We start from the raw sequence: 46,912 nt of genomic DNA on the forward strand, positions 1-46,912 counted from the left end.
TCGTCGCTGATAACATTGTTGACAAAAGGAATTAATTTGACCCCTTTTTCTTTTTACACAATTATACGGACTTAATCTAAAAATTTCGAATTAGGCGGAATTTTTCCGTCAATTTATCACTCGTCTGCTTAACACGTCAATTCTTGTGTCTTTTAATAAATATGCACCCGAAAACGAAAACCTCTTGATTTTTATCAAGTGGTTCTTTGTGTGAGCTAGAATTGTTTTTTACTTACTTCGTATGTGACATGCGCCCTTCATCATACATTTTCTAATAGGGATCTTCATAACGGATTTCACCAGAATAACGCACCTGCTGAAAGAAACTGAGAAAAGGGAAATGAATACACAGGAGGGCTGAATATGAAATTCACGATCCAGTATATTCCTCTGAGCAAAATCAAGCCAGATTTATCGATGAAAATTACAGAGCACCTTAAGAGATTACAGAGAGTCATGTGGGATTGCATGTTTGTGTTGGTTGTCAAAAAAAATCGGAAGGATGGCAACTACATTATTGTTAGCGGGCAGGATCGATTCGAATCCCTTAAAAAGCACACGAAAAATATTTATGCTCCCTGTATAGTCGATAAAAGCAGCAGTTCCACTGGAATGATTTCGTGCTTTCATCGATTCAGGAACAAACAACCCCTGGATGATTTTCCTTTAATGCCTGCCAGTTGGTCGATCGTCCGCTCTTTTTTAAAACAAGAACCTCGTTTTAAACAATTATCCCGGTCCGACCAAATCAAAGTCCTTCTCATCGCAGCAAAATACAAGAAAACTGTAATATATTCCATGAAAACGACAGTGAATGAAATTTTAAACAGTAAAAATTAATTCCCAATAAAAAACAAAGCCCGATTTTTCTTCCATGTTTGAAGTGAAATCGGGCCATTCATTTCCAAAGCTTTTACTTAAAAATAGGGTGCACTGTCATGGACTTGTTTTGATGACAATTGAGAATGAAGGATATTACATAATGTTGTGATTCCCTGTTGTAACAGATGTTCGTTCATATAAGAGTAACTTAAACGTAAGTGATGGTTTTCTTGCTCGACTGGATAACATGCCGACCCAGGCAAGAAAGTTAGTTGCTGTTTCTTTGCCTCTATTAGGACAAGATTACTATCCAGCCAAGAAGGGAGACTGATCCACACGTTTAATCCACCCTCCGGGATTCCCCAAGATACACCATCGGGCATTTGTTGTGAAAGTAACTCAAGGACCAAATCGCGGCGAATTCTTAAAGCCGTTCTCAATTTTTTATAGTGATCCATCATTTGTTTAGAGTTAATAAAAGGCAGAACGGATTTTTGTGTGAGTAAAGGACTTCCCAAGTCAGAATTGGCCTTGGCAGCCAATAGACGATTAAATACAGTGCCAGAAGCAGCCAAAATACCGATTCGACAACCCGGGGCAAGTGTTTTGCTTAACCCTTTCAAGTAAATCACATGACCGTTATGGTCTATACTTTTAATGGGTGCCGGAGGCTTTTTATCAAAATAAATTTCACCCCATGGGTCGTCTTCAATAATAAGACACTGGATACTTTGTGCGATCTCAAGAATTTGTCTGCGGCGTTTGGAAGTCATAACCGCACCTGTCGGATTATGAAAAGTTGGAATGGTATAGATAATTTTGGGTTTATGTTTGTCACATAAATTTTGGAGGATATCTACACGCATACCGTCCTTATCAACAGGGACGGTGAGTATAATAGCGCCTCTCCCTCGAAAAACATCAATTGCTCCCGGGTATGTGGGAGCCTCCATAACGACCACATCTCCCGGACCAACAAATGTACGAGCAACAAGGTCAATCCCTTGCTGCGAACCACTTGTCACTAAGATATTCTCGGGAGTAGAAGGAACTCCAACTCTTTTCAAATACTCATCCATTGCTTTTCTAAGATGGATGTCTCCTTGGATTTCTCCATATTGAGACAATAGTCTTGGGTTATCGGAAAGTATTTGATGAATCTCACGTTCTAAAAAACGATTCGGAAGAAGTCCGGGATCAATCATTGAGGAAGAAAGATTAATCTTTTCAGGGACCAGATGAAATCGGCCAAATTGCGATCTAGGTAAATAATCTTGAACAGATAACTGCCAATCATATGAAAACATCTCATCTTTGCTTTCCTCAGTTGCTTTTCTGTTCATCTTTACAAATGTTCCTTTTCCTTGGATAGAAGTGATAAATCCTTCTTGTTCCAATTGCTGGTACGCCTTTACTGCAGTTACCAAACTTACTCCTAGTTGTTTTGATAGATCGCGGACGGAAGGTAATTGCAAACCCTCTTGAAGAAGTCCTGAACGAATGCGATCCACAATAGACTGATAGATTTGTTTTGATAATGAAACTTCAGCATTTCGTTGAATTTCGATTTGCATCATAATTATCCCCTTAGTGTTATACTTCCGTATTGAGTGTTATATAGTGTTCCATATAAACTACTCGTAAATAATTAGTTTACATTATAACACTTGGAGGGAATATTGGATGAAATATTATGTTGTTGATGCCTTTGCAGAAAAAGTTTTTGAAGGAAATCCAGCTGGGGTATGTATTATGAATCATTGGATTTCAGACAAGATTATGCAGAAAATTGCGATAGAAAACAATTTATCTGAAACCGCATTTGCTGTAAAAGAGGGGAAAATATATCGGCTTCGCTGGTTTACTCCTGGAGGAGAGATCAACCTTTGTGGTCACGCAACATTAGCAACCGCTTATGTGATTTTGAATTTTGTAGAAAAACAAGTGGAATCCGTTCAATTTGATACGTTGAGTGGAGTGCTTACTGTAAATAAAATAGGGAACTTGTACGAATTGGATTTCCCAGTTGTATCATCAGAAAAGTTACCCGTAACGGAACAAATGATTGAAACCTTAGGAGTTATACCGCTAGAAGCCTATTTAAATAGAGACCTAGTTCTGGTATTAGAATCAGAAGAAGCTGTGAAAAATGCTGATCCTGACTTTTCAAAATTAGAAAAACTACCGGTAGGCCTTGGCGTCTGTATAACAGCTAAAGGAAATGATTGTGATTTTGTTTCCAGAGGATTCTTCCCTAAGTTAAAGGTTAATGAAGATCCTGTGACTGGTTCTTTACACTGCAGCTTAATTCCCTTTTGGTCTGAGAGACTAGAAAAAACGGAAATGGTGGCTAAACAGTTATCAAATAGAGGCGGAACCCTGTATTGTAAACTTGAAGGGACGCGAGTGAGGATGGCCGGAAAAGCAGCACTTTATTCAATTGCGGATTTACATATCGAGTGTTAAGATTGGAAAATGCGCAAATGTGATGAGCGGCATTTATGGCACTTTTTCACGTTCGATTCCTTTGTTGACAGGTATGTTATTATAAACTTATTCTGAAAATTCACAACAACCGGAGGATAAAAAGTCTTGAGACGGATTCATTATAGTTGGTTTATTTTATTGATCACATTCTTTTCTATTATTGTAGCAGGCATTGTACGGTCCTCCTCAGGAGTGTTGATTGTCCCTTTGGAAAATGCATTCGGATGGGACCGGTCATTAATTTCGATGGCATTTGCGATTAACCTTCTACTCTACGGCATTTCCGGGCCGTTTATGGCAGCGTTGGTGGAGGAAATTGGTTTAAAGAAAATGATGGTCTTAGCCATGACTACACTGCTTATAGGTGTTTTGCTCACTCTTTTTATGGCGGAACCGTGGCAATTAATGATCATTTGGGGAGTAATCATTGGCTTAGGATCGGGGTTGTTTTTAACGATATTAAGCCCCTATGTTGCGAATCATTGGTTTGAAAATAGAAGGGGACTTGCAGTTGGCATTTTGACTGCGAGTACAGCGACAGGACAGTTGATTCTATTACCACTGTTAGCCATAATCATTGAAGAGTATTCGTGGAAATGGGCAATTGGTTTTATACTTATCCTGAGTCTCATTATGTTGGTTATCATTCTACTATTTATGAAGAATTCACCAAAAGAAATAGGCCTTCTTCGATATGGATTAGAAGAAGAACCGCCTGTACAGCAAGTCGTCGAAAAGAATAATCCGATTATTATTGCCTTTCGTACATTGTTTGAAGCAGTAAAAGTGAAGGAATTTTGGTTACTTGCAGGAAGTTTCTTTATTTGCGGACTTTCGACAAGTGGATTAATTGGTACACATTTTATTTCTTATTGTATCGGCTTTGGATTTACTGCGGTAACAGCAGCTTCGATGCTTTCGTTTATGGGGATTTTTGATTTAATTGGAACCACACTTTCAGGTTGGTTATCAGACAGGTTTGATAACCGTTGGCTGCTATTTTGGTATTACAGTCTAAGAGGTGCCTCACTTGTCTTACTGCCTTTTGCACTATCTGAAGGTTCTATTACTCTACTTGTTATTTTTTCCGTTTTTTATGGATTAGATTGGATCGCAACCGTACCGCCAACGATTAATATTTCGCGACAAATTTTTGGAATGGAAAAAAGTGTTGTGGTCTATGGCTGGATCTTTGCGGCCCACCAATTAGGTTCTGCTGTAGCCGCTGGAGGAGCCGGGATTATCTATAATATCTTCACATCCTATACATGGGCATTTGTGCTGGCAGGAATGTTTTGTTTGTTAGCCAGTCTATTTGTGATTGTAATTAAAAAACAAAACGTAAAAGTTGAAGTGAGTCATACTTATAAAGTCTAAAAAAATAGACTGTTAACGCATAACGGATTCTGTTTTCGAGTAAAAAACATCAATATATAAATTGAATAGCTTAAAGTTAAAAAGCATTTCTTTGCAAATAAGGAATGCTTTTATTTATATGGCTGTGTTAAAGGCTAATGTTCTTTTAGCACTCTGTTGATTGAAGTGGAAGGCACGAAGACTCCTGCGGGAGTATGGGGCAGGGGAGACCCCGCAGGAGCAAAGCGACGAGGAGGCTTCCCGGCACGCCCGCGGAAAGCGAAGTGCCTGGAACGGAAATCAACAGATAAGTTTAACACAGCCATTTATATAAAAAAATTAAAGAATATACATATAACAACAATAATATAATTAAAACCAATAAGTTTTTATTGATAAACAATAAATAATGTTTTAAAATGAAATTAATATTAATTTAGTGAGGTGCTTTTATGAAACAAGTGACGACACTCTTTTTAAAGGTCGCTGTTATTTTTATTGGAATCCCAGTTCTTGCATTGTGCATTTTTTTGGTGCCTGAGCTAGGGGATCTTGCGGCAAAATTGCTTCCAGAGTTTGCTTATATAAAATATCTCGTTTTCATTATTTTTTATGCATCGGCGATTCCTTTTTACTTTGCTTTGTTTCAGGCTTTCAAACTTTTACGCTATATTGACAAAAGTGAAGCATTCTCGGAAATTTCTGTCATAGCTTTAAAAAAAATCAAACAATGTGCCATCACAATCAGTGTCCTGCATGTACTAGTCCTACCACTTTTCTATCTCTTTGCGGAGAAAGACGACGCCCCTGGTGTTATCTTTGTCGGATTAGTTGTTCCCTTTGCTTCCATGATTATCGCAGTCTTTGCAGCTGTTCTACAACGGCTTTTAAAGGAAGCAATTGATATAAAATCGGAAAATGATTTAACTGTGTGAGGTGGATAACTTGGCAATTATAATCAATATTGATGTGATGCTGGCTAAAAGGAAAATGAGCGTAACTGAACTTTCAGAGAGGGTTGGGATTACAATGGCGAACCTTTCCATTCTGAAAAATGGGAAAGCAAAAGCAGTTCGTTTTTCAACATTAGAAGCTATATGTAAGGCTTTGGATTGTCAACCTGGAGATATTTTAGAGTACCAAAACGATGAAAATACTTAAAATACTTGGAAAATAAGGTTTGATTTTGGCTTTGCCCTGTAAAGGAGCAAGGCTTTTTTCTTTGCCAAGTATCGGGTCATTAGTTTTAAAAATATTTGAGATTACTTAAAAGAGAAAAAGAACATTTTTTAGGTTTAAGATTTTTATATACGGGTATGTAATAAATAGATACTTTCCCCCCTATCATCTTTTCTATTATTTTGACTATCTAATGATAGTCGTTTTTTTTGACTTGTTGTGAAATTGTATAAATGGAGGAAAAAAATGAATACAAGAATACCAATTTTAAAATTATATAATTATCTGTTTGTTTCCATTCAATGGGAGCTTGATGATCAAACAGCATTACAATTTCAAGAATTATTGCTCCAAAGAATACATGAAACTGGTGCTAGGGGTGTGGTAATTGATTTAACATCTGTTGATATGATTGATTCGTTTATTGCTAAAGTTCTAGGCGATGTGATTAGTATGTCCAAAATGATGGGTGTAAAAGTTGTATTAACAGGCATTCAACCAGCTGTAGCGATTACGTTAGTTGAACTCGGGATTCATCTCCAAGATGTCGACACAGCATTAGATTTAGAAAAGGGGTTAGAAATATTACAAAGGGAGTTGGGGGATTAGATCATGGGATACGAATCCTCTGTGAAAATATTATCAGAATGGGATATCGTTACAGCTAGGCAGCAAGGGAGAAACATTGCTAAGGAGCTTGGATTTGGAACAGTTGACCAGACAAGAATTACCACTGCAATTTCTGAGTTGGCAAGAAATATTTATTTATATGCCGGCAAGGGAGAGATTCATTTTGAGCATGTCAGTGCTCTTGAAAAAACAGGTTTAAAAGTAACTGCTCTTGATCATGGCCCAGGCATTCAGGATATTAGAAGAGCGATGGAGGATGGATATTCCACATCTGGTGGTTTAGGGGCAGGTTTATCGGGGGTAAAACGTTTAATGGATGATTTTGATTTGACCTCAACAATTGGGAAAGGGACAACCATCCAGGTAGTAAAATGGCTGCGAGGGAGGTTTAGGTAAAAGATGGATTTCAAACCGATTTTAGAATCCAGTTATCGAGAAATACTTAGCAGATATATAGAAGAATCTTCTGAAGCAGCATTGTATCAAGGACAAATGTTCAGCAGGAAATCCATTATACAGCAAATATCCCCTGAAGAAATTATTGGTATCCATTGTAAAGTCTTAAAGGATCTATTTCCTGATATTAGAGAGGAAATTTTAGCTTCGTTTGATTTTCTAATTGAATTTATGATGAACTATGGCTTAGCCTATCAAGAATATCAGAGCTTGAGGGACAAGCAGTTTGAAATTAAATCGGAAATTGAAATGGCTGCGAGCATACAAGAAAACTTTTTAGAAACGTCCATTCCGAAGCTAGATGAAATTGATATTGGTGCCATTAGTGTACCGGCGAAGAAAATAAATGGAGACTTTTATCGCTTTGTTGAGGACGAAAAAAGTATTAGTATTGCTATTGCAGATGTAATAGGCAAAGGAATTCCTGCAGCACTTTGTATGTCTATGATTAAGTATGGAATGGATAGTTTACCAAAGTCCATAAATAATCCTAATGATGTGTTATCAAATTTAAATAGAGTCGTAGAAAATAATCTTGATTCAAGTATGTTTATTACCATGTTTTACGGAGTATATGATTTCAGTAATCATACATTTATTTATGCTGCTGCAGGGCATGAACAAGGGTTCTATTACCATGCGTCTTCTCAATCCTTTGAAGATCTTACAACAAGAGGTATGGTGTTAGGTGTACAAAAGGAAATTACATATGAGCAATTTGAAAAGAAGGTTAAACCAGGAGATATAATCGTTATGCTATCTGATGGTGTGACTGAATCAAGGACTGCAAAGGGATTTATTGAACGTTCAATCATAACTGATTTAATTCAAACCTATATGCATTTGTCTGCACAAGAAATGGTGGAGAACATTTATCGAGAGATCGAAAGATTACAAAATTTCGAGATAAGGGATGATTTTACGCTAATTATTTTTAAAAAGATTTAAAGAATGTTGAATTAATCATATTAGGTATGGGAGATAACAAAAAAAAAGATGAAAGGCACTGGTAAAGATGCAGGGTAAAAGAATGCTTGAACGTGGCATTAACCAACATATTCAGGCAATTGCCTATCAAATTCCTAAGGAGGGTAATGTATTTAACGGGGATAGCATTTATATGAAAGTAACTGAAGATTACTTTATTTGTGCGGTTGCTGACGGTTTAGGCAGTGGAGAGCATGCCTTTCATTCATCGGATGCTGTTCGCAAGGAAGTGGAAAAAAACCATGATAAAGAGGTAGAGGTATTAATCGAATATTGCAATCAGGTTCTTAAGTATAAAAGAGGTGTCACTCTATCCATTTTAAAGGCACATTTTTTACAGAAGACTTTCACCTATAGTTCGGTGGGAAACATTCAGTTTGTTCTTTCTTGCCCCTCAGGAAAGTTTATCTATCCACTGCCTATCCTGGGATATTTATCTGGGAGGCCCCAAAAATACCGATGCGAAACATTTTCTTATGAAAAGGGATCAAAATTTATTATTCATACGGATGGTCTTGCGATACCTGGTTTAAAGTCATTAGCAAGCTCCTCTAGTTCGATTGAAGAGATCTCAAACTATTTAGATAACCATGTGAAAACAAGGAAAGACGACCTGACTTATATTGTAGGTCAACTTTTTTAATATAAGCTATTTTCGTGCCATTAAAAATGTTTAATTACTCAAAATTCGGGTATTAACGAAGAGTTATCGCTGTGAAGGGTAGAAGAGACTTAACTAAGGAGGATGAAAAATTGCAAACATTCTATGATACTAAAAATATATCCCAATATATTACCAATAATAAGCAGGAATTTCAGGAGAAACTATTATCGGAGGCTGTCAATGTTGCCACTAATATTGAAAGTATATTAAAAGAGGGAAATATTGATTTATTAAAAAATGCTCATAAGCTCGTTCTGTATGTAGTGCAAGATAGATACGAAGAACTCATTGCTTTCGCTAATGAAGAGGGAATTGCTTGGGCGAAATATTCATTAACTGTTGCATTCAAATTAGAATGGGTACATGCAATTAGACGTACTTTATGGTATTTTATCGAAAAATTTGATCAAATAAATGAGAATGTTAATTTTGCAGACAATTTTTTCGAATTGGAGCAAAAAGTTAATGATGGGATTGATGAGTTTTTAAACACGTTCTTTATTAGCTATTCACACTATAAAGATGAATTAATCCTATCCCAAAGGAAATTAGTGGAACATCTTTCGGTACCTATCATACCAGTCAGTCAAACGGTAGCTGTATTACCGTTGATTGGTACATTCGATGCTTATCGTATGGATATTATTCAAGAAAAAGTACTAACAGATATTGCAAAGTTAAGGATTCTGACATTAATTATTGACTTGTCAGGAATATCTGAAATGGACGAAGTAACCATTGCTCATTTTCAAAATGTTTTGATTGGTATCACGCTGATGGGGGCTAAATCAGTCATAACTGGATTACGCCCAGAACTTGTTAGACAAATGGTTCATTTAGGGATCGATCTTACTAGGTATACTGAAACAAAGGCAACCTTACAGCAAACATTAAATGATTATCTTAGTTAACTCAAATAATATGTATAAAATACCCGGGAAGGTTCACTTCCCGGGATTTTTTTTAGATTAAACTATCCATATTATACTGTGGAGGTCTTTATCATGAGCCCCCTGTGTGGGGGATAGTAAATTCGTGAATAAGTAACAACTTTTCATATCAACTTAAGAAAAATACATATTAGAAGAAGGTGTATTATGAAAAATTATTGGTACCAGACATTCGCCATCATTTCTTTAAGCATGGCATTATTACTAATGTCATCCTGTAGTCAGTCACAAGCAAAAGAAGAATACAATAAACCTAAAACTCCTCGTGAAGTTTTAGGTTTCTACACAGAAAAGGAAGGAACGTATCCAGGGTCTCAACCTACAGTTAATTCGCAATTCACCAGTTTAAGTATCATTGCTCCCTTTTGGTATAAGCTTGATGAAAAACGCCCAGGCAGTCTTATTGATTCTGTTAAAGCAGATCATAAGAAAAAGGTTATTCAAATTGCTCATAAAAAACACCTGAAGGTATATATGGTTGTACATAATCTCTTTTATGAAACCGTTGAGAAGGGCAAGCAGGTAGCCAGTAATGTACTCGATAACAATAACAACCGCAATGTTTTCATTGAGAACATACGCAATGAAATGAAACATTTTAAATATGATGGTATTAATATTGACATGGAAAATTTGTATTTGACTGACCGAGATTCCTTTAGTCAGCTGATAAAAAAATTGTCTGATGCACTAAATCGTGATGGAAAAGTAGTTACGGTTTCAGTCCCGGCGAACACAGGTGATTCCCGTGCTAATCCCTGGTCTCCGTGGTTTGATTACGAAAAGCTTGGTCTATATTCAGATGGATTAATGATTATGACATACGATGAACACAACGCAAGAACAAAACCCGGCTCAACTGCATCAGTCGATTGGACAGAAGCAACGATACGTTATGCTTTGAAACATGAAGTACCACCATCAAAAATTTTACTCGGTATCGCTGGTTATGGTTGGGACTGGGATACAACTTCAGGCAAAGCCAGATATAGCTCTTATGAAGAGTTAATGGGTCAGAAAGCAAAATATAAAGCGAAAGTTCTATGGGACTCCCATTCGCAAACACCTCATTTCAGTTACGTTGATGAAGAACATCATGGCCATCAGGCTTGGTTTGAGAATAGCCACAGTCTGCAGTTTAAGCTAAACCTTGTAGAAAAATATAACTTACAGGGAATCGGGATTTGGCGGCTCGGTTTGGAAGACCCAATGTACTGGAAGACTATACCAAAGAAAATAAAAGTAAAAAAGTGATGGAAATGAACCTCCAAATTCTTTTGGGATTGTCAAATTTGATAAAAACACTTTGAAGCATAAAAAACGGGCTTTTTTGACGAAAAGTTTTATTGACAAATGAGGCTAATAAGTAATACTATATACTAGTAATCAGTAACACAAAATACCTGTGTTACATAGTACTGAAAAAAATATAAGTAAAATATAAATGGAGGTAAAAAAGTGGAAAATATCACGGAAATGCTGAAAGGGGTGCTTGAGGGGTGTGTGCTCGAAATCATCAGCCGTGGCGAAACTTACGGCTATGAAATCACGCAACAACTGCGAGAACTTGGCTTCGCTGATGTGGTTGAAGGCACAGTCTATACGATTACCATGCGGCTTGAGAAAAACAATCTGGTGGACATCGAAAAAAAACCATCCACTATGGGACCGCCGAGAAAATTTTACACACTCAACGAAGCAGGTCAAGAGCAGCTTAAAATTTTTTGGAAAAAATGGGATTTCGTCTCAAGTAAAATTAACGAACTTAAAACTAAAATAAAATTAAAAGGAGAAGTCATATGAGTATTTTTGAAAAAATTATCGGAAGTCTGGATGACAAGCGGGAATGGAAGGCGATGGAGGCGCGTGCGAAGGCATTTCCAAGTGAGTACCGCAATGCTTACAAAGCTATCCAAAAATATTTGTGGACTGCTGGTGGTGGTCCCACTAACTGGAAGGACAGCAGCCGTATCTTTGGCGGCATCCTCGACCTCTTCGAAGAAGGAGCAGCGGAAGGAAAGAAAGTCACTGACCTTACGGGCGAGGACGTGGCTGCTTTTTGCGACGACCTAGTGAAGGATGAGCAAACTTGGAAGGATAAGTATCGCAAAAAGTTGAACGATACTATTGGTCGTGGCTAACGGCGAAAGCCTAGTGGATATTCGCCTAGCATCGACAGTAACGACGCAAACCGTCACAGGGGACGACTTGGCTTCCTTTCCGACGAACTAGTGAAACGCTAAAACCTATGTCTACAAGTATCGTAAAGATTTGAATCAGAGTATTATGAAACGATTGGGAAAAAAGTAAATTTAATAGCTCATTCCTACTGAATAGCTGGTCACAAATGTAATGTGTCACCTTCACTATTCAGTTATATTTTTAACCTAGTAGTAAGTAATACAGAATATCAGTCAGACTGAGTAGTGATGTATAGGCAATCTAGCTTGTTGCGCTAATTATAAGGAGGAAAAAAGTATGAGCAATGCAGCGATTAATGTAAAAGGGTTAAAAAAATCCTTTAAAGATAAGGAAGTCTTAAAGGGAGTGGATTTTGAGGTGCAACGTGGTGAAATATTCGCACTTCTAGGTTCAAATGGAGCGGGAAAGACGACGACGGTCAACATCCTCTCAACGCTGATGAAGTACGATGGTGGCGAAGCAGGTATTTGCGGCTTTGACGTCCAGCATCAACAGGATCATGTTCGTCAGAGCATCAGCCTGACAGGGCAGTTCTCAGCTTTAGACGGTATGCTCACCGGGCGGGAAAACCTGATGATGATCGCCAAATTGCGGGGAGTTTCCAATCCCGATCTAGTCGTCGACAATCTGCTTGCAAGATTCAGCCTGACCGATGCGGGCAACCGCCGGGCGGACCAATTTTCTGGCGGGATGAAACGCCGGCTTGACATCGCCATGAGCCTGATCGGGACGCCAGCAGTCATTTTTCTCGACGAACCGACGACAGGGCTTGACCCCGAAGCACGGTTTGAAGTCTGGAATACCGTCAAGGAGCTTGCCGGCGGCGGAACGACCATCTTGCTGACGACCCAATATCTGGAGGAAGCCGAACAACTGGCGGACCGTATCGCCATCCTGCATGGCGGAAAAATCATCACGACTGGTACCCTTACCGAACTCAAAGAGATGTTTCCGCCAGCGAAAGTGGAGTACATCGAGAAACAGCCGACACTGGAGGAAATTTTCCTCGCAATCATCGGCAAAAAGGAGGAGATGTAGATGAAAAGCAAAACAGGTGTATTACTAGGGCGTTTAATGCGCAACATAATGCGCAGCCCTGATACGATTATCACGGTGGCGATTACGCCAATTATGATGCTGCTCCTGTTTGTCTACGTATTTGGTGGCGCCATAGAAACAGGCACAGAAAACTACGTCAATTATCTATTGCCGGGAATCTTGCTGATGGCTGTTCTCTCCGGCGTCGCTTACACCTCCGTACGGCTTTTTACGGATGTAAAGAGCGGGCTGATGGCGCGTTTCATTACCATGCCCATCAAGCGCTCATCGGTATTATGGGCTCACGTGTTGACCTCACTTGTTTCCAATGCGCTAACTATCGTGGTTGTTATCATCGTCGCATTCTTGATGGGCTTCCGATCAAGCGCTGATATCCTGGATTGGCTCGCGGTAGGGGGAATACTTGGACTGTTTACGCTGGCACTGACATGGCTTGCTGTCATTCCAGGATTGACAGCGGGGTCTATGGAAGGGGCGACAGCTTACTCGTATCCTCTGATTTTCCTGCCGTTTATCAGTTCTGCCTTTGTCCCTACCGAAACCATGCCCAAAATTGTCCGTGCGTTTGCTGAGAACCAGCCTGTGACTTCAATTGTGAATGCGATACGTGCCCTCTTATATGAAGGGTCTGTTGGAAACGATATCTGGATTGCGCTTGCCTGGTGCGTCGGCATCATGGTCATCGCTTACTTCTTCGCAAGTAAAGCATTTAAACGCCAGTTAGGGTAAGTACACCATCAGTTCGGTGTCTCGTGGCAACTAAATCTTCCGAAATAAAATTTATGTTTGGAAAAGCAAAATGTAAATGTTGAAGTAAGTCAAACTTATTAAGTCTAAATGTTAAATAGAACAGGCTGCCTTGCAGCCTTTTTTTTAATTTACTTAGGTATGTCATTCACTTCATTTGCCACCCGGATTCCTGATTCAATTGCCCCTTGAATCCAACCGTGGGTAAGGCCGGTATGCTCACCAGCAAAGTGTACTCTTCCCTCAGGTGTAGAAATATGCGGATATAACTCCAAATCCTGACCCGGTTCAAAAGAGGTAAAACCTCCGCAAGAATATGGGTTTTTACTCCAGCTAAAAGCAGCTCCCGTTACGAATTCAGAATAAACCTGATACCCAAAAATTTCTGCCAAGTTCATTAATGCAATTTGGATCATCTCTCTTTCAGATAGACTCTCCAACGTTAAGGCCTCATCTGCCCACGTATAACTCGCAATAACAACCGCAGGTCCTTTTGTACCAATACCATAGCTTGGGTAATAGGAAAAACGAATGGGCAGATCAGTTATCGATTTACCACCTAATTGTCCTGCTTTTTCCCAAAACCTACTTTTAAACTCGATGGCAATCTTAGAGGAGGCCATATAATTGAGTTCGCGAATCGCTGTCCTTTTAAAATAGGAGAACGATTCATAAGGTTCGACTTGCACAAACCGGAACGTTGAAAAAGGAATAGTCACAATCGCAAGCTCGCCAGTAATACTAAAACTCTCATCGGTTTTTTGGTGCTTGCAATGAATGGTTACACTGTTTTGATATTGAGATATTTTCATCATTTTTTGGTTGAACAAAATGTTTTCGTATAATTGTGGTTGAAAGGCTTTAGGCAATCGATCCATGCCACCCGTTATCTCATAAAATTTCTTCGTTCCGTTTAAGATGATGAGTTCTCGTAATATCTCTACAAATGTCATCCCCATATACGCTTCCAAGTCAACAAGCACACCGATCATATCATTTGCACCGACAGAAAAATAATAGTTTAAGAAAGAGCCTAACGAAAGATTTCTATATTTCTTTTCTATAAGAGGCCAATTCTTTTTAGGATCTTGTTTTATAAAATCGATGATTGGCTGGATGACAGAAAACAAAAGTTCTTCCGACGATTTCCCTTTCTCATTTGGTTCAACAGGGTATTTTAAAATACTGGGATCCTTTTCAAACAATTGAAGCCGCGTTTTAATGCCATTTGCGTAAATGATGTCATTTGGGGTTCGGTTGATAAATAGATTGGTAGGTAACTTAAATTTTTTTATATATTCCAAGGTTAATTGATGTTTTTCGGGAATTCGCATCGGTCCGGCATTGAAAAATAAATTCTCGCTAAAAGGCGTTCTTATTGTATATACACGTCCGCCAACTCTATCATTTGCTTCCAGAATGGTGACTTTATGACCTGATTCCTTTAATAAAGAGGCGGTAACCAGTCCAGCCATGCCTGCACCAATAATAATAATATGTTTAGGATTATGAGACTTCTTAAGACCATTTCTAATGATGGTCATCATTTGTTGCTCCGTTAATGGGGAATTCATGTGATGGGGGCAACCTCCTTTACATTTCCCATAAATTGCCTTATTGCATTATATACAGTTAAAAGAGGGGTTATGTTCTATTTGTAATCTTGAGTACATGAATCTCTAATCATAGGGAAAATCAACCTTTTCTTTTACTATCCGTTTGTGCTATAACATAGGAGAGAAGGACCCTCCAATCATGAGAAAATGGTCCTATTAAAAGGGGGGCATGGGTATGAGAGTGGAACCGACTGAACATGTTTTGAATATTTTACGTTATATCATTAGGTCTGCAGAAGAGACGGATGCAAAGAACTTGTCAGAAGTAAGATTGCAGATCGATGGTGAAACAGAGAATTTGGATAGGGAAAAGGGCGAAGCCTTTATAGATGAATTGGGATTTAAACGGATTATTAAAGAAGATACAGAAAGTAATAGTAATTTATTTTTAGTTGTTGAGGTCAATGATAGAATTGTAGGTTTTTCAAGATGTGAAGGGAGCAAATTGAAAAGATTTGCTCATAAAGTAGAATTTGGCGTCTGTATTTTAAAAGAATTCTGGGGTTATGCGATTGGGAGAAACTTATTACAAGAATCTATTCAATGGGCGGACTCAAACGGAATTAAGAAAATATCATTGGCTGTTCTTGAAACCAATGATAAAGCCATTATGCTATATGAAAAATTGGGTTTTGAAGTTGAAGGTATTTTAAAAAAGGACAAGATCCTATCCGATGGGAATTACTATAATACGATTTTGATGGGAAGGCTCAATGAATAATAAACTTAAGGAGAATTAGATGAAAAATAATGTTTTGTTTGACACAAATAAAATCGACCGGGAATCACTCCCTTATTATTACGACTACGGCAAAATTGTTTCTACCATTCAAGAGAAACTTGTGAATGAGGTAGGGATTGACTTTCAGATGTATTCAGATGAAGATACCTCCAATGAAATTTGGGACATTCTTGAGGAAGATCTGAAAGAGGAATCGCCGGAAGTACAATTAATTTGCCATATTTATAAAGAAGGGGAAACCAAGACTATCTCATCTAACCATACCGATAAGGCGATGGAATTGATTATTAAACCACGGATTATCAACGGTCTCTTTTATTATCCAAATTATCAGGTTGCGCTGGCAAAATTATTCATTTATCAAAGTGATGGGGAAATGACGCATGATTTTATTTTTGCCAAAAATGATGCTTGCTTAGTAGCCTTTTTGAAGTATGTTCTTAAAAGGAAAAGAGATTATATTAAAAACTATGTCACCGTTTTTACGGATACGGAAGATGGTGTGGAAACAGAGATTGATAGTATTACAACCTTGGTTAGAAGAGAGGATGTATTTTTAGAGGATACGTTAAAGCGTGAAATTTACCGCTCGATTGATGAATTTTTCTCAGAAAGCGGCCAGTTTTTCAAGACTTATGACATTCCCTACAAACGCGGAATCCTTCTCTACGGGAAGCCAGGTAATGGAAAGACCACTCTCGTGAAATCAATCGCTAGCAGCATTAATGCTCCGGTTGCTTATTGGCAGATTACTGAATTTACATCGAGTTATACGATTAAAGAAGTATTTACTTCGGTATTGAAGTTAACGCCATTGGTACTTGTGATCGAGGATATTGATTCCATGCCATCGAGTGTCCGGTCTGTCTTCTTGAATATCTTAGACGGCGCTACTTCGAAGGAAGGAATTTTCATCATTGGGACAACGAATTATCCTGAAAAAATAGATCCTGCACTCATGAACCGGTCTGGCCGGTTTGACCGAGCATATGAGATTCATGTACCGACGAAGGAGCTTCGTCATCAGTATCTATTAAATAAGAATATTGCTCGGATTCTTTCAGAAGAAGAGATTCAGCAGGTTGTGGATTCAACGAAGGATTTCTCTTATGCGCAGCTTAATGAGTTGTATACATCGATTGCCCTTGAATGGCATTACGAACAACAAGTGGATGTGAAACGACTTTGTGCAGACTTAAAATCACTGCAGCAAAAACAACAAAAACAAGAATGGGATCAAGCTCTTTCCTCAGCATCGATTGGGTTCTCAGGGTTTGGTGAGGATTAAAGATTAGCTGCCACAGTATTTGATACTGTGGTATTTTTTTTGGGGGATTAGTTGAGAGGAAACCACTAGAAGTCTATGATTCCCGCAAGTGGAGAAAAATCAGTTCAAAAGTAACCATAAGGGGGACTTTGGTTACCGCGGAAGAAGAAAAATAAGTTCAACGGTAACCTTAGAGGGTCTATGATGCCCGTGAAGGATGAAAAATTGCTTCAACGGTAACCAAAGAGGGTCTATGATGCCCGTGAAGAACAAAAAAATGCTTAAACGGTAACTAATCGCCCAACTAATACCCGTTTCACTATACAAATCTCCCCAGACTAACCTCCACCAAAAATGATTTGTATGATAAGCTAAGATGGTATTCATTTTTCTTATAAATAAAGATACCTAAATAATGAAGGGATAAATAATCCATGTCAGAAGCTAAACCATTTTCTCCAGTGAGTCATCCTAAATTAATTATTGTTGCTGTCGCATTAGGAGTCATTTTAAACCCATTAAACACTACAATGATCACAGTTGCTCTGCCCGACATACAAAATGAATTTCATCTAACTTCAAAAGATATCTCCTGGTTAGTAGCTTCCTATTTTATGATTAGTGCTCTATGTTTACCTCTTATTGGTAAACTTAGTGATTACTATGGCAGGAAAAAAATCTTTGTTTTCGGACTTGTACTTGTTGCGATTGCTTCCTTTTTTGCCCCATTATCGAAAAATATGATTTTCTTACTAGCAATGAGAGGGATCCAAGCACTGGGGACATCTGCACTTTATCCTGCAGGAATAGGAATTATTCGTACAACTATTGAAAAAAATCAAAATCGTGTAATTGGTACATTAGCAGTGTTTGCTTCCACTTCAGCAGCTTTTGGGCCTACGATCAGTGGATTACTAATACAGTACGGAGGCTGGCCTGTTATTTTTTATGTTAATTTTCCCGTGATCCTTCTGTCAGCCTTATTAGCACTAAAATATATTCCCACTGATATAAAAAACACGTCACAATCCTTCAAGTGGGACGTGATCGGGATTCTAACCTTTGGTTTATCCCTAGCTTCTTGGATGTTCTTTTTGCAATCCATCGAAAATGGATTTAGTCTTTTAAAATTCATCCCTGCATTATTACTGACCAGTTTCTTTTATTTTTACGAAAAAAATAGTTCAGAACCATTTATCAACGTGAATTATTTAACGAAAAATCTCAACGTTTCTATTATTTATCTACAATATATTTTAGTCACGGTAGTATTTTTTGCGATGCTAATCTCCATGCCATCTTATTTACAAAAAGTTGTCATGCTTGACTCAAAAGCAGCAGGCATGATGATGTTGTCAATTTCTATCTTCGCGATGCTCATGACACCTATAGCTACCCGTTGGACGGAAAAGCGCGGATATCGGATACCTTTACTATTTGGAGGAAATATGGGGATTCTGGGGATTGCGTTATTAATTTATACAAATCATTCATCGCCGCTAGTCTATTTATTTATCATTTTAGCAATTATAGGAATCGGGAATGGAGCGGTAACCATCGGGTTACAAAATCTTTTGTATACAATCGTAGCTAAGTCGCAAAGTGGAATTGCTTCTGGTTTACTGATGACATCAAGATTCATGGGCAATATTCTCGCTTCTAGTTTGTATGCTGTTGCATTTGCAGCGGGTATAAATGATCACAGTAAAACAGTGATGACCGTAGTTTTACTATTCGTAACAATAATCTTGATCCCAGGAATGTTTTACATCACTAGTAAGAAAGCACAGTCAGAAACAGATGGTACTTTATAACCTTTAAAGAACAATAACACAAAGAGCCATTTCTACTCATCTTCCAGGTAGAATGGCTCTTTGTATTATGTAGACTTTAAAATGTTTTCCGGCTTTCCATTTTTAGATTATTTGAATTCTCTAAATTCAAGATAAAATATATCTATTACTCTTGTTATTTTTCTGAAAATTACATATAATTAACTTTACCAACTATTGCCAACGTGTATACTCGCATTACTATTTCTCTTGATAAAATAAAAGGAGTGCCCCATTTGGGACACTCATTTAAAATGGGACTAGTTAGATCTTTCCTCTAACCAATCTGCAATGGTTGGATAAGTTATTTTTGTGGCTTGGCTGCCGTAAGTAATCGAAGTATGACCAACAGGTAATACCTTAAATTGTTTATCCTCACTTGAAACTACATCCATCAATGCTTCAACTTGATGGGGTGGGGCAATTAGGTCGTTTTTACCAGCTAGGTTTAGGATATTGGCCTTGATATTTTCAAGTTTAACCTTTTTACCTCGAATAACCATTTCACCTTTAATCAGTTTATTATTTTGGTAGAAGTCTCTAATCCATTGACGGTAGGCTTCACCAGGGAATAAAATTCCATCGTTTAACCATCTGCGGAGAAGTTTAAAGCTCTTAATAAACTTCTCATTATCAGCACGCTCTACGAGACTAATTAATGGTCCAAAGTTGGTTCCCATTGGATTGATCATTTTGTTTCCAAAGTCAATCATTTCTGGTGGAATAACACCAAGGGTTTCTACCACTTTATTAATATCGAAATAGCGCTCATCCAGCATCGGACCATAGGAGCCGCTATTTTCAAAACTAAACGGACTAGTCATAAAGACAAGGTTGCGAATTGGTAATTCAGGGTGTAGTGCCGCAAATGCAGACGTGATCGTTCCACCCATGCAATATCCAAGGATTGAAACTTCCTCAGCATTAGAACGTCTCAATACCTTGCGAACAGCACGTGGTATATAGTCCATAATGTAATCATCAAGTTTCATATTTCTATCTTCATAACCTGGTGTACCCCAGTCAAGTAGATACACATCAAACCCGCGTTCAACTAAATATTCTATTAAACTGCCACCTTTTGTTAGATCCAATATATATGGCTTATTAATTAGTGCATAAACTAAAAGAAGGGGAGTTTTATGTTTTTTTGGTTGATCAGAAATATACCGGTAGAGTTTTGTTTTATTTCTAGTCCAAACCACTTCTTTCGGTGTAGGTGCTACTTCCGGTTCGGCATCGGTCGTTAACACTTGAGTTGCCCTGTAAACACGTTGATACATCTCTTGATACTTTTCAGGTGCAAATTCAAGCACACCATTCCATTCTTTTGGCATCAAAACGTTAATGACTGTTCACTCCTTACATGATTTATTTTCTCTCTTAATATATAAAGAAAGTCGGACATTCATGACACTTACATGTAAAGTCCACCGTTAATATTTAATTGCTGACCAGTGATATAGTCACCATCTTTACATAAGAAAACAACACCACGAGCAATTTCTTCTGGTTTGCCTAAACGTTTTTGCGGAACTTTTTCAACGATTCCTGCAAGAACTTTTTCTGGAATGGCTTGAACCATCTCAGTACCAATAAATCCAGGGCAAATTGCATTAACTGTTACATTACTTTTAGCAAGTTCAAGAGCAAGTGATTTAGTATATCCAATCAGTCCTGCTTTTGCTGCAGCATAGTTGGTTTGTCCAAATCCGCCTGCTTGCCCAATAATTGACGAAATGTTAATAATACGACCTGCATCTGATTCAAGAAGATAAGGTAAAGCCGCAGATGTATTATTGTAAACACTGTTTAAATTTACATCAATTACTTTTCTCCAATCTTCTTCGTTCAATTTTTTGAATGTGCTGTCTCTTGTAATTCCTGCATTATTAACTAGGATATCTAATTTGCCGTAATGGTTGATCGTTTCTTGTACAAGGTATGCTGCTTCATTACTTTCTGAAACATCTGCTTGAACAGCGTAAGCTTCTCCACCAAACTCATTAATTTCTGCGACTACTTTATCTGCTAGTTCTTTACGGATATTATAGTTAATAACAACTTTCGCGCCATTCTTAGCTAGTTCTAATGCAATCGAAGCACCGATACCTCTGCTGCCGCCTGTTACAATCGCTACTTTGCCTTTTAATTCTGTCATTTTTATGCACCCCATCTATAGTAGTTGTTTTAATAATTCTGCTAGTTTAATACATTACTTTGTATTACATGCTATTATGTAATCCGTTTTTATTTCTTTTCTTTTTGTGAATTTAACAATGTAAGGATTTGATTCAATTTATTATCCAAATTCTTCACATCTTTTTTTACATTCGACAATTCTGACTTAAATGACACTTGATCTTCAGTATTGTCTAATTTTTCTTCCAATCTTTCTTCAATATCGTCAACTTTTGCATCTACATTAACAATTAACGACGAAAGGTTAGCAATGTCTTTTGTAGATGGTACATTCATGAATTCTAAGTATTTTAACGTAGATTCATCGATCATTTTTTTTAATTGAAGATTCATCTCCAACAACTGTCCCATCCCTTGAGAAGGGTAGTCATTGCCGAATTTTTCATCAAATAATTTACTTGATTGGGAATAAAAATCTTTCCACATATCATAAAAATTAAAGTCTTCCGTACCCAATTTTCCATCAAATAATTTACTAGATTGGGAATAAAAATCCTTCCACATATCATAAAAATTAAAATCTTGGTTCATTTCTTATTTCCTCCTCGATTACTTTTTGTTGACGTATTCATCATACTAACTTGTTTGAAATATTTAAAGGTGAAAGTTTAAAAATTCACAAAATACATTTCATCATTTTTTGACAAAATTCTCACTTTTTCCACAAAATCCAATATGAAACTTCAATGTGATAAATTCAGAGAACCTAGCATATGATGGGTTAAAATGGTAATAATGGATTTTGTATCCGGTATCATTGATTGTTTGTTGTTAATTACTTTACCAATTTGCCTAGGGATGATGAACATGTGCAGCTGTTTTGTTCAAAAATGCTTAATATGAGGTGATATTATTGGTATTTAGTGAAAAGGTTGTGTTAATAACTGGTGGAGCACAGGGGATAGGAAAAGAAACGGCTAAACAATTCCTCCAAGAGGGTGCAAATGTTGTAATATGTGATTATGACGAATCCGCTGGTAAAATGACCTTAGAAGAATTGAATAGTGAAAAAGTAGAGTTTTTTCAGGTGGATGTAACCGACAGTACCAAGATAGAAGAGATGGTTCGCTCAACGGTAGATAAGCATAGCCGAATTGATATATTAATTAACAATGCCGGAATTACACTTGATGGATTTTTAACAAAAATGCAGGAATCTGATTGGGAGAAGGTCATTTCGGTAAACCTTTCTGGTGTTTTTAAATGCACAAAAGCTGTAGCCCCAATCATGTTAAAACAGGGGTCGGGTGTTATTCTTAATGCCTCTTCCGTTGTTGGCTTATACGGAAATATTGGCCAAACAAATTATGCAGCTACTAAAGCTGGCGTGATCGGGCTGACCAAAAGCTGGGCCAAAGAATTTGGTCCAAAAGGGATCAGGGTCAATGCAGTCGCACCAGGTTTCATTGAAACAGGCATGACTGCAGCGGTTCCGGATAAAGTACTTCAGTTTATGAAGGAAAAGACACCGCTTAGGAAGCTGGGAAAACCGGAAGATATTGCTGCGGCGTACTTATTTTTGGCTTCTGATAAAGCCAATTATATAAACGGGACGATCTTAAGTGTCGATGGAGGCTTAGTGATTTAAGCAGGAAAGCTATTGCTAAGGGAGGGAATCACAATTCTCTCTCTTTTTTGTTGTAATTATTTTCAATAAATAATATTTAAAAAAAATTATATAAAATACTTTTCTACAAAATCCGTCATTTTTAAATATATTTCAACATGAATACCCTTACACTAATATTTTTCATTTTTTTTAATGAATGTGATATTCTTCGTTGCCATTAATGCATTTTTAAAAATGTTTAATTGATTTCTGAACAATGAAGAGTGAAATTAATAAAAAAATAACTCTGAATTTGTCGAATAGTTTGTCACAAAAAGTACGGTCAAATGTAGTAAAATTTGTGAGGAATTATTATTCGAATACATAAATTAGCTTTGGAGGAGATCAGAATGTCAGTAAATGAAGTTGTCATCGTAAGTGCCGTCAGAACAGCAATTGGTAGTTTCCTAGGAAGTTTAGAAAAAGTATCAGCTACTCAGTTAGGTACAACTGTAATTAAAGCAGCAATTGAAAAAGCTGGTATTACTCCAAATGATGTGGATGAAGTTATAATGGGGAATGTTCTACAAGCAGGAGCTGGCCAAAATCCAGCAAGACAAGCTTCCCTAGCTGCAGGTATTCCTCAAGAATCACCAGCTATGACAATTAATAAGGTCTGTGGATCAGGCTTGAAAGCTGTTCACTTAGCAACACAAGCCATTCTTGCTGGGGAGTCTGAAATTGTTGTAGCAGGTGGAATGGAGAGCATGAGTCAAGCTCCGTACCTGTTAAAAGGCGGACGCAACGGATTCAAAATGGGCGATCAGAAAATGTTAGACAGCATGATTCAAGACGGTTTATGGTGTGCAGAAAATGACTATCATATGGGAATCACAGCTGAAAATCTTGCGGAAAAATATGAAATCTCACGTGCAGAACAGGATGAATTTGCTGCATGGAGTCAGCAAAAGGCTCAAGCAGCAATTGAATCAAATCGTTTTGCTGATGAAATTGTCCCTGTAGAAGTACCTGGCCGTAAAGGACAAGTGACATTATTCAGCCAAGATGAGTTCCCTCGTTTTGGAACAACAGCAGAAGGTTTAGGTAAACTTCGTCCGGCATTTAAAAAGGATGGAACCGTTACGGCTGCGAATGCTTCAGGCATTAACGACGGTGCTGCAGCATTTGTTGTGATGAGCCGTAAAAAGGCAGAGGAATTAGGAGTTACTCCACTTGTAACAATTAAAGCCAATGCTTCAGCTGGGGTAGACCCAAGTATTATGGGAATCGGTCCTGTTCCAGCAGTGAAAAAAGCGCTTAATTCAGCGTCTTTATCCTTAGAAGACATTGACTTAATTGAAGCAAATGAGGCATTTGCTGCTCAATCGATTGCCGTGGATCGCGAGCTTCATTTTAGTAAAGAAAAACTAAATGTAAATGGCGGTGCCATTGCACTTGGCCACCCAATCGGTGCAAGTGGAGCAAGAATTTTGGTGTCTTTAATTCATGAAATGAAGAAAAGAGAAAACCAATATGGTTTAGCTACATTATGTGTCGGTGGTGGACAAGGCGTAGCAACAATCATCGAAAATATTAAGTAAGAAGAATAGAAATGGCTTGGAGATTTCTCCAAGCCATTTTACTATATGCAAACTATCTTTCTACTTCAATGTGCTGAAAGCCGTTAGGAGTTGCATAGACTTCATACCATTTGTAGGTTGGTGTTTTGAACCACTCATACTGCGCCAAATAAACCAAATATCTTAGATTGCCATCGGCATCATGAATTGTTTTGAATATTTTTACAGGACCCAGTCCATATAAATATCCATCCATTCCGTCGCGGACAGCATTTTTTTCTGCTTCTTTCTTTTCCTTATTTAATCTCATCAGCCCATCAACAAAGATTCTTAACAACACTAAGGTAATAGCAATTAAGCCGAAAATCAATAAATTGAACAAAAGAATACCCTCCTAAGTTTTGTAAAGATTATATGTATGATTACTACACTATTAAACTTTTAGTCACATGAAATCACTCAACTCCTTCACTCGGATGTCTTCAGTTTGATTGTATATCCGGCAGAGAAGATTAGGTGTGATGAAAAATACAAGCTAAGTCTATAAAAAGTGAAATATTCGTGAATTTTCACTTACTTATCTTAAAATATTAGTTATATCATTTAAAGGAGAGAATTACATGATATTGGAAGCGGCTATACTTATGGTTAGGCCAGGGATGGAAGAGGAATATGAAGAGGCGTTTCGTCATGCCTCAGAAATTATTGCATCAATGAAAGGTTACATATCTCACGAATTACAGCGTTGTCTTGAGGTTAAAGGGAAATATTTATTATTGGTAAAGTGGGAATCTTTAGAAGATCATACAGTTGGTTTTAGGCAATCAAACGAATATCAAGAATGGAAGAAGCTGTTGCATCATTTCTATGACCCATTTCCAACTGTAGAACATTTTGAGAATATCCCACTTTTGTAGACGTTATATAAAAAAAAGAAACAAGAGTTAAACTAAGGAGTTGCTAAGCAATTCCTTTTTTTTTACTATTTTTCAGGGATTCAACAAAGATGAATTGCATGAAGCAATGACTCTGGTTTACGTATTCGTAGAATCGAAAAATTAATGATTGTTAGGCTTAATGGTTATTATTAATAAATAAAGGGGGTTATAAAAAGTGGATGAACTAGATATGCACCATATTTTCGAACTCGGACTTACATTAGTCATGATCGCAGCAGGAATTACTGCCATCTCCAAAAAATTAAAGCAGCCTTACCCAATTGCGTTAGTAATTGTAGGGACGATTATCGGTCTGGTAAACATTCCTGCCTTAGAGCCGTTAAAGGATTTTATTACAGAAGGTGAAGTTTTTAACTTTATTATCATTACACTCTTCTTGCCTGCCTTATTAGGCGAAGCGGCTTTGAAACTGCCTTTTTCCCATTTAAAAGAAAATAAAGGACCTATTTTAGCACTTGCGTTTGGAGCCACTCTTTTATCCTTTCTCATTGTTGGTTTTTCGACTATATGGCTTTTAGGTTTCTCGATTCCAACCGCGTTTGTGTTTGCTGCTTTAATGAGTGCGACGGATCCTGTCAGCGTTATTTCCATTTTTAAAAGTGTAGGGGTGAACAAAAGGCTCGCTACTGTTATTGAAGGAGAAAGTTTATTTAATGATGGACTGGCGGTGGTTCTTTTTAAAATATCCGCCTTTTATTTACTTACATACCTTGACCTGGGAGTAGTTGGGGTCGGATATGGATTATGGGAATTTATTAAGGTCATTTCACTTGGGCTCATTATTGGTGGTGGACTGGGCTATGGGTTTTCTAAATTAACCAGTTACTTTGACGATTACCCATTGGAAATCATCTTTAGTGTGATTCTTTTTTACGGTTCATTCTTACTGGCTGAAGCGGTTCATGCCTCAGGTGTCATCGCCGTTGTTGTAGCAGCCCTGATTTTTGGGAATTATGGAGCAAAAATTGGAATGAGCCCGACGACGAAGCTAAATATTAATAATTTTTGGGAAGTTACAGCACTTCTAGCAAATTCAATCGTTTTCCTGATGGTTGGATTGGAAATTACCAAGATTAACTTAGCGGACAAATGGGGTTTGGTTTTTCTTACCATTTTGGTTGTGCTTATTGCCAGAAGCATTGCGGTCTATTCCAGCCTGTTGTTTACTAAAAACTTTCCAACTCCCTGGAAACACGTGATCAATTGGGGAGGTTTAAAAGGTTCATTATCGATTGCACTTGTTTTAAGTCTTCCTCATGATTTTACTGGTAGGGAAGAAATCTTAATTATTGCATTTAGTGTGGTATTGTTCTCATTAGTATTTCAAGGTCTTTCTATCAAGTGGTTATTATCCGTTTTAGGACTTAATAAAAAAGCAGAAGGGTTTAAGGAATATGAAGAACTGATTGCAAGAGGACATAAATTTGAAACAGCGATAAACGAAATACATTCTATTAGAAAAAATTTGTTCATTACTGAAACAGCAGCACATGAAGTGTTCACAGAATACGAACAAGAACTAGCTGTTTTAAAGAGCGAAATGGAGCAACTTTTTGTGAAGTACCCGAGTCTAAAAGAAAAACAACAATCGATTTTACGAAAACATGCCTTATTTGCACAATACGAGGCGATTGAAAAATTGATGAAAGAAGATATAATCTCCAATGAGGTTGCAGAGTACGAACACAAGCATATTAATGAAAAGATCGTAAAATTAGAGGATACACATTAAAATTTTATAGGAGAATTCATAATCTTAGACTCTAGGGTAAACATAAAAACAAGTTCCATTGTCTCGTTCATTTTTTCAAAGAGGGAGAGTCAACATTGTGAAATTGATAAAAAGAAAAGGGAATTTAGTTCGTTTGCATCCTGCTCAAATCCTTGTGATAGGTTTCGGAGGTCTAATTCTATTGGGGACTTTTCTTTTTATGTTACCGATAGCAACCTATGAAGAGGGGCGCGGACTTAGCTTCATCGATGCTTTATTTGAGGCGACCTCAGCTGTTTGTGTTACAGGTCTAGCTGTAGTAGATACGGGGACAACCTTTACTTTATTTGGTGAAATTGTTCTGCTCTGTTTGATTCAAATTGGCGGTTGGGGTTTTATGACCACAGGTATCTTGTTATTTATTATCCTAGGCAAAAAAATCGGTCTAAAAGAACGCTTATTACTGCAGGATTCATTAAATGTATTTTCTCTTTCAGGAGTAGTCAACCTTGTAAAAAGGATCATCTTTATTACCTTTATTGTGGAACTAATTGGTGCAGTCACTTTAGCAATTCGTTGGTCCTTTGACATGCCGCTCCGGAAAGCCATTTACTATGGTATATTCCATTCCATTTCAGCGTTTAATAATGCTGGGTTTGGCCTTGAATCTGAGAACCTAAGTAAATGGGTAGGTGATCCGACAATTAATATCATGATTACCTTCCTTTTCATCACGGGTGGAATTGGTTTTACGGTTATTCTTGATCTCTTTCATAAAAGATCCTTACGCAAACTATCCCTCCATTCGAAGGTTGCCCTCCTTATGACACTAATACTTAACATCATAGGGACATTAATCATTTTATTATCAGAATATAAAAATTCTGCAACGATTGGGAATCTGCCATTTGATGAAAAGCTTTGGGCATCCTACTTTCAAGGCGTCGTCACACGGACGGCAGGTTTTAATACGATTGATATTGGAGCAATGAATCTATCATCCCTAGTTTTCATGATGGCACTGATGTTTATCGGTGCGTCCTCAGGGTCTACTGGCGGGGGGATAAAGGTAACAACCTTTGCCATTATTACTTTAGCTTTTTGGGCGGTGGTCACCAATCGGGATGAAGTGAATATTTTTAAACGAAGAATTTCTTGGGAACTGGTTAATAAATCATTATCAATTGTTGTGGCGGGAATGTTTTTTATCTTCCTCATTTTCTTCTTATTGACCTTCACGGAAAAAGCCGAGATGAGCAAACTTCTTTTCGAAACCATTTCTGCCTTTGGAACAGTAGGTTTGTCCGCTAATTTCACACCCGATCTCTCGTCGTTCGGTAGGGTCTTGATCTCGATCATGATGTTCATTGGAAGGCTTGGACCTTTAACGATGGCTTTTGCACTTTTAAATACCCGAAAAGATGCCAAGGTGAGATATGCAGAAGAAAAAATCTTAATCGGATAGAATTTCATTTTTTAAATGAAGGAGTGTATAGTTCTAATGGTCAAGCAAACTTTTGCTGTTATTGGGTTAGGGAGATTTGGTACAAGTATTGCTTCTAAGCTAATTGAGGCAGATCAAGAAGTAATGGGAATTGATATCAATGAAGAAAGAGTAGAAGACGGTAAATTATTGGTTACTCATGCAGTTGTCCTGGATTCAACTGATGAGGAGTCACTTAAAACGGTTGGGATTCGTAATTTTGATTATGTAATCGTGGCGATTGGTAATGATATGCAGGCAAGTATTTTAACTGTATTAATTTTAAAAGAAATGGGCGTAAAACAGGTGATTGCAAAAGCTCTGAATAAACGCCATGGACAAGTATTAACAAAAGTAGGAGCAGATTGGGTCGTACATCCTGAAAGAGATATGGGCGAACGTGTGGCCCATCAACTTCTAGCCCCCAATGTGTTGAACTATATAGAACTGTCAAATGAATACAATATTGAAGAGGTATTGGTTCACAAAAGTATGACAGGAAAAAGTTTACGTGATCTGGATTTACGAGCGCAATATAATGTGAATGTCATTGCCATTCTAAGTAATGAAAATTTAATCATTTCACCCTTTCCTGAACATCTTATTCAAGAAGGGGATAAGTTAGTAGTCATTGGACACCGTAATGATCTTAATGAGTTTGCGACCATTAACTAGCCTCTCATTTTTAATCGAAAAGACATCCAATGTAGGATGTCTTTTTAAAATCGGAGCTATTCCCTTAGATTTTCTTTCAAATCTATAAACAAGTTCCCTTTTGTCCCTACCACAGCATAGGAAATATCATTAACAGTAAGGTTTTTTTTCTTCAGCTCCTCCATTAACCATTTTTCATCGTAGACGTTTTGGGACAAGTTATTGTAAATGATTTTACCATCATAGATCAACTCAACCGGAAGAAATTGCTTTAAATCCTCCTTAGTGGTTGTTAGGTATTGGGGTTTTTTTAAGACAGAAAGTGAGCCGTTTATTTCTAAAATGGCGCATTCTACTTCTTCAATGTTGAAAATATCTTTGCCTCGTAATGCCTGTTTTAGAGAATCTAGTGAATACCGCATTCGTTCCATTGATTCTACGAGAATTTCTCCATTTTGTATTAAGGTAGCAGGTTCTCCAGCAATCCATTTTCTTAAGCGTGGATTTCGTACGGCCACTAAGTTTAGAATAAAAACAACTGTTCCCATTAGGAGGAACGAGATAATAAAATAAAGGATTTTAATGCCTAAATTAAAGGCTAGATTTCCTGCGATTGTTCCCATGGTAATGGAAGCTATATATAGGTGATAAGTCTTGTGGGCAATCGTTTGTTTACCAAGAATCAGGACAAATATCCATAAAATAATAAATGAAATAAACGTTCGAATGATAATTTCAACAGATTCTGACATTACTTTTTCTCCCAATATAATCCAATAAACTGTTTTTGATAGTATGTTCTTTTAGCAAGCCGATTATTCTAAAGTGTACCTTATTAGTTGTCCTTAAAATTGGAAGAATTAATAGGTTCCTAATATTTATAGCTACTAAAAGGTGTAAATTATATGGTAAAATATGTGAATATTAAAACAATTAAGGAGGATAAAATGGTGATCAATTACAATGGAAGGAAATTTTCGTCTGTTGAAAATACATCAAATGGAGAAGTTTCTTCAAGTACATTTTTTGAATACAAACAAGAGGGAAACATACTTTCCGCAATATATCGTGGTGGGGAGATTGTAAAGGGAACGCTGATTGGAATTGTTATGGAAAATGGCCATTTGCAGTTTAGATATAACCATGTAAACACAAAAAATGAAATAAGAGGCGGGCAGTGTTACTCGATTCCAGAAACTCTCCCAGATGGAAGAATTAGATTACATGAGAAATGGAAATGGACAGATGCTGAGCAAACTGAAGGAGAATCAGTTATTGAAGAGGTCATTAATTAATCAATAATAGTAAATATAGTAAGGAGGATGATCGTATGGAAAAGCATAGAAAGTTAATCGAATCAATACGTTTGTATGGGTCAGTTGGCCTTGGTATCTTAATGGCTATTCAATGGCTAAATATAATTGTTGGGATATCAATTGTCATTGTATTGGCAATTATTGACCAATTATTTATAAAACCAAAATTGAAGCCTGACATTTCGAGGTGAAAATTAGTGTCCATTAAAGGTCTCAATCATTTTTTATTTTCCGTTTCGGATCTGGAGAAATCAATTGATTTTTACCAAAATGTTTTTGAAGCAAAACTGCTGGTAAAGGGTAGAAGCACCGCTTATTTTGATTTCAATGGAATATGGCTTGCTCTTAATGAAGAGAAAGATATTCCCCGAAATGAAATACATCAATCCTACACACATATAGCTTTTTCTATTGATGACACAGTGTATGATCGTATGTACCAAAAACTAACAGATTTGAATATTACTATTTTATCAGGACGTCCAAGAGATGAAAAAGATCATAAGTCCATCTATTTTACGGATCCAGATGGTCATAAGTTTGAGTTTCATACAGGTACTTTACAAGATCGAATGGACTATTATAAAAAAGAAAAACCGCATATGGAGTTTTACAGTTAGTGATTTTTTTCTGCCAGCCCCAGGAATTACATCTAATCATTGTCGATGAACAACTGCAGAAATATTATCATATGCACCTGGAACGAACTGGGAAAGGGTAATTTACCATAAAAAGTTTGTAATTGAAATAAAAGAATAAAAGCGGAACTTATAAAGACCATTCAATTGCTTCCGCAGCGACTTTTGTCTTTCATACCGCTTATGAAAGACAAATTTTATTTGTGAAGATTTTTGTCCTTCATAAAAGATTGTGAAACATTGGTCAATTAAATTATGAAAATGAGGCCGCATCTGAAATCAGTTACACTGAGATTTGTTACTTAAAGGAGGGATTCGATTGATATATGATATAGTTGTGATTGGCGGGGGACAGGCTGGTTTATCTATGGGGTATTACCTCAAGCAATCCTCGTTATCTTTTATAATATTAGATATTAATGCAGCAGTAGGCGATGTTTGGCGGAAGAGGTATGATTCGCTGGTCTTATTTACACCACGAGCCTATAGCTCCTTACCTGGGCTGGCATTAAGTGGTGATCCATCAGGATTCCCAACCAAGGATGAAATCGCTGATTACCTAGAAATTTACGCTCGTACCTTTGATTTGCCTATTCAGAGCCATTGTCACGTTCAAAAGGTACAAAAGGAAAACCAACTTTTTTCGATTACTACGAATGATTCTATTATAGAAACTAGGAATATAGTTGTTGCAACCGGTCCATTCCACACTCCTAATCTACCATCATTTGCAAAAGAACTGCCAACCCATGTCGTCCAACTCCATTCTTCTCAATATAAAAACCGTAGTCAACTTAACGATGGTGCCGTCTTAGTTGTCGGAGGAGGCAATTCAGGCGCACAAATAGCTGTGGAATTATCTGAACATAATGAAACATACTTATCAGTTGGGCAACGACTGCGTTTTCTTCCCCTAACCGTTGCTGGGAGAAGTGTCTTTTGGTATTTTGAAAAAATCGGAATATTAAAAGCAAATGGCCAATCGTATATTGGGAAGAAACTTCAAAATCAGGGGGATCCAATCTTCGGATATGAGCTGAAAGAGAAACTAAAGAATAATAGTGTCATGCTTAGAGGCAGAACCAAATCAATCGAGCATGATGAGATTTATTTCGAGGATCAGTCTGTCTTAAAAGTGGAGAATATCATTTGGGCAACAGGCTTTAACCCGAATTACTCATGGATAGATTTTCCGTCTCTTATAGATCATCGAGGGCTAGTGAAGCACAATAGAGGGGTAACTGAAATCGAAGGATTGTATTTTCTTGGTTTACCGTGGCAGCACACCAGAGGATCTGCTCTCCTTTTAGGAGTGGGAGATGATGCTGAATTTTTGTATCAACATATTTCCACGCGCTAGTATTTTTTTTGCGATCAAGATTAGGCAAAAAGGGCACGGTGGGGTACTTGTTGGAGACATTGAGGACTTTGTTGAGACATTATTGAAATTTGGAGTTACTAAATAACGTTAGATTATTTTGTTAAAAGGGATTATCACTGTATCTACCCTGCATAAGTGTGCACGAAATGTTGGATAAATGGATTCAACTCCTGCTATCGTATGAATAAGGAGGTCATCGAATTGGATTTGCTAAGTAATTTGAACAATGCCATTAAATATATTGAAGAACATCTTACCAAAGAAATTGACTATACAGAAGTTGCAAGGCGAGCTTATTGCTCTGAATATCATTTTAAAAGAATGTTTTCGTTCCTAGCAGGCATCTCGTTGTCAGAGTATATCCGCCGAAGAAGACTTACTCTAGCAGCTTTTGAGCTTAGAGATCTTAACAAAAAGGTGATTGATATCGCATTAGAGTATGGATACAACTCCCCTGACTCTTTTACAAGAGCCTTTCAACATTTGCATGGGATCACGCCTTCAGAAGCGAGAATTAATGGTCATTCACTGAAAGCCTATCCACAGATGTCCTTCCAATTATCAATTAAAGGAGGCAGCGAGATGAATTATAGAATAGAAGAAAAAGAGGCATTTCACATTGTTGGCATTAAAAAAAGAGTTCCAATCATTTTTAACGGAGTAAATCCTGAAATTGCTTTGATGTGGCAATGTTTAAATGGGGAAATGATAACAGAATTAAAAAACCTATCAAATGTGAAGCCCTTTGGATTGATCAGTGCATCCACAAACTTTTCTGAGAGCAGGATGGAGGAAACAGGTGAGTTAGATCACTATATTGGAGTTGCAACAACAAAAGCATGTCCTGAACAGTTTACATTTCTTAAAGTAGAGGCATCGACATGGGCAGTATTCGAAGCAGTTGGTCCTTTTCCTGATACACTGCAAAATGTTTGGGGACGCATTTATTCGGAATGGTTCCCCTCAGCACATTATGACCAAATAGAAGGCCCAGAAATCCTTTGGAACGAAAACAAAGATGTAACCTCACCAAATTTTAAAAGTGAAATCTGGATCCCAGTTTTGAAGAAGTGAGAATCGTATGATGTTTCTTCAGGAGAGCTATTTCAGTAGCTCTTCTTCTTTTTATTGATAGGAATTGCACCCATTTAAATCAGGAAAAAGAGCCGTAATTTCTATCGGCTCTTAAGCTACAACAAAATCAGGTTCATTTAGTCCCGAAACCAAAGCGTCCCGTGCTTCTTCTAAACCAAGCTTTATGAAGTACAGCTGTCCATTGATTCTTTCATCGTCAACGCTTAATAAAAGTGCCTGATCAATGAAGTTAATCGTATCCTCCGTTTTATCCAACGCTAATGATATCCGATTGTCGGAGAGATTAATAAGGTGTTGGTTATCTTGAACTTGGGCAACAACAGGGGCAACGGTAATGATGGGATCACTCGGAAAATACGTATCAAAAGGCAATCCTTTCATGGCAAGATACACCTCTGTCAGATGGTCAATGACATCTTGATAGTATTGGATTTTAATTGGGTTAGGCGGTAGAGGAAAATCGGACATTTCGAGGAAGAGAATTAAGGCATTATCCGCATAACGAATGGCTTGTACCGTATATACTAAAGCTGTTCTTACATTTAAAATTAAGTTCGAGGACATTTTTTTCACTCCAAACTGATGAATTATTCTAATGTATGTAAATAAGACTAGCTTTGTAAAGGACATAGCGGCAAATTTATTAAAATGTGTGAAGGAGTACATCCTAAACCTCTATTTTTGGGATCAATATTAGATTAGAATAATTTTGTAAATAAATAGGAAAATTACATACAAATAATGTAAAGGAAGAGTGAGATGGAACCTACCTCGATTCGATTAACTGCTCCAGAAATTTCGAGTCTCTGGACACAATATATGTTTGATACAATGTCAATTTGCTTCTTAAAATACGCTTTAGAACATATAAAAGATCAAGATATTCGTGACATATATCATCAATCACTTGAAATTGCCGAAGGACATGTGAGACATGTGACAAGTTTTTTTAATGAAGAAAAATTTCCAATCCCAAAGGGGTTTAGCGATGAGGATGTAAACATCCATGCCCCACGATTGTTTCAAGATCCATTTTATCTTTATTATATATACATAATGATTTTACAAGGGTTGACAGGATACGCACTTGCTGTCAGTACATCGATTCGTGCCGATCTTCGCAAATATAACATAAACTGTAATACCGAAACGATGATGCTTTTTGAAAAAACAATTGATACGATGTTGACCAAGGGTATTTACTCGCGGCCGCCAATTATTACTCCAGCAGAAGAGGTGGATTTTGTTAAGCATCAAAGCTTTTTAACAGGATGGTTTGGGGAACGTCGTCCATTAACATCATTGGAAATTGGTGATATAACTTTTAATATGGACAAGATGCACCTGCATGTCGCATTAAAGCTTGGTTTTAGCCAGGTAGCTGGTTCAGATAAGGTCCGTAAATATATTAATAGGGGCATGGAGATTTCTACTAAACATATTGCTGCATTTGAGAAGATCTTTCGTGAAGAAAAGCTGAATTCACCGATTTCATGGCAATCACATGTAACTAGCTCAACCACAGCACCATTTTCTGATAAATGGATGATGTATCAAATCCAGCTCTCGACACAAGTTGCCATAGCTTTTTACGGAGCAGCGTTAAGGTTACATCAAGAAGGGACCTTGGAGAAAAATATGTGGCTTTAACGAGTGAACTATTAAGGTATGCAGAAGATGGAGCGAATCTTATGATTGACAATAGCTGGTTAGAGGAACCTCCAAAAGCAAGCGACCGAAGAAAATTAGCCGAAGGAAAAAGGGAAGGCAGGGATGGCTAAGATTAATAAAATTTCGTAAACCAGAATGCCGATGAAATAAATAATCAGCCATAGAAGAGTGGCTATCCGGTCACTCTTTTTATCATGCATTCCTTTTTGCTATCTACGAAATTATGAATATAATTAGATAGTTGGAGGATTGATAATATGATTAAGATACGAAACGTAAAAATGGAAGATTTGAAACAGCTGGTGGTCATTGAAAATCTTTGTTTTTCAAAAGAAGAGGCAGCAACGAAACATGCATTCGAAAAGAGAATTGAACTGATTCCCGATAGTTTCTTTGTTGCCGAAGTGGATGGAAAAATCGCAGGATTAGTCAATGGTCCCGTGATTGATACTGTGTATATCACTGATGATTTATTTAGTATGACCAAGAGCAATCCAGCGAAGGGCGGTCATCAAAGTATTTTAGGATTAGCGGTGTCTCCTCATTTTCAGAGACATGGCGTAGCTGCTGCCTTACTATCCCATCTTGAAAAAGAAGCAAGAACAAACCACCGAGAAACGGTTACGCTTACTTGTAAACAGGATTTAATCCAATTCTATGAAAAGTTAGGCTACCGGAACTGCGGTGAGTCTGCTTCCAAACATGGGGGAGTCAGTTGGTATAACATGTGTAAAAAGATAAATTCATTCAACTAAATCGAAAATATAGCCCAAAAAAACGATTCGGAGGTATACTCTCCAATCGTTTTTTTATTACTTGAAGAATCTAAGTACTAATAGACGTACCCAAAATTGATGACATAATACTACGTCCTCCTAAATAAAATCTAAGGAGATAAGGAGTAAGACCTATCTTATTTTTTTATGGCTATCGTTTTTCCGTTTTTAAATTGATTTTTACATGCATTTATAGAATTTAGGGGGGATTTGTTGGTGAGTGATTTGCAAACGAAACTTGGCGGCGGATTGAATCTACTTCAGGATTCGCTGCAGCAGGGAAAGCAGAAACTACAAACCGTTCAGGAAGTTAGCCAATTTAAAAAACTTATCCAGGAACATGCTGAAAAACGTGCCGCATTGTTACTTCACCTCGGAGAAGTAGCTTATCAAAAAATTCGGACAGGAAAATTAGAAAATCCAGAACTGGGACAATTCTTTTTGAAGATTGCTGAACTTGATCAACGTATTTTTCAAGCCCAAAAGGCATTAGAGCAATTAAATAAAAAAGAACATGCGTGGGGCTGCTCCAATTGTGGCAGTCAAATTACTGCGAATGATAAATTTTGTGGATCATGTGGTCAACGACAAGAACAGCTGGCAAGTGGTATTGAGTCCATGGAAACCATCGTGTGTGCCACTTGTGAAGAACAGGTCCCATCACAAGCTAGTTTCTGCGCTTGTTGCGGAAGCCGTCTGGCTGTGTAAGGGGGCTGTCAGATGTTTTGTAAAAATTGCGGGACCGAGAATCTTTCAACGGCCAACTATTGCATCAATGACGGAACCTTGTTAAAACGGGCGCCTGTAAAATTTCGATTGAAGGAGCAGAAAGGTTCCTTTTGTTCCGAATGCGGCGGCAATACAACAAAGGGTTATAACTATTGTACGGAATGTGGGTCGAGCAACCTGCAGTACAGTCATGAGAAAAGTTTTGCCTCGCCAAAGGAATTGACCAATATGGCAGCAGTTCTACCCCAAAAAATGCCGGGATTCAAGTTTACATATGTAAGAAATGCCTTGTTGCCAGCCCTGATTGCCATCCTAATCGTTTTTGGATTATCTTTTTCTGTTATGAAAACATCTGAAAAGATTTTTAATAGTTTGGTGGGCGATAGTTTAGACGAAATGGATCTAGCCGGATTAATCGACGAAATTGCATTTGAACGGGATGGGGATCTTCCCAAGCTCAATAAAATGTATGGTATATCTGATATTGTGATGGCATCTAACCTCCAAAATCCTGTCATTGCTGTTAGTTTAGATGGAGAAATTAGCGGTGACGAGGAACATGCGACGGTGGAAGCGGAGGCAAAGAATGGGTTTATCATTTATCTTCTGATTCCATTCATCGGATTATTTGTAGCTGGTATGATTGCCTCAAGGCGAAGAAATAGTTCAAAACTAGAAGACCATGTGATTAATGCAATCGGCATTGCTGTCATCTATTCAATATTTATGACAATCTTTTCTCTATTTGCTGGGTATTCATATGATTTCAATACGGATCAGAAGAATTTTGATATGAGTTTAGATATTAGCACCAACTATTCCTTTTTTAAAACCTTCATAATGACTTTGCTTTTTGGTTTCTTTTTCAGTGGCTTGGGAAGTTTATTTGCTGTAACCTTTCGGAGGGCAACGAGGCTCCTATCGGAATGGATTCCTTCAGGGGAAGCGATTCATCAAGCGATTGTCATTCCATTTCGGGGTATACTACTTTTCTCCGTAATTATCTTTGCTTACCTTTCTAGTAAAATAGCAGAAATAAAAGAGGCTGGAGGGTTCTTTTTCGAGACACCATTTGAGGAGCTAATCGACAAAAGTTTTATGCTCATTGCAACCCTTTCTGTTCAATTTGGCAGTTATTTTTGGAATTTACTTCACTTCACTCCAATTAAGTTTACACAATCTGAATCGGGTTCGGAGGAATCTTTGTCTTTTGGGATTTTTTCAGGTGTTGAATCCGATGGGAACCCTGCTTTATTTGAACATATCTTGGTCGGGACGGATGTGGGTCTTTATTTAAAGCTTGCGATGCTTATCCCAGTTGCCTTATTTATTTGGGCGGGTTTTAGGATCTCAAGAAAGCCAAATGTAATAAAAAATCTGGTTATCTTTAGTGTGGTTTATGCTGTCATCATGTCATTACTTGCTGCATTCACTGATATAGGTTTTGGGCTCAGTGGAGGGAGTGAGAACTCAGAAGATACGCTTGAGTTGTCGCTTCAACTTGGCTTTGGGCCAATTGGAACATTCATTAAAAGTCTATTCTTTTCATTTGTATTTGCCTTTCTTGGGACTTTCATTCATAAATCGAAAAAGCATGCCTAATTTACTTAGATTGATTCCCTTGTCTGCTTAGGCAGGCAGGGGATATTTTAGTAGGATTTCTTTGTTAAAGGAGTGATTTCATTAGTGGGTGGATTCTGTACCAATTGCGGTAAAAAAATAAATAGATCAGAACTATTTTGTACAGGTTGCGGGGAGAAACTGGCGGAAAATCAAACTCCCGTTATTGAGGCTGAGGAGGCACCTTTCCAATCAGAGTCTGGGATTCCTTCCGCACGTAGAAACAATAAAAAAGGTTTTAAAATTGTAATATTTTCTTTGTTAGGGATCGTTATAGTTGTCATTGCGGCCTACTTCATGATGAATAGCCTAAAGGATCACACTCAAAAGGCATCTCAAGCAGATACAATTAAAGAAAAGAAGGAATCCAAATCTGCTCCTAACAATAAGGAAAATGCGGCAACTAATCAGGAGGATAAAGGTCAATCAACGGATGAAGAAGGAGGTACCGAGATCAAACAAGAAGTAGTCGGTACTAGTGAACAATCGATCATAAACTATTACACTGCTATGTTAAATAACTTACGAATCTTCACCTCTGGCAGAGAAATTTCGGTTGGAGAGTGGACGGTGAGCCGTCAAGATGAAGGTGTCGCCCTATCGGCATCAGAGATTCCGTCTCGAGAGTTAGCCAGTATTTTTGGTCTTTTTGATGACAGGAACTTGCTGCCTCTAAAAATATGGGCTAAAGAGGTATATGACATTGCCCAAACGTTATCAAAGGAATTAGATGCGGAATGGCTTATCTCTGTAGGAAATAATTGCGTGGGTGAATATCCTATTACTTTGCCACAATCAGACTTGATAAACTACTCAGGGTCATGTGGGTACTCTATTCCGGTTCTAGGAGGAACCAATAAGGATAATCTAATGCTTGTCATGCATACGAGTGTTTTTGGTGTATCAAACAATAATCCGCCCAGTGATTTCTCAAGTGAATATATCTTTCCTGAAAGTGATTATGTCAGATTAACCATGAGTGAACTTGAACTGCTTACCCCAAAGCAACTCCGCTTAGCAAGAAATGAAATCTATGCCCGGCATGGTTATATTTTTGAGTCGGATGATCTAAGGATTTATTTTTCAAAAAAATCATGGTACTTTCCTAATCCTAATTATAACAGCAGTTTGTTGAATTCTATTGAGAAATACAATGTGAAGTTGATACAAGATCGAGAAAAGGATTTCCAATAAACGCCTAAGAATAAGCTGAGAATAGCCAATTTGAAGTAAGGATAGGCTATTCTCGGCTTATTATAGTTACCGGGTGAGGGAAGAATGTTTTTGGTGCATTTATTTTCAAACGTTACATACATTTAAATGAGGGGATAAACATATCCAAGTGATGGGACAAGCACTACGGTCCGACACTGGACTTCAATTAGGTCAATGATAATAAAATAGAGCAATAGAGAGGGAGAAAAAATGGAGTTTCTACATGAAATAATCAGTAGCTATAGTACATTTTTTTCACTAGAAGCCCTAAAGAACGTATTTATGAACCCAACGAGTTGGGGCGTGATAGGGACACTAGTTATTCTAGAAGGTTTGCTTTCTGCCGATAACGCCCTCGTTTTAGCTATATTAGTGAAGAACTTACCTAAACACCAGCGAAAAAAAGCGTTATTCTATGGAATTTTGGGTGCATACCTTTTTCGAATCTTAGCGATTGGGTTAGGAATTACATTAATTAATATTGGCTGGATAAAAATTGTCTGTGGTCACTATTTACTTTGGATTGTGGTTCAAAACTTCATCAAGAATAATGACGGCGAAGATGAAGTACAAAGTAAAAAATTCGGATTTTGGCGAACGGTTTTAACCGTAGAACTAATGGACATTGCTTTTAGTCTTGATAGTGTAATTGCAGCATTTGGGGTCTCAAACCAAGAGTGGGTCCTATTTATTGGCGGTGTGATTGGGATCTTGATGATGCGAGGGGTAGCCCAACTCTTCTTGGTATTAATTGAAAAAGTTCCTGAAGTTGAAATCACGGCCTTTATTTTAATAGCCATTATTGCTATTAAAATGATTATCTCTGCATTTGGGTACCAATTAGATGAATTTGTCTTCTTTTCGATCTTAATTGCTGTGTTCTCAGGAACATTCCTTGTTCATTTTGTAAGGAAAAATTCTGGGAATGAAAAAACGCTGTAATAGATACCGTATCAGTAACCATCCATTTCATTTGGATGGTTTTTTATTTTTGCAGGCAGAATCTACAAGGATTTTTTTTGTGGAATTTCTAATAACGAATATTTCGGAAATGAAAATAATTGCCTAGTATGTTATTATAGACGATATTAACAAATGGATAAAAATACAATTAAGCCATGGGAGATGGAGCAGCATGTTGAACTGGAAACGTAATTTGTGGGTGCTTTGGATCGGTGTCTTTTTTACAGCAGCAAGCTTTTCCATGGTCATTCCTTTTTTGCCAATTTTCCTTTTGCAAATTGGGGTACATGAACATACGGAACTGTGGTCAGGATTGTTATTTAGTGCAGCCTTCTTTTCAGGGGCAATCGCCTCACCGTTTTGGGGCAGGATGGCTGATAAATATGGGCGGAAACCAATGATTATTCGGGCTGGGTTTGTCCTTTTTGCCATCTATACGTTAATGGCCTTTGTCACCAATCCTTATCAGATATTAATTCTACGAATCTTGCAGGGATTACTGAGTGGATTCATCCCAGGTGCAATTGCTTTGATTGGTACTAATACACCTGGTAACAAGGTGGGCTATGCACTTTCCCTTATTTCGTCAGCTTCCGCTTCAGGTAGTATCCTTGGTCCCTTGCTAGGCGGAGGAATTTCACATTTGGTGGGAAATCGGTGGGCATTTGCCAGTGCAGGGATGATTGTGTTCCTTGCCACTCTCCTCATTATTTTTTGGGTAGTAGAGGAAAATTTCACGCCAAGTAAGGTTCGTGGTTCTGTAAGAAATGATTTTAAATTGGCCTTGACGAATCGTCCATTCTTTCTCGTTCTCATTCTCACGGTGGTTACTAGCTGTTCCATCATGACCATCGAGCCGGTACTCCCTTTATATATCGTAAAATTGGGAGGGTCTTCCGAAAATGCCTCATTATTAGCGGGAGTGGTGTTCTCATTGCCCGGAATAGCTAGTGCGCTGTTTGCTCCTTTTTGGGGGAAGTGGGCAGACAAAGTAGGCTTTCAACGAGTTTTATTTATTGGATTACTGGGCGGTGGAATCGGAACAATTACTCAAATACTTTTCAGTCAAATTTGGGGATTTTCGTTGATTCGCTTTGTGTTTGGTATATTTTTCTGTGCCGTCTTCCCAGCTTTGAATGGACTTGTTGTAAAATCAACACCTGAGGATTTCCGCGGCCGGGCCTTTAGTTTGAACCAAACTGCTAACCAAATTGGCGGGATGATTGGTCCGATTATTGGCGGTTTCATTGGAGGGATTTTCCCTGTTCAAAGTGTCTTTATCGTAACAGGTATTCTATTATTAATTGCATGTGGAATGGCTTATTGGAATGGAAAAAATCTAAGCAGTCGTGCGCTTAAACGAAAAGCTTTAACGTAAACAAATTTGTTGTGCAAAACCCGCTTATCTTATTTTTCGGATAAGAGGGTTTTTTGTGGTAAATTAGAAGTGTAGTGGGAGGGGATTAATTGTCTAGTCAACTAATAAAAATTAATGATAGTTTACGTGCGGATTGTATAAATTGTTTTGGATTGTGCTGTGTGGCTTTGCCTTATGCGAAGTCAGCTGACTTTGCAATGGATAAAGAAGCTGGTACTCCTTGTCTAAATTTGCAATCCGATTTTCGTTGTGGGATACATAAAAATCTTAGAAAGGAAGGTTTTAGAGGCTGCGTAGGTTATGAGTGTTTTGGAGCAGGTCAAAAAGTTTCGCAAGTTACTTATAATGGAAACGACTGGCTTAGTGATCCATCTATAGCAAAAGAAATGTTTGAAGTATTTCCGATTATGCAGCAACTTCACGAGATGCTTTGTTACTTATATGAAGCGCTAAGCTTAGAAGAGGCGCAGCCTATTATTAATGAATTGAAGTCTTCTATAGAAGAAACGGAAAAGCTTACTACTCTATGTCCTCAATCTATTCTAGAGTTAAATGTTCCTGCTCATAGAGCGATGGTAAATGATTTACTTCTCCGTACGAGTGAACTTGTACGTTCAAAGATTTCGACCAAGAAGCATATAAAAAAGCGAGACTTCATAGGTGCAAATTTAAAAGGGGCAGACCTAAGAGGAACCAATTTAAGAGGGGCATTGCTACTTGCAGCGGATCTTAGGAAAGCTGACTTACGAGTGGCCGATCTAATTGGCGCAGACCTGAGAGATGCTGATTTACGTGGAGCAAATCTAACAGAAAGTTTATTTTTGACGCAAGCGCAAATCAATTCAGCAAAGGGCGATCGTACTACTAGATTACCAGCTACATTAAGAAGACCCGATCATTGGATAGAAGATTTAGATTGACTTAAATGGATAAGGATTGACGACCGAAACTATGAAAAAATAGAGGGGACGGTCGTCAATAGGGGGTATAGACGACCGAACCTATCAAAAATGAGAAGAGCCGGTCGTCAATAGCCTGTTCTAAAATTCAAGTCAACCCTACAAACAATGCATTTCACTTTCCACTTCATCCCACGGCACGGAATAACCCTGTCCTTTAGAGCAAAAAATGGAGGATGAATTATAATCTGGATCAGCATCCTTATTATACTTGATTCTTTCCATAACTGCTTTCGGATTATGGCAAGGGTAATAACCCCCAACAACGAGATTTAGTGTTCCTTTTCCTTGCGTAATCGAAGCAAACTCAGGGCCATAATTCATAAAGGTAGCAACTGGAACTTTCCCAGTTAAAATGGTTTTGTTACCTACTGTCATTGGAGGGTTAAAGCTGCCATGCGCATTTTGAATGTCAGTTAGAACTCTTCCCATATGCTCTAAATTAAATCGCATTTTAAAATCATAGAAAGGTTCTAACAGGATGTTCGTTGCTTTTTCAAGACCTTGCCGCAGTGCACGAAAAGCAGCTTCCCTAAAATCTCCTCCAGACGTATGTTTAACATGGGCTCGTCCAGTTACCAAGGTTATCTTCAAGTCGGTAATGGGAGACCCAGTTAGTAATCCATGATGCTCTCTTTCAAATAGGTGATTTTTAATAATGTTCTGTGTCCCAACAGGTAAATCATCGGTATGACACACACTTTCGAAAGAAATTCCAGTATTTCTCCCACTCGGCTCTAATTTAAGATGGACTTCGGCATAATGACCGAGCGGCTCAAAATGACCATAACCGATAACCGTTGCATCAATTGTTTCTTTATATAAGATTTCCGGATCTGCAAATGAGACATCAAAAGAAAACCGTTCCTTGATTATATGTTTTAGAACTTCAAGTTGAATGACCCCCATGACATGAATGTGGATCTCCTGGGTGCGTTCCTCCCAGGTGACATTTAAAGCAGGGTCTTCGGCATTTAACATTTTAAAATACCTCAACACTTCTTTCACATTCATTGTAGGTTCGAATATAACCTTTGACTTTAAGGCAGAGACCATCTCGTATTCGGCTCTTTCTTCTAATGACCCCAAACCATCTCCAGCTGAAACTTCCGACAACCCTATTACGGCAAAAATATCTCCTGCCGATACTTGATCGGACGTTTTAAATTTACTTCCATTATAAAGTCTAATTTGAGTGATTTTTTCGTGGAGTATCTTCTCATCCACACTGTAACTTAATTCTTCTCTTACTTTTAATGTTCCACGCAGTGCCTTAATAAACGTAATCCGTGTTCCTTTTTCATCATAGCGAATTTTGTATACACGACCGGCGAAGAGGTCCTCACTAGGATAATTTGTAGTAGTTAAAAGATCTAGTTTTTTAAGAAAGTTGTCAACGCCGATATCTTGTAAAGCGGATCCAATAACGCATGGGAAAAGCTGATTTTCTTTTACTAGTGTCCTCATCGTTTCTAACCAAAGTAGGGGTTGATATCCAGATTCCATGTATATTTCCAATAGGGATTCATCCCGTTCAGCAATAAATTCAATCAGTTCATCATCCATTTGACCATCCATTAATGTTTCAGTGATATCAGCAACATCTGTGGTTAAGTTATTTCGAATTTCATCTAAAACTCTAGCCGAATCAGCACCAACTCGATCAACTTTGTTGATAAAGAAAAATGTAGGGACATGATGTTTTTGCAGGAGATTACAAACGGTTTCTGTGTGTCCTTGGATTCCTTCAACCGCACTAATAATCACAATCGCGTAATCCATCACTTGAATTGCTCGCTCCATTTCAGGGGAAAAGTCGACATGTCCAGGTGTATCTATCATAAAATAAGTAGATTCGTTGTATGAAAACACCGCCTGATCGGCAAATACTGTAATTCCTCGTTGTTTTTCTATGTCATGTGTATCAAGAAAGGTATCCTGATGATCAACACGACCTCTTTGTCTAATTGTTTTCGTATGGTAGAGCAGTTGCTCGGCCAATGTTGTTTTACCAGCATCGACATGAGCAAACATGCCAATCGTTTTTTTCATGGTGCCACCTCAAATGTTCTTTATATCCTAATTATTATACCAAACAGGTGTCCCATGTTACTTATATTGATACTATAAAACAGAAAAAACACAGCAAAAGATAGCCGTGTTTTTTCTAACGATAATATTTTAACAATCATGGTGTTTATTAAGGTGTAATGGAGGTGGGATTAACCAGCCTTTTTCTTTATTTAAACGAAGGACCTTTCCTCCAAGTGCTACCTTTTGAGCATGAAATTGCGCATACATCATCGCAACATCTTCTCTAATGGATTTACCGATTAACTGGCTGCATGCAACTAAGCCAGCAGCCAAATCTGCACCAAGAGTGGCCGCAATGGCTGGATCGGGAATTCTTGCTCCAACTGGGATTTCTTCTAAGCATGCTTCAGGAGGCTCAGGAGCAGCTGGCGGTAAGCCAACGCCATTTTCTTTTAACAGTTCTTCCACTTGTTTCTTTTGTTGTTGGCAGGTTTCAATTGCTTCAACTAATAATTTCTTTAAATCATCATCACCTGTATGGTTTAACAAAGTTTGATATCCGGCAATCATGCTATTTCCCACTAATTCTGAAGCCCAAATATCAAAAACTTCACCGTAATGCAATGGCTCTTCTTTCGGATTTCCACTTAGTATACCCATTGTTGCCCTCCTCAGTGTATAAGTAAGTCTATTCATACAAAGTGCCACCTTTCCTTAAGCACAGCACCTCTATATATTGTCCAGCGAATCCATATTTCATGTAATTTCTCTCAGTTAGAAGAAAATAGCAATATAATCGAGACTTCTCATTTCACTTTGTGTTTACACGTTCATCGAAAGGGTTCGATTTCATTTTTTGGACATGTTTTTAGCCTATTTTCATAAAATGTACAAGTTAACACATCGGTGAGAGCGGAGTGGTTGTTCTTGAGTATGAGTATTTTGGCAGGTTACATAATCTTGGGATTTACATTAGCGGCACCCATTGGCCCCGTAAATTCTGCTCGATTGGATAAGGGGATTAAGAATGGTTTCTGGCATGCTTGGATAGTTGGAGTTGGATCGATGATTGCTGATGGGATTTTTATGCTGTTAGTCTATTTAGGGATGGTTCAATTTCTTGGTATTCCCATTGTACAAATTTTTCTTTGGTTATTTGGTGGATTTATTCTTATTTATTCAGGAGTAGATAGTATTAAGAATGCAAATACAATAACTCTTAATTATAGCAGACATAAGGAGTCATTACTTAAGTGCTTCCTTACAGGATTCATTATGTCAATTACAAGCCCCTTGTCTATACTTTTTTGGTTAGGGATATATGGGTCTGTCTTGGCAAAAACAGCCCAAACGAATGGTACAGAGTCACTTTTAATATATAGTAGTATGATTTTCCTCGGCCTTACTTTTTGGGATCTTTTTGTCGCTGGATTGACTACAGGGTTTCGAAAGCTTTTAAATGTTAAAAGTTTAATTGCTATTTCAATTATTTCTGGATTATCATTAGTTGGCTTTGGTTTATATTTTAGTTATCAGGGAGTAGATGCATTATTAAGGTAATAGGGAATCTTTCTAAGAAAATTTTTGTATGATTTATTTGGGAGAAATTTCTATTGAATGTATAAGGAAAGTGATGTTATTATATGAAAGTTCCCTTTTGGAAGCAGTCAAAAATATAAAATGTTATTGACTTCAAAGAGGAGAATGTGTTATATTATTTTTTGTCACTTTTTAAGAAATAACTTTTCGTTATTAAAAATTTCGTTTAGAATTGAAAATAATTTTAAATTGAAATATCAATAGAAAAGCGATATGATAATCTTCTCACTTCTTTTAAAAGTGAATTTGTTCTTTGAAAACTAAACAAACAAAATCGTGCAAACAAACAATATTAATCGTGTTTCTTCTATTAATATGGAGAACACGAGCCAACGTAACAAATGAGCTAATCAACTTTCTTGGAGAGTTTGATCCTGGCTCAGGACGAACGCTGGCGGCGTGCC

The 46,912-nt window shown here is 37.6% G+C and carries 48 protein-coding genes and 2 pseudogenes; 40 read left to right on the forward strand and 10 right to left on the reverse strand.

Going from position 1 to position 46,912, the window contains the following annotated elements; translation table 11 throughout:
- The first annotated feature begins 363 nt into the window (after positions 1 to 363).
- A complete protein-coding gene (locus FS608_RS27515; RefSeq protein ID WP_144555744.1) occupies positions 364 to 840 on the forward strand; it encodes a hypothetical protein in 477 nt (158 codons plus the stop codon).
- Positions 841 to 917: 77 nt separating this feature from the next.
- Here the strand turns inward: FS608_RS27515 and pdxR are convergent, their stop codons facing one another.
- The gene (gene pdxR, locus FS608_RS27520) at positions 918 to 2,396 is read right to left on the reverse strand and encodes a MocR-like pyridoxine biosynthesis transcription factor PdxR (RefSeq protein ID WP_144555745.1); all 1,479 of its coding nucleotides are present in this window, start codon (positions 2,394 to 2,396) and stop codon (positions 918 to 920) included.
- 109 nt (positions 2,397 to 2,505) lie between these two features.
- Between pdxR and FS608_RS27525 the strand changes: the two genes are divergently transcribed.
- The 16 genes and pseudogenes from FS608_RS27525 to FS608_RS27595 all read left to right on the forward strand — a co-directional run bounded on the left by FS608_RS27525 (position 2,506) and on the right by FS608_RS27595 (position 13,521).
- Positions 2,506 to 3,288 carry a PhzF family phenazine biosynthesis protein gene (locus FS608_RS27525; protein WP_144555746.1) on the forward strand — a complete coding sequence of 261 codons (783 nt, stop codon included), beginning with the start codon at positions 2,506 to 2,508 and terminating at the stop codon, positions 3,286 to 3,288.
- Between the two features lie 126 nt (positions 3,289 to 3,414).
- Positions 3,415 to 4,686, forward strand: a complete 1,272-nt coding sequence (locus FS608_RS27530; RefSeq protein ID WP_144555747.1) for an MFS transporter — start codon at positions 3,415 to 3,417, stop codon at positions 4,684 to 4,686.
- A gap of 156 nt (positions 4,687 to 4,842) precedes the next feature.
- The gene (locus FS608_RS31005; RefSeq protein ID WP_222127418.1) at positions 4,843 to 5,037 is read left to right on the forward strand and encodes a hypothetical protein; all 195 of its coding nucleotides are present in this window, start codon (positions 4,843 to 4,845) and stop codon (positions 5,035 to 5,037) included.
- Between the two features lie 80 nt (positions 5,038 to 5,117).
- On the forward strand, positions 5,118 to 5,600 hold the full coding sequence (locus FS608_RS27535; RefSeq protein ID WP_144555748.1) for a DUF2975 domain-containing protein: 483 nt from the start codon (positions 5,118 to 5,120) through the stop codon (positions 5,598 to 5,600).
- A 10-nt stretch (positions 5,601 to 5,610) separates the two neighbouring features.
- A complete protein-coding gene (locus FS608_RS27540; RefSeq protein ID WP_144555749.1) occupies positions 5,611 to 5,826 on the forward strand; it encodes a helix-turn-helix domain-containing protein in 216 nt (71 codons plus the stop codon).
- A 264-nt stretch (positions 5,827 to 6,090) separates the two neighbouring features.
- Entirely contained in the window at positions 6,091 to 6,453 is a 363-nt protein-coding gene (locus tag FS608_RS27545) for an STAS domain-containing protein (RefSeq protein ID WP_144555750.1), read from the forward strand.
- 3 nt (positions 6,454 to 6,456) lie between these two features.
- Complete coding sequence (locus FS608_RS27550) at positions 6,457 to 6,870, forward strand: anti-sigma regulatory factor (RefSeq protein ID WP_144555751.1); 414 nt, start codon at positions 6,457 to 6,459, stop codon at positions 6,868 to 6,870.
- Positions 6,871 to 6,873: 3 nt separating this feature from the next.
- Positions 6,874 to 7,878 carry a PP2C family protein-serine/threonine phosphatase gene (locus FS608_RS27555; RefSeq protein ID WP_144555752.1) on the forward strand — a complete coding sequence of 335 codons (1,005 nt, stop codon included), beginning with the start codon at positions 6,874 to 6,876 and terminating at the stop codon, positions 7,876 to 7,878.
- Between the two features lie 82 nt (positions 7,879 to 7,960).
- A complete protein-coding gene (locus FS608_RS27560) occupies positions 7,961 to 8,560 on the forward strand; it encodes a PP2C family serine/threonine-protein phosphatase (protein WP_144555753.1) in 600 nt (199 codons plus the stop codon).
- Positions 8,561 to 8,670: 110 nt separating this feature from the next.
- Entirely contained in the window at positions 8,671 to 9,492 is an 822-nt protein-coding gene (locus FS608_RS27565; RefSeq protein WP_144555754.1) for an STAS domain-containing protein, read from the forward strand.
- A 186-nt stretch (positions 9,493 to 9,678) separates the two neighbouring features.
- A complete protein-coding gene (locus FS608_RS27570; protein ID WP_144555755.1) occupies positions 9,679 to 10,785 on the forward strand; it encodes a glycosyl hydrolase family 18 protein in 1,107 nt (368 codons plus the stop codon).
- 204 nt (positions 10,786 to 10,989) lie between these two features.
- On the forward strand, positions 10,990 to 11,334 hold the full coding sequence (locus tag FS608_RS27575) for a PadR family transcriptional regulator (RefSeq protein WP_144555756.1): 345 nt from the start codon (positions 10,990 to 10,992) through the stop codon (positions 11,332 to 11,334).
- Positions 11,331 to 11,672, forward strand: a complete 342-nt coding sequence (locus FS608_RS27580; protein WP_144555757.1) for a DUF1048 domain-containing protein — start codon at positions 11,331 to 11,333, stop codon at positions 11,670 to 11,672. The genes FS608_RS27575 and FS608_RS27580 overlap by 4 nt, the downstream gene beginning before the upstream one ends.
- Before the next feature lie 78 nt (positions 11,673 to 11,750).
- A pseudogene (locus FS608_RS31520) lies at positions 11,751 to 11,841 on the forward strand (DUF1048 domain-containing protein); the annotation flags it as partial.
- A 168-nt stretch (positions 11,842 to 12,009) separates the two neighbouring features.
- On the forward strand, positions 12,010 to 12,771 hold the full coding sequence (locus FS608_RS27590) for an ABC transporter ATP-binding protein (RefSeq protein ID WP_144555758.1): 762 nt from the start codon (positions 12,010 to 12,012) through the stop codon (positions 12,769 to 12,771).
- Positions 12,772 to 13,521 (forward strand): ABC transporter permease, encoded by a 750-nt coding sequence (locus FS608_RS27595; protein ID WP_144555759.1) that lies wholly within the window; start codon positions 12,772 to 12,774, stop codon positions 13,519 to 13,521. It abuts the gene before it with no gap.
- Between the two features lie 149 nt (positions 13,522 to 13,670).
- Here the strand turns inward: FS608_RS27595 and FS608_RS27600 are convergent, their stop codons facing one another.
- Positions 13,671 to 15,113, reverse strand: a complete 1,443-nt coding sequence (locus FS608_RS27600; RefSeq protein ID WP_260871842.1) for a flavin monoamine oxidase family protein — start codon at positions 15,111 to 15,113, stop codon at positions 13,671 to 13,673.
- A gap of 217 nt (positions 15,114 to 15,330) precedes the next feature.
- Here FS608_RS27600 and FS608_RS27605 point away from each other — a divergent pair, with 217 nt between their 5' ends.
- The 3 genes from FS608_RS27605 to FS608_RS27615 all read left to right on the forward strand — a co-directional run bounded on the left by FS608_RS27605 (position 15,331) and on the right by FS608_RS27615 (position 18,978).
- Entirely contained in the window at positions 15,331 to 15,876 is a 546-nt protein-coding gene (locus FS608_RS27605) for a GNAT family N-acetyltransferase (protein WP_144555760.1), read from the forward strand.
- Between the two features lie 19 nt (positions 15,877 to 15,895).
- Entirely contained in the window at positions 15,896 to 17,185 is a 1,290-nt protein-coding gene (locus FS608_RS27610; protein ID WP_144555761.1) for an AAA family ATPase, read from the forward strand.
- Positions 17,186 to 17,598: 413 nt separating this feature from the next.
- Positions 17,599 to 18,978 carry an MFS transporter gene (locus tag FS608_RS27615; RefSeq protein ID WP_144555762.1) on the forward strand — a complete coding sequence of 460 codons (1,380 nt, stop codon included), beginning with the start codon at positions 17,599 to 17,601 and terminating at the stop codon, positions 18,976 to 18,978.
- Positions 18,979 to 19,256: 278 nt separating this feature from the next.
- Here the strand turns inward: FS608_RS27615 and phaC are convergent, their stop codons facing one another.
- The 3 genes from phaC to FS608_RS27630 form a co-directional block, all read right to left on the reverse strand.
- Positions 19,257 to 20,333, reverse strand: coding sequence for a class III poly(R)-hydroxyalkanoic acid synthase subunit PhaC (phaC, locus tag FS608_RS27620; RefSeq protein WP_144555763.1), 1,077 nt, complete (start codon positions 20,331 to 20,333; stop codon positions 19,257 to 19,259).
- A gap of 80 nt (positions 20,334 to 20,413) precedes the next feature.
- Complete coding sequence (locus FS608_RS27625) at positions 20,414 to 21,157, reverse strand: 3-oxoacyl-ACP reductase (protein WP_144555787.1); 744 nt, start codon at positions 21,155 to 21,157, stop codon at positions 20,414 to 20,416.
- A gap of 89 nt (positions 21,158 to 21,246) precedes the next feature.
- A complete protein-coding gene (locus FS608_RS27630; protein ID WP_144555764.1) occupies positions 21,247 to 21,729 on the reverse strand; it encodes a polyhydroxyalkanoic acid synthase subunit PhaR in 483 nt (160 codons plus the stop codon).
- Positions 21,730 to 22,051: 322 nt separating this feature from the next.
- Between FS608_RS27630 and fabG the strand changes: the two genes are divergently transcribed.
- A complete protein-coding gene (gene fabG / locus FS608_RS27635) occupies positions 22,052 to 22,786 on the forward strand; it encodes a 3-oxoacyl-[acyl-carrier-protein] reductase (protein WP_144555765.1) in 735 nt (244 codons plus the stop codon).
- 371 nt (positions 22,787 to 23,157) lie between these two features.
- Complete coding sequence (locus tag FS608_RS27640; RefSeq protein WP_144555766.1) at positions 23,158 to 24,348, forward strand: acetyl-CoA C-acetyltransferase; 1,191 nt, start codon at positions 23,158 to 23,160, stop codon at positions 24,346 to 24,348.
- Between the two features lie 52 nt (positions 24,349 to 24,400).
- On the opposite strand, the gene FS608_RS27645 is transcribed toward FS608_RS27640, so the two are convergent.
- Positions 24,401 to 24,709 carry a hypothetical protein gene (locus tag FS608_RS27645; RefSeq protein ID WP_144555767.1) on the reverse strand — a complete coding sequence of 103 codons (309 nt, stop codon included), beginning with the start codon at positions 24,707 to 24,709 and terminating at the stop codon, positions 24,401 to 24,403.
- 238 nt (positions 24,710 to 24,947) lie between these two features.
- Between FS608_RS27645 and FS608_RS27650 the strand changes: the two genes are divergently transcribed.
- The 4 genes from FS608_RS27650 to FS608_RS27665 all read left to right on the forward strand — a co-directional run bounded on the left by FS608_RS27650 (position 24,948) and on the right by FS608_RS27665 (position 29,155).
- Entirely contained in the window at positions 24,948 to 25,244 is a 297-nt protein-coding gene (locus tag FS608_RS27650) for an antibiotic biosynthesis monooxygenase family protein (protein WP_144555768.1), read from the forward strand.
- 196 nt (positions 25,245 to 25,440) lie between these two features.
- Complete coding sequence (locus tag FS608_RS27655) at positions 25,441 to 27,018, forward strand: cation:proton antiporter domain-containing protein (RefSeq protein ID WP_144555769.1); 1,578 nt, start codon at positions 25,441 to 25,443, stop codon at positions 27,016 to 27,018.
- Positions 27,019 to 27,112: 94 nt separating this feature from the next.
- Entirely contained in the window at positions 27,113 to 28,462 is a 1,350-nt protein-coding gene (locus FS608_RS27660; RefSeq protein ID WP_260871843.1) for a TrkH family potassium uptake protein, read from the forward strand.
- Between the two features lie 36 nt (positions 28,463 to 28,498).
- Positions 28,499 to 29,155, forward strand: a complete 657-nt coding sequence (locus tag FS608_RS27665) for a potassium channel family protein (RefSeq protein ID WP_144555770.1) — start codon at positions 28,499 to 28,501, stop codon at positions 29,153 to 29,155.
- A gap of 56 nt (positions 29,156 to 29,211) precedes the next feature.
- Here the strand turns inward: FS608_RS27665 and FS608_RS27670 are convergent, their stop codons facing one another.
- Positions 29,212 to 29,886 carry a DUF421 domain-containing protein gene (locus tag FS608_RS27670; protein WP_144555771.1) on the reverse strand — a complete coding sequence of 225 codons (675 nt, stop codon included), beginning with the start codon at positions 29,884 to 29,886 and terminating at the stop codon, positions 29,212 to 29,214.
- Between the two features lie 198 nt (positions 29,887 to 30,084).
- Between FS608_RS27670 and FS608_RS27675 the strand changes: the two genes are divergently transcribed.
- The 5 genes from FS608_RS27675 (at position 30,085) to FS608_RS27690 (ending at position 33,543) form a co-directional block, all read left to right on the forward strand.
- Entirely contained in the window at positions 30,085 to 30,429 is a 345-nt protein-coding gene (locus FS608_RS27675) for an avidin-fold protein (protein WP_222127419.1), read from the forward strand.
- Between the two features lie 35 nt (positions 30,430 to 30,464).
- A complete protein-coding gene (locus tag FS608_RS30600) occupies positions 30,465 to 30,641 on the forward strand; it encodes a hypothetical protein (RefSeq protein WP_186328924.1) in 177 nt (58 codons plus the stop codon).
- A 6-nt stretch (positions 30,642 to 30,647) separates the two neighbouring features.
- Positions 30,648 to 31,070, forward strand: a complete 423-nt coding sequence (gene fosM, locus FS608_RS27680) for a FosM family fosfomycin resistance protein (protein WP_144555772.1) — start codon at positions 30,648 to 30,650, stop codon at positions 31,068 to 31,070.
- A gap of 331 nt (positions 31,071 to 31,401) precedes the next feature.
- On the forward strand, positions 31,402 to 32,448 hold the full coding sequence (locus FS608_RS27685; RefSeq protein WP_144555790.1) for a flavin-containing monooxygenase: 1,047 nt from the start codon (positions 31,402 to 31,404) through the stop codon (positions 32,446 to 32,448).
- Between the two features lie 222 nt (positions 32,449 to 32,670).
- Entirely contained in the window at positions 32,671 to 33,543 is an 873-nt protein-coding gene (locus FS608_RS27690) for an AraC family transcriptional regulator (RefSeq protein WP_144555773.1), read from the forward strand.
- Between the two features lie 111 nt (positions 33,544 to 33,654).
- Here the strand turns inward: FS608_RS27690 and FS608_RS27695 are convergent, their stop codons facing one another.
- The gene (locus FS608_RS27695) at positions 33,655 to 34,128 is read right to left on the reverse strand and encodes a hypothetical protein (protein ID WP_144555774.1); all 474 of its coding nucleotides are present in this window, start codon (positions 34,126 to 34,128) and stop codon (positions 33,655 to 33,657) included.
- A 195-nt stretch (positions 34,129 to 34,323) separates the two neighbouring features.
- On the opposite strand from FS608_RS27695, the pseudogene FS608_RS27700 reads away from it, so the two are divergent.
- From FS608_RS27700 to FS608_RS27740, 8 genes and pseudogenes are all read left to right on the forward strand, one after another.
- Positions 34,324 to 35,345 (forward strand): annotated as a pseudogene (locus tag FS608_RS27700) (DUF3231 family protein).
- A gap of 147 nt (positions 35,346 to 35,492) precedes the next feature.
- Positions 35,493 to 35,990 carry a GNAT family N-acetyltransferase gene (locus FS608_RS27710; RefSeq protein WP_144555777.1) on the forward strand — a complete coding sequence of 166 codons (498 nt, stop codon included), beginning with the start codon at positions 35,493 to 35,495 and terminating at the stop codon, positions 35,988 to 35,990.
- 237 nt (positions 35,991 to 36,227) lie between these two features.
- Complete coding sequence (locus FS608_RS27715) at positions 36,228 to 36,719, forward strand: zinc ribbon domain-containing protein (RefSeq protein WP_186328926.1); 492 nt, start codon at positions 36,228 to 36,230, stop codon at positions 36,717 to 36,719.
- A gap of 12 nt (positions 36,720 to 36,731) precedes the next feature.
- Positions 36,732 to 38,342 (forward strand): zinc ribbon domain-containing protein, encoded by a 1,611-nt coding sequence (locus FS608_RS27720; RefSeq protein ID WP_144555779.1) that lies wholly within the window; start codon positions 36,732 to 36,734, stop codon positions 38,340 to 38,342.
- Positions 38,343 to 38,414: 72 nt separating this feature from the next.
- Complete coding sequence (locus FS608_RS27725) at positions 38,415 to 39,554, forward strand: YARHG domain-containing protein (protein WP_144555780.1); 1,140 nt, start codon at positions 38,415 to 38,417, stop codon at positions 39,552 to 39,554.
- Between the two features lie 231 nt (positions 39,555 to 39,785).
- Entirely contained in the window at positions 39,786 to 40,517 is a 732-nt protein-coding gene (locus FS608_RS27730) for a TerC family protein (protein ID WP_144555781.1), read from the forward strand.
- A gap of 193 nt (positions 40,518 to 40,710) precedes the next feature.
- Positions 40,711 to 41,916 carry an MFS transporter gene (locus FS608_RS27735; protein WP_144555782.1) on the forward strand — a complete coding sequence of 402 codons (1,206 nt, stop codon included), beginning with the start codon at positions 40,711 to 40,713 and terminating at the stop codon, positions 41,914 to 41,916.
- An 89-nt stretch (positions 41,917 to 42,005) separates the two neighbouring features.
- Positions 42,006 to 42,836, forward strand: coding sequence for a pentapeptide repeat-containing protein (locus tag FS608_RS27740; protein WP_144555783.1), 831 nt, complete (start codon positions 42,006 to 42,008; stop codon positions 42,834 to 42,836).
- Positions 42,837 to 42,974: 138 nt separating this feature from the next.
- On the opposite strand, the gene FS608_RS27745 is transcribed toward FS608_RS27740, so the two are convergent.
- Positions 42,975 to 44,927, reverse strand: a complete 1,953-nt coding sequence (locus FS608_RS27745) for an elongation factor G (RefSeq protein ID WP_144555784.1) — start codon at positions 44,925 to 44,927, stop codon at positions 42,975 to 42,977.
- Between the two features lie 129 nt (positions 44,928 to 45,056).
- Positions 45,057 to 45,569: a DUF3231 family protein gene (locus tag FS608_RS27750; protein ID WP_144555785.1), complete on the reverse strand. Its 513-nt coding sequence runs from the start codon at positions 45,567 to 45,569 to the stop codon at positions 45,057 to 45,059.
- Between the two features lie 267 nt (positions 45,570 to 45,836).
- Between FS608_RS27750 and FS608_RS27755 the strand changes: the two genes are divergently transcribed.
- On the forward strand, positions 45,837 to 46,469 hold the full coding sequence (locus FS608_RS27755) for a LysE family transporter (RefSeq protein ID WP_186328928.1): 633 nt from the start codon (positions 45,837 to 45,839) through the stop codon (positions 46,467 to 46,469).
- The last annotated feature ends 443 nt before the right edge of the window (positions 46,470 to 46,912 follow it).

The sequence above is a fragment of the Bacillus sp. X1(2014) genome (assembly GCF_007678255.1).

Bases quoted from the DNA above. Each gene is read 5' to 3' on its own strand.
- FS608_RS27515 (WP_144555744.1), top strand. From the start codon at position 364: ATGAAATTCACGATCCAGTATATTCCTCTGAGCAAAATCAAGCCAGAT.
- pdxR (WP_144555745.1), bottom strand. From the start codon at position 2,396: ATGCAAATCGAAATTCAACGAAATGCTGAAGTTTCATTATCAAAACAA.
- FS608_RS27525 (WP_144555746.1), top strand. From the start codon at position 2,506: ATGAAATATTATGTTGTTGATGCCTTTGCAGAAAAAGTTTTTGAAGGA.
- FS608_RS27535 (WP_144555748.1), top strand. From the start codon at position 5,118: ATGAAACAAGTGACGACACTCTTTTTAAAGGTCGCTGTTATTTTTATT.
- FS608_RS27545 (WP_144555750.1), top strand. From the start codon at position 6,091: ATGAATACAAGAATACCAATTTTAAAATTATATAATTATCTGTTTGTT.
- FS608_RS27550 (WP_144555751.1), top strand. From the start codon at position 6,457: ATGGGATACGAATCCTCTGTGAAAATATTATCAGAATGGGATATCGTT.
- FS608_RS27555 (WP_144555752.1), top strand. From the start codon at position 6,874: ATGGATTTCAAACCGATTTTAGAATCCAGTTATCGAGAAATACTTAGC.
- FS608_RS27560 (WP_144555753.1), top strand. From the start codon at position 7,961: ATGCTTGAACGTGGCATTAACCAACATATTCAGGCAATTGCCTATCAA.
- FS608_RS27570 (WP_144555755.1), top strand. From the start codon at position 9,679: ATGAAAAATTATTGGTACCAGACATTCGCCATCATTTCTTTAAGCATG.
- FS608_RS27580 (WP_144555757.1), top strand. From the start codon at position 11,331: ATGAGTATTTTTGAAAAAATTATCGGAAGTCTGGATGACAAGCGGGAA.
- FS608_RS27590 (WP_144555758.1), top strand. From the start codon at position 12,010: ATGAGCAATGCAGCGATTAATGTAAAAGGGTTAAAAAAATCCTTTAAA.
- FS608_RS27595 (WP_144555759.1), top strand. From the start codon at position 12,772: ATGAAAAGCAAAACAGGTGTATTACTAGGGCGTTTAATGCGCAACATA.
- FS608_RS27600 (WP_260871842.1), bottom strand. From the start codon at position 15,113: ATGAATTCCCCATTAACGGAGCAACAAATGATGACCATCATTAGAAAT.
- FS608_RS27605 (WP_144555760.1), top strand. From the start codon at position 15,331: ATGAGAGTGGAACCGACTGAACATGTTTTGAATATTTTACGTTATATC.
- FS608_RS27610 (WP_144555761.1), top strand. From the start codon at position 15,896: ATGAAAAATAATGTTTTGTTTGACACAAATAAAATCGACCGGGAATCA.
- FS608_RS27615 (WP_144555762.1), top strand. From the start codon at position 17,599: ATGTCAGAAGCTAAACCATTTTCTCCAGTGAGTCATCCTAAATTAATT.
- phaC (WP_144555763.1), bottom strand. From the start codon at position 20,333: ATGCCAAAAGAATGGAATGGTGTGCTTGAATTTGCACCTGAAAAGTAT.
- FS608_RS27625 (WP_144555787.1), bottom strand. From the start codon at position 21,157: ATGACAGAATTAAAAGGCAAAGTAGCGATTGTAACAGGCGGCAGCAGA.
- FS608_RS27630 (WP_144555764.1), bottom strand. From the start codon at position 21,729: ATGAACCAAGATTTTAATTTTTATGATATGTGGAAGGATTTTTATTCC.
- FS608_RS27640 (WP_144555766.1), top strand. From the start codon at position 23,158: ATGTCAGTAAATGAAGTTGTCATCGTAAGTGCCGTCAGAACAGCAATT.
- FS608_RS27650 (WP_144555768.1), top strand. From the start codon at position 24,948: ATGATATTGGAAGCGGCTATACTTATGGTTAGGCCAGGGATGGAAGAG.
- FS608_RS27665 (WP_144555770.1), top strand. From the start codon at position 28,499: ATGGTCAAGCAAACTTTTGCTGTTATTGGGTTAGGGAGATTTGGTACA.
- FS608_RS27670 (WP_144555771.1), bottom strand. From the start codon at position 29,886: ATGTCAGAATCTGTTGAAATTATCATTCGAACGTTTATTTCATTTATT.
- FS608_RS30600 (WP_186328924.1), top strand. From the start codon at position 30,465: ATGGAAAAGCATAGAAAGTTAATCGAATCAATACGTTTGTATGGGTCA.
- FS608_RS27695 (WP_144555774.1), bottom strand. From the start codon at position 34,128: ATGTCCTCGAACTTAATTTTAAATGTAAGAACAGCTTTAGTATATACG.
- FS608_RS27710 (WP_144555777.1), top strand. From the start codon at position 35,493: ATGATTAAGATACGAAACGTAAAAATGGAAGATTTGAAACAGCTGGTG.
- FS608_RS27720 (WP_144555779.1), top strand. From the start codon at position 36,732: ATGTTTTGTAAAAATTGCGGGACCGAGAATCTTTCAACGGCCAACTAT.
- FS608_RS27730 (WP_144555781.1), top strand. From the start codon at position 39,786: ATGGAGTTTCTACATGAAATAATCAGTAGCTATAGTACATTTTTTTCA.
- FS608_RS27735 (WP_144555782.1), top strand. From the start codon at position 40,711: ATGTTGAACTGGAAACGTAATTTGTGGGTGCTTTGGATCGGTGTCTTT.
- FS608_RS27745 (WP_144555784.1), bottom strand. From the start codon at position 44,927: ATGAAAAAAACGATTGGCATGTTTGCTCATGTCGATGCTGGTAAAACA.
- FS608_RS27750 (WP_144555785.1), bottom strand. From the start codon at position 45,569: ATGGGTATACTAAGTGGAAATCCGAAAGAAGAGCCATTGCATTACGGT.